The sequence below is a fragment of the Micromonospora sp. NPDC047467 genome (assembly GCF_040643095.1).
Classification (GTDB): domain Bacteria; phylum Actinomycetota; class Actinomycetes; order Mycobacteriales; family Micromonosporaceae; genus Micromonospora.
In genome coordinates, this window is sequence record NZ_JBEYTO010000010.1 from 56101 (window position 1) to 112734 (window position 56634).

The following is a 56634-nucleotide window of genomic DNA, read 5'->3' on the forward strand; positions in this document are numbered from 1 at the left end:
TGCTGGTGGCGCTCACGCCGTTCGAGGCGCTCTGCGGCTTCCGGCCCCCGGCGGAGTCCGCCGAGGCGCTCGCGGCGTTCGGCGTACCGGCGTTGGCGCCCGTGGTCGAGGCGCTGCGGGCCGGGCCGGCGGGGTTGCGGACGGCGGTGCGGACGCTGCTCGGTTGGCCGGTCGCGGAGCGTGACGGGCTGCTGCGATCCGCGCTGGCGGCCTCGATCGACGGCCCGGACGCCGACCTGGCCCGCCGGCTGGCGGTGGCCTATCCCGGCGACCCGGGTGTGCTAGTGGCGCTGCTGCTGCACCACGTGCGCCTGGTGCCGGGGGAGGGGATCTGGATGCCCGCGGGCAACCTGCACGCCTACCTGAGCGGCTGCGGTGTGGAGATCATGGCGGCCAGCGACAACGTGCTGCGCGGTGGCCTGACCCCGAAGCGGGTGGACGTCGACGAGTTGCTGCGGGTGCTGCGGTTCGAGGTGCTCCAGGATCCGGTGCGTGCCGCCCAGCCGGTTGCGCCGGGGGTGGACTGGTGGCCGGTGCCGGTGGACGACTTCGCGCTGCACCGGGTGCGGGTTGGCGCCGCCGTGCCGGAGGTCACGCTGCCGCTGCCGGGCCCCCGGGTGGTGCTGTGCGGTGCGGGCTCGGTCACGGTGGACGACGGGGCAGGCGCGTGGACGCTCGTGTCCGGTCAGGCGGCGATCGGCACGGCGGCCGGGGAGCCGCTGCGGGTCAGCGGGGACGGCGAGGCGTACGTGGCGACGTCAGGGCTGCGCTGACGCGACCTGGCCGCGAGGCACAAGTCCGACTTTTACGGAATAGCTTGACGCTGTGTTCTCCGAGTGTGACTCTATGAGTACGCAGCGTTATCGCGACGACGGTCCGACAACGTGCGGGGAACCAAACCGGGGGGATGCGCGGGGCGGGCGGAAGTGGGCGGCAGGACTGTCCATCACCGACCGCCCCGTGCGCTGTCCGCGTACCGTCCCCTGCGCCCGTCGCTGGCGCGCGTAAGGTGGAAGGTCGGCGTAGACATCGTTCGACAGGAGCTTTCATGACCAGCACCCTCCCGGCGTCCGCCAGCGGTACGCCGTCCGAGGCTCGGCCGAGCACGCTCGCCGAGGGCGACTTCAAGGTGGCGGATCTGTCGCTCGCCGAGTTCGGGCGGAAGGAGATCCAACTCGCCGAGCACGAGATGCCCGGCCTGATGGCGATCCGTCGGGAGTTCGCCGAGGCGCAGCCGCTCGCCGGCGCGCGGATCACCGGCTCGCTGCACATGACCATCCAGACCGCCGTCCTGATCGAGACACTGGTCGCCCTCGGCGCGCAGGTCCGCTGGGCGTCCTGCAACATCTTCTCCACCCAGGACCACGCCGCTGCGGCCATCGTCGTCGGCCCGGACGGCACCCCCGAGGCACCCGCCGGCGTCCCGGTGTACGCCTGGAAGGGCGAGACGCTGCCGGAGTACTGGTGGTGCACCGAGCAGGTGCTCGCCTGGCCCGACGGGCAGGGCCCGAACATGATCCTCGACGACGGCGGCGACGCCACCCTGCTGGTGCACAAGGGCGCCGAGTTCGAGACGGCCGGGGTCGTGCCGCCGGTCGAGTCCGCCGACTCCGAGGAGTACGGCGTCATTCTCGAACTGCTGCACCGCTCGCTCGCCGAGGACGGCCAGCGCTGGACCCGGATCGCCGCCAGCATCAAGGGCGTCACCGAGGAGACCACCACCGGCGTGCACCGGCTCTACGAGATGCACCGCGCCGGCACCCTGCTCTTCCCGGCCATCAACGTCAACGACTCGGTGACCAAGAGCAAGTTCGACAACAAGTACGGCTGCCGGCACTCGCTGATCGACGGCATCAACCGGGCCACCGACGTGCTGATCGGCGGCAAGATGGCCGTCGTGATGGGCTACGGCGACGTGGGCAAGGGTTGCGCCGAGTCGCTGCGTGGCCAGGGCGCCCGGGTCGTGGTGACCGAGGTCGACCCGATCTGCGCACTGCAGGCGGCGATGGACGGCTACCAGGTCGCGACCCTGGACGACGTGGTCGAGCAGGGCGACATCTTCATCACCGCCACCGGCTGCTTCGACGTCATCACCAACGAGCACATGGCCCGGATGAAGCACCAGGCCATCGTCGGCAACATCGGCCACTTCGACAACGAGATCGACATGGCCGGCCTGGCCAAGCGTTCCGATGTCGAGCGGATCAACATCAAGCCGCAGGTCGACCTGTGGCGCTTCGCCGACGGGCACGCCATCATCGTGCTCTCCGAGGGCCGCCTGCTGAACCTGGGCAACGCGACCGGTCACCCGAGCTTCGTGATGTCGAACTCGTTCGCCAACCAGACGATCGCCCAGATCGAGCTGTTCACCAAGACCGAGGAATACCCGGTCGGCGTCTACGTGCTGCCCAAGCACCTGGACGAGAAGGTGGCCCGTCTGCACCTGGGCGCGCTCGGCGCCAAGCTGAGCACGCTGACCAAGGAGCAGGCCGCGTACCTGGGTGTTTCCCAGGAGGGCCCGTTCAAGCCGGACCACTACCGCTACTGATCGACACCTTCGGACCGGGTCGGCTGTTCGCAGCCGGCCCGGTTCGTCGTCTCCGCCTCCGGCGTGCTCAGCCCGATCGCGGGCCGCGGCGGGTGGGGCGGAACCACGTCCACACGCACCAGGCCAGCCAGCCGACCGACACGACGGTGGCCAGGGCCCGCAGGCGCAGCGTGCTGAGCAGCAGTACGACGGCCAGCACCGTCAGCCACGGCAGGAATCCCCTCACGGCGGCGATCCTTCCACAGCGTCTCGAGGTGGCCTGCCGTCGGGCGGTCGAGGGAACTGTTCGCCTGCCCGCCCGGGGTGCGCGAGGGTGGGGGCCACGGGGTCGGGCGCTCGTCGGATGACCTCCGTCGTGATCGCGACAGCGCGACCGGCCGGAGGTGGCGGTGGCGCCGGGCGGCGCCGAAGGGGGATCATGGTGGCGGCCCGGTGCGGATCTCTGCGCGCCGAGCCCCCGCACCCCGTGGCGCCGCCGCCGCGGGTCGGGATGCACGTGTTACCGGCGGCGCTATCCGTGCCGGGTGACGCCGGTCCCACCGAACTGAATGGGGATGCAATATTAATCCCATGAGAGCCCGGGTCCTGGTGGTCGACGACGACCCCGCACTCGCCGAGATGCTCGGCATCGTGCTGCGTAGTGAGGGTTTCCTGCCCTCGTTCGTGGCCGACGGCGAGCGGGCGTTGGCGGCTTTTCGCGACAGTCGTCCAGATATCGTCCTGCTCGACCTGATGTTGCCCGGAATGAGTGGCATTGACGTTGCCCGGTCGATCCGGGCCGAATCCGGCGTGCCGATCGTCATGCTGACCGCCAAGAGCGACACCGTCGACGTGGTGCTCGGCCTGGAATCCGGGGCCGACGACTACGTGGTCAAGCCGTTCAAGCCCAAGGAGCTGGTCGCCCGGATGCGTGCCCGGCTGCGCCGGGGCGAGGACGTGGCACCGGAGATGCTGACCATCGGGCCGCCCGGCAACCAGATCACCATCGACGTGCCGGCCCACACGGTCAGCCGCAACGACGAGGAGGTGAAGCTGACTCCGCTGGAGTTCGACCTGCTGGTCGCGCTCGCCCGTAAGCCGCGTCAGGTCTTCACCCGCGAGGTGCTGCTGGAGCAGGTCTGGGGCTACCGGCACGCGGCCGACACCCGTCTGGTCAACGTGCACGTGCAGCGACTGCGCGCCAAGATCGAGCCGGACCCGGAGCGGCCGGAAATCATCCTCACCGTGCGGGGCGTGGGCTACAAGGCGGGGACCGGATAGCCTGGTCACACTGTGTCGATCCCCCCGCCTCCGCACCCCCAGAGCACGGCCATCCGCCCGCCCGGCGCTGGCCGGGAGCTCTGGCGTGCGGTGAGCGGACGGGCCGCCCGGGTGGTGGCCCGGGTGCACAAGACCTGGCGTCGCTCACTCCAGGTCCGGGTGGTGACCATCACGTTGGTCGCGTCCAGCCTGCTGGTCGGCGGTTTCGCGTACCTGATCGCTGACAAGATCACTACGATCCTGCTGGACAACGCCCGCACGGACGTCCGGCAGCGGGTGGAGGGCGGCGCGAGCTACGCGGCCAAGCAGGTCTCCCTCTACGGCCAGCCGCAGGAGGCGCAGCTTCAGGAGACCATCGACAACACGGTCAACTACCTGGCCGGCGGCGACCCCCAGCAGACCAGCGGGGTGGTGGTGGCGATCACCGCCGAGGGCTACCCGGCCATCATCCAGGCCCGCACGGCGCCAGCGGCGAACGTCCAGCCGCTGATCAGCAAGGAACTGCGGGCCGCGGTTGCCAGCGGCCAGGTGGCCAGCCAGATCCGCACCGGTCGGCTCACCGGCGATCCGACCAAATACCTGGTGTACGGCTCGCCGGTGCCGACCCGCTTCGGTCAGATCGAGCTCTACTACCTCGTGCCGTTGACGCGGCAGGACGCCACCGCAGCCGATGCCCGAGCCACAGTCGTCGCCACCGGCGTCGCCCTGGTGATCCTGCTCGGGCTGCTCGCCGCCCTTGTCACCCGGCTTGTCGTAAACCCGGTCCGGGTTGCCGCGCGCACCGCCCAGCGCCTCTCCGCCGGCCTGCTCGACCAGCGGATGGTGGTCAACGGGGAGGACGACCTCGCCCTGCTCGCCGCCTCGTTCAACCAGATGGCGACCAACCTGCAACGGCAGATCCTCCGCCTGGAGGAGATGTCCCGGTTGCAGCGTCGGTTCACCTCCGACGTGTCGCACGAGCTGCGTACCCCGTTGACCACGGTCCGGATGGCGGCCGACCTGATCTTCGCTGAGCGCGACGAGTTCGACCCGGCGGTGGCCCGCAGCGCCGAGCTGCTCCAGGCCGAGCTGGACCGCTTCGAGGAGCTGCTCACCGACCTGTTGGAGATCAGCCGGTTCGACGCGGGCTTCGCCATGCTGGACGCCGAACCGACCGATCTGGTGCCGGTGGTGCACCGGGTGGTCGACCGGCTGGCTGGCCTGGCCGAGCGGGTGGGTGTCCCGATCGAGTTGGACCTGCCGGGCACGCCGGTGATCGCCGAGGTCGACCCGCGCCGCGTCGAGCGGGTGTTGCGCAACCTGGTCGGCAATGCTGTCGAGCACGGCGAGGCCCGACCGGTGCTGATCACGCTCGGCATCGACGAGACCGCGGTGGCGATCACCGTCCGCGACCGCGGTGTGGGGCTCAAGGTGGGCGAGGAGAAGCTGGTGTTCAACCGGTTCTGGCGGGCGGACCCGTCCCGGGCCCGGCAGACCGGAGGCACCGGGCTGGGCCTGTCGATCAGCCTGGAGGACGCCCGTCTGCACGGCGGCTGGCTGGAGGCGTGGGGCGCACCGGGGCAGGGCGCCCAGTTCCGGCTCACCCTGCCGGCCCGTGCCGGTGACCGGCTGACCACCTCGCCGCTGCGCCTGGTGCCCGCCGACGCGGCGCTGCCGTTCGGCGGCCCTCGCGACGGCGGCCCGCTGGCCATCGGGCCCGGCACGGGCGGCGCGCTGGCGGTCGGCCCGGCACCGACCGGCGACGAGCAGCCCGCGGAGGTGCGCTCGTGAAGGCCCGGCCCCTGCTCGGCGCGTTCGGTGCGGTGCTGCTGCTCAGCGCCGGGTGTGGCATCCCGGCCCAGTCCGACGTGCGGGTGGACGGCAAGGCCGGCACCGCTACCGAGGCCGGGTCGGTCAACGGCCGACGCAGCGAGCCGCCGTCGCGTACGGCCAGCGGCAGCGACACCGAGGCGTTCGTGCGCAACTTCCTGTCCGCCGCCGCGGGTGAGCCGGACCGGGCCTACGAACGCGTCACGCAGTTCATCGCCCCGGAGCACAAGTCTCGCCTCCAGGTGAAGAAGGGCAGTGAGGTCGCGCTGACCGTGGTCCGGCTGGGGGACACGGTCTTCACCCTCAACAGCGACTCGACCACCACCGTCAAGATCGCCGTGCAGCAGATCGGCGTGCTCCGGACCAACGGCACCCTGGCTCCGCCGGTGGCGACCGAGACGGAGTACGAGTTCCGGCTGCGCAGCGCGGCGTTCGGCAGCACCGAGAACGACGAACGCGCCGGCCTGTACGTCCTGGACGCGCCGAACGTCCTGCTACTCAGTGACGTGGCGCTCCAGCAGTACTACCAGGACGAGTCGATCTACTTCTGGAGCTCCGACCGCACCCGGCTGGTGCCGGACCAGCGCTACCTGCCGCTGGCGGTGCCGGACGAGCGGCGGGTCAACGAGGTGGTGAAGTGGCTCGTCGGTGGGCCGTCCGAGTGGCTGCGCTCCGGCGTCGTCGGGCTGCCCGACGGCACCGAGTTGATCAACAACGCCACCGGTGCGAACAACCGGTGGGAGGTCAACCTGGATATGTCCGGTGACGACCAGAACAGGGTCGACCAACTGGTCACGCAGCTCGCGTGGTCGCTGGGCGACCTGCCGGGCGAGTTGGAGCTGAAGATCCGCAACAACTCGCAGCCCGTGCAGAATCTGAACGAGCGCCGGGTCGCCGTGCCGCTCTACCCGGTGACGGAGAGCCCGCAGCGGTTCGGCGTCTACGAGGGCGCGATCCGTCCGCTCGACTTCGTCGGCGAGCTCAGCGGACCCGTGCCGGTGGCGGACGAGGTCAATCGCAACATCGTCTCCGCCGACCTGGCCCGGGCCAACAGTCGGATCCTCGCCGCGATGGTGGTGACCAGCGGCAAGGATCGGCAACGACTCGCGGTGGGCGCCGGCGGCGCTCCGGTGGCCGTGGTCAACCGGAGCGGCAGCGAGTACGCCTCGATCAGCCGCCCGGTCTGGCTGCGGACGGTCGACGCCCGCCCCGCGCAGGGCCTGGTGGTGGCCGACGGTCGCCTCTACCGCTTCGACGAGGCCGCCCGGATGTACGAGGTGCCCCTCAACCTGCCCGCGGCCGGCGTCACGGCGGTGGCCGCCGCGTTGGACGGTCAGCGGATCGCGTTGATCGCGGGCGGCCAGCTCTACGTCGCGGCGGTCAACCTGGACGGCGCCGGGAGCGGGGTGTCCATCGGCCCGCCCCGGGCGCTGGTCACCTCACTGACCGGCCTGACCGCGGTCGACTGGATCAGGGAGGATCGGCTGGTGGTGGCCGGGTCGGCCGGCCAGCCGGCGATCTACGAGACCAGCGTGGACGGGGCCCTGGAGACACCGCTGCGCACCGACGTGGGTGCCAAGGTCAACCACCTGGCGGCGTACCCCTCCAACCGCAGTGTGCGAACGCCCAGCGGGGCATACATGTACGAGGCGAACCGGGTGGCCTACCGCAGCAGCCCGTTCGAGCGGATCGAGCCCAACCGCGTACGGGACATCACCCCGCCGCCGGCTGGCGTGCGCCCGAGCAACCCGTCCGCCCCGTTCTTCCTCTACTGACACCATGCGCGGGCTCTGGGCGGACCTCGCCGACCTGGTCCTGCCCGCCGACTGCGCGGGCTGTCGGCAGCGCCACCCGGGCCTGCGGCACGGAGTCTGCCCGGCCTGCGTGACGGCACTGGCCGCGTTGCGCCCCCGGTCGGTACGTCCCACTCCCGCCCCGCCCGCCCTGCCGCCCTGCGTCGCCCTCGGCCCGTACGCCGGTCCGCTGCGCGAGGCCCTGCTGGCGTACAAGGAGCACGGCCGGCACGGGGTTGCCCGCCCGCTCGGCGGGCTGCTCGCCGAGGTGGTCGCGGCGGCGGTCGGTGAGGTCCGTCCGCTGGCGCTGGTGCCGGTGCCGGACACCGCTGCGGCGGCCCGGTCCCGCTACGGCGACCACCTGGGCAGGTTGGCCCGGCACTGTGCGGCCCGGCTGAGCAGGGGTGGTTGGCCGGTACGGGTGCACTGGCCGCTGCGTGCGCTGCCCCGCCCCGACTCGGTGACCCTGGACAGCGCCGGCCGCGCGGCGGCGGCCGAGGCGGCGTTCCGGCCCCGGCCCGGCGCGGCGCGCGGTCGCGGCGTGCCGGGCGGCGCGCCAGTCGTGGTGCTGCTCGACGACATCGTCACCACCGGGGTCACCCTCGCCGCGGCGGCCCGGGTGCTGGCCGCCACCGGGTGGGCACCGAGTGTCGCCGCGGTGCTCGCGGCGACCGAGAAGAGACACCACTCGTAACCGACCGTGTTTCCGTTTCACCCGTTGGTGTATGAGCTGCGGAAAATCCGGGGTGGTCTTGGCGACATGGGGTGACGGCCAGACGAACACGAGTTAGCGTTTCGCTGTCGGGGGTAGGAGGTCTTTCCATCCCGCCCTCGGCGGTGAGAGGAGGCGTAGCCGTACTGACCGGTCGACGCCAGCGGGTCTCCCCACGGCGTACGACCGGGCCACCGGATCGAAGACGGCCGAACAAGGGAGGTCACGTGGACATCGTGGTCAAGGGCCGCAACGTCGAAGTGCCGGACCATTACCGGGTGCATGTAGCCGAGAAACTCGCAAAGGTCGAACGCTACGACCACAAACTGATTCGCATCGATGTCGAGCTGTTTCACGAGCGCAATCCGCGCCAGGCCGACCACTGCCAGCGGGTGGAGATCACCTGCGTGTCACGGGGCCCGGTGATCCGGGCCGAGGCCTGCACGAACGACTTCTACAGCGCGCTCGACGCGGCCATCGCGAAGCTCGACACCCGACTGCGCCGCGCGGCCGACCGCCGTCGCGTACACCGGGGTCGGCACGCGCCGATCTCCGTCGCCGCCGCCACCGCCGGCCTGCCGGTCGCGGACCTGGTGGCCGCCCCGCTGAGCGCGCCGGGTGACGGCGCCCGTGGCGGCACCGCCGTCGCGGAGCGGGTCGAGGAGGAGCGCGACCAGCAGCCGTGGCACATCGCCCGGGAAAAGGTGCACCCGGCGGAGCCGATGACGATCGACGACGCGCTGTTCGAGATGGAACTGGTCGGCCACGACTTCTACCTGTTCCAGGACAAGGAGTCCGGCCGCCCCAGCGTCGTCTACCGGCGCCACGCCTACGACTACGGCATCATCTCCCTCGCTACCTGATCGAGGGCCTGACCCGCGTCGATCATGGAGTTGTGGTGGGCGGCTCGCACCGTTTCGCGGCCTGTGTACCCCACCACAACTCCATGATCGTCAGCGGAGGTCGGTGGGTAGCAGCGCGAAGGTCAGGTCGTCGAGGCGGGTGCCGGCCAGGCCGGGAAGCCGGGCCCGTTGCAGGGCCTCGCGCTGGAACCCGACCCGCTCCAACACCCGGTGCGAGGCGATGTTCTCGGGCACTGTGCCGGCGGTGATCCGAGCCATCCCGGCCGGGCCGAACGCCCAGCTGGCGAGCAGCCGGACCGCGCGGGTTGCGTACCCGCGGCCCCGCCACTCGGGCAGCAGCGCGTAGCCGATCGACCCTTCGCCGCTGCGCACGTCCGAGTACGACAATCCGCAACTGCCCGCCGGCTCACCGGTGGCCACGTCGGTGATCAGCAAGCGGGCGATCTCGCCGGTCAGCCACCCGCTCTCCGCGACCCGGCAGCGCCGCTCGATCGCCTCCCACGTCGGCGGCACCGGCGGCGCCTGGTTCGCCACCACCTCGGGTCGGCTGTGCAGCCGGTACATCAACTCCGCCTCGTCCGGCCCGACCCGGCGCAGGGCCACCACCTGGTCGGTGAGCACCCCGTCGGGCAGGTCGGGCAGCAGGCGAGCGGTCGGGCCGGGCGGGTCCTCGGCGAGGCGTACCCAGGCCAGCAGGTCGTGCCGCCCACCGTTCCGGTGCTGGCCGGCGGACCGGCGCAGGCCTTCGTACCGGAAACCGGCGGCCAGGGCGACCCGCTGGCTGGCCGCGTTCTCCAACTCGGTCAGCAGTTCCAGCCGCAGCGTCCCGGTCGCGAAGGCGTGCTCACCCAACGCGCGGGTGGCGGCGGCGGCCACCCCACGCCCGCGTGCCGTCGGCCGTACCCAATAGCCGATCTCGGCCTGGCTCCGGCCCGGCACCGGGTTGTTCAGGCCGACCCCGCCGAGCAGCCGGTCGGTGCCCGGGTCCGCGATGGCGTACGCGGCGCCGCCCCCGGCCCAGACCGCGGGCGCGCCCGCGTCCAACCACCAACGGGCGTCGACCTCGGTGTACGGCGTCGGCAGGCTCGACACGAAACGCTGGCTCAGCGGGTCCGCGCAGCCGTCGACCACGTCCGCGACGTCGTCGGCCCGGAACGGCCGTAGCCGCACCCCGTGCGCCTCGACGACCGGCTGCCCTGTCACGTCAGATCCTCGGCGAGCAGCGCGGCCACCCAGACGTCCATCCGCTCGCCGCGGTGCTGTAGGCCGCCCCGGGCGGTTCCCTCGAACGTGAATCCGGCCTTTTCGGCGACCCGGCGGGAGGACTTGTTGCCCACGTTCGCCTTCCACTCGATCCGCGCCAGGCCCAGCGTGGTGAACCCCCAGGCGCTGAGCGCGATCAGCGCCGCCGGCAGGTAACCCCGGCCGCGGAATGCCGGGGCGGTCATGAAACCCACGTCGGCGAGCAGCGGATCGGCGGGGGAGAGGCGCAGGTCGAGCGAGGCGACGTACCGGTCGGCCTGGTCCGCGATCACGAAACAGGCGGCGTCCCCCCGAGCCCAGGCATCCTGGCCGAAGCCCTGGTACCACTGCGCGTCGGCGCGCTCGTACGGATCCGGAACCGTGGTCCAGCGGATCGTCTCCGGGTCCTGGCAGGTCTGCACCACGGCGTCCAGATCCTGCTCCTCCATCGGCCGGATTCGCAGCTCGCCGACCGGGGCCGTGGCGAACAGGGTCGGCTGGGGGCGGCCGAAGACGGCGGCCCGGCGAGCCACCAGAGTGCCCCGGCCGGCCGGACCGGCGGATCCGGGCTCGGGCACCTCGCCGGACAGCAGCGAGCCGATCCAGGCGTCCGGGCCGCCGTCCGGCAGGTCGGCCAGCCGAACCCGACCGTCGATCCGGAACCCGGCGCGGAGCGCGACCAGCCGGGAGGCGTGATTGCCCACCTCCGCCTGCCAGATCAGCCGGCGTAGGCCGAGCGTCCGGAACGACCAGCGGGCCACCGCCCGGGTGGCCCGGACCATCACTGCCCGCCCGCGCGCCTGGGGAATCGTCCAGTAGCCGATCGTGCCGGTGCCGTCACCGGTGATGGAGGTCAGACCGCACGAGCCGAGCAACTCCCCGGTGGCCGGGTCGCAGACCGCGAACGGCGCCCCGGTGCCCTCCGCCCAGGCCCGCCGGCTGAGTTCGGTGACGAAACCGTGTGCGTGTTCCGGTCGGTATGGGCGCGGTACGGTAGTCCAGCGCTGAATGTCGCGGTCCTGGCACGCACGGTGCACGGCGTCGGCGTCCGCCTCCTGCCAGGGCCGCAGCAGCACGCCGTCCTCGGTGATCTCCACTGGCTCCACCCGTGCATCGTGCCGGAACGTTCGCCGACGGCGTAACCGGATATCGTCGCCAGCACGCGAGTTATGTCGGGTTCGGCGGGATGGACCACCGCCACCAGTGACCATTGCGCCGAGGGAGCGCCTACGATGGTTCGAGACTGTCTAGGGGAGCGTTGATCCGTGTCGATTCTGGAAAAGGTCCTTAACGCGGGCGAGGGCCGCATGGTGCGGCGGCTCAAGGCCATCGCCAATGCCGTCAGCTCGATCGAGGACGACTACATCAACCTCACCGACGAGGAACTGGCCGGCATGACCGAACAGTTCCGGGAGCGGCTCGACGAGGGCGAGACCCTCGACGACCTGTTGCCGGAGGCGTTCGCGGTGGCCCGCGAGGCGGCCGCCAGGGTGCTCGGCCAGCGCCCGTACGACGTCCAGGTGATGGGCGGGGCGGCGCTGCACTTCGGCAACATCGCCGAGATGAAGACCGGTGAGGGTAAGACGCTGACCTCGGTCATGGCCGTCTACCTCAACGCGCTGTCCGGCAAGGGCGTCCACGTGATCACCGTCAACGACTACCTCGCCCAGCGTGACGCGGCGTGGATGGGTCGGGTGCACGAGTTCCTCGGGCTGACCGTCGGCGTGGTGCTGCCCAACCGGCCGGCCACCGAGCACAAGGCCGCCTACGAGTGCGACATCACCTACGGCACCAACAACGAGTTCGGCTTCGACTACCTGCGCGACAACATGGCCTGGTCGAAGGAAGAGTTGGTCCAGCGCGGCCACAACTTCGCGGTCGTCGACGAGGTCGACTCCATCCTGATCGACGAGGCACGCACCCCGCTGATCATCTCCGGCCCGGCCGAGCACTCGGCCCGCTGGTACGGCGAGTTCGCCGGTGTGGTGGCCCGCCTCCAGCCCGGCACCGACGGCGAGGGCGACTACGAGGTCGACCACTCCAAGCGCACCATCGCGGTGACCGAGCGCGGCGTCGCCAAGGTCGAGGACCGGCTCGGCATCGACAACCTGTACGAGTCGGTGAACACTCCGCTGGTCGGCTACCTCAACAACGCCATCAAGGCCAAGGAGCTCTACAAGCGCGACAAGGACTACATCGTCAGCGACGGTGAGGTCCTGATCGTCGACGAGTTCACCGGTCGCATCCTGCACGGCCGTCGCTACAACGAGGGCATGCACCAGGCGATCGAGGCCAAGGAGGGGGTGGAGATCAAGCAGGAGAACCAGACCCTGGCCACCATCACCCTCCAGAACTACTTCCGCCTCTACGAGAAGCTGTCCGGGATGACCGGTACGGCGCAGACCGAGGCGAGCGAGTTCAACAAGGTCTACAAGGTCGGCGTCGTGACGATCCCGACCCACCGCCCGATGGTTCGCGAGGACCGGCCGGACGTCATCTACAAGACCGAGAAGGCCAAGTTCAACGCGGTCATCGAGGACATCGCCGAGCGGCACCAGATGGGCCAGCCGGTGCTGGTCGGCACCGTCTCGGTGGAAAACTCCGAGATCCTGTCCCAGCTGCTGCGCCGACGGGGCATCCCGCACAACGTGCTGAACGCCAAGTTCCACGCGCGGGAGGCCGAGATCGTCGCCCAGGCCGGGCGTAAGGGCGCGGTCACCGTGGCCACCAACATGGCCGGCCGTGGCACCGACATCCTGCTCGGCGGCAACCCCGAGTTCCTCGCGGCGAACGAGCTGCGCCAGCGCGGCCTCGACCCGCTGGAGAACGAGGAGGAGTACGCCAAGGCGATGGAGGAGGTCCTTCCCACGTGGAAGCAGGCCTGCGACGCCGAGGCGGACGAGGTCTCCGCCGCCGGCGGCCTCTACGTGCTGGGCACCGAGCGGCACGAGTCCCGACGGATCGACAACCAGCTGCGCGGTCGCGCCGGCCGGCAGGGTGACCCGGGCGAGTCCCGCTTCTACCTGTCCCTGCAGGACGAGCTGATGCGGCGCTTCCGGGCCGGTGCGGTCGAGGCGGTGATGGAGCGCTTCAACATCCCGGAGGACGTGCCCATCGAGTCCAAGATGGTCACCCGGCAGATCAAGAGCGCCCAGGCCCAGATCGAGGGCCAGAACGCCGAGATCCGCAAGAACGTGCTCAAGTACGACGAGGTGCTCAACAAGCAGCGCAAGGTCGTCTATGCCGAGCGGCTGCGGGTGCTCAACGGCGAGGACCTGTCCGAGCAGGTCCGCAACATGATCGACGAAACGGTCGAGGCGTACGTGCGGGGTGCCACCTCCGACGGTTACGGCGAGGACTGGGACCTTGAGCAGCTCTGGTCCAACCTCAAGCAGCTCTACCCGGTCGGCGTGACGATCGAGGAGATGGAGGAGGAGGCCGGCGGCTCCCGGAGCGGCATGGACGCCGACTTCCTGATCGCCCGCCTCAAGGAGGACGCGCACGCCGCGTACGACCGCCGCGAGGAGCAGCTCGGCGCCGAGGGGGTGCGTCAGCTCGAGCGGATGGTCCTGCTCCAGGTGATCGACCGCAAGTGGCGTGAGCACCTCTACGAGATGGACTACCTCCAGGAGGGCATCAACCTCCGGGCGTACGCCCAGCGCGACCCGGTGGTGGAATACCAGCGCGAGGGCTTCGACATGTTCGCCACCATGATGGACGGCATCAAGGAGGAGACTGTCGGTTTCCTCTACAACATGGATGTCCAGGTCACCGAACCGGAAGCCGCCGAGGAGTCGGACGAGGTCACGCTGCTCGACAAGCCGGTCGAGATCCGGGCCAAGGGCCTCAACCGGGCGCCGCAGCGGCAGGGCCTGCAATATTCCGCCCCGACCATCGACGGCGAGTCCAGCCCCGGCGCGGTCGCCGTCGAGCAGGCGGAGCAGCAGGCGCCGGCGCTCGGCGTGGGTCGTCCGGCACCGGGTGCCCCGGCGGCACCGGGTCGCAATGCTCCGTCCTCGCCGCAGCGGCCGGGCTCCGGGCTGCGCGGTCCGGCGGTCCCGTCGGCAGCTTCCCGTCGGGCAGCTCCCAACCAGGCCGAGGCGAGCAACGGCCCGTCCCGCAACGCGCCGTGCCCCTGTGGCTCGGGTCGCAAGTACAAGCGCTGCCACGGTGCCCCCAACGGCGGCAACTGACCGACAGCACGTCCCGACAGGCCCCGGCCCATCAGGCCGGGGCCTGTCGGCGTCTCCGGCCTTCCGAACGGCGCCGCCGGGTTCGGCGCGCACCTCGTGTGGTCGGCCACCAACGCCGGACAGTGCACCGGCGCACGTACGACGCCGCTGGGTTCGGCGCACCTCGCGTGGTCGGCCCTCAACGCCGGACGGTGCACCGGCGCACGCACGGCGCCGCTGGGTTCGGCGCACCTCGCGTGGTCGGCCCCAACGCCGCCGGCCACGCACGACGCCGCGCCTCTGCGCCGGTGTTCCCGGGTTGGGTGCCCTGCTCGATGAAGATCGTCACGGTTTCCCGGAAGTCGGTGTATCCGCCCTTGCCCGATGGCCCGACTTCCAGGAAGTCGAGGTGATCAGGGGAGCGGTATCCGGTGTTGGGGCCGCGAACAGCCCTGGCCAGGAGGCGGCTCGTAGGGCGCCGTGTGGGGGCCGCTGTCAGAGGACGTGCAGGGCGGTGCAGAGCCAGCGCCCCCGGCGGTGCTCCAGGCGCAGCGCCATGGCCCAGCTCTGACCGCCCGCGCCGGTGAGGACGGCAGCCGCCTCGACCGCAGCCTCCCGAGGCTCGCAGAGTCGCAGCCGGAGCAGTCGGACCGCTGGCCGGGCGGCACGGCGGCGGCTCGGCCCCGCCCGCCCGGTCGCCCGCGCGAGTTCGGTGAGCAGTTCGACGGCACGGCCCGGGTCGAGCAGTGGGCGGATCTGCGCCGGTGACCGGTAGCCGTTGACCACCTCCAGGCACATGCCGACGAAGCGGTGCGCGGCCCGCGTCGCCTCGGGGGCGGTCGCCGGTGGCAACGGGGCGCCGGGGTGGGTGGTGGGTCGGGTGGGCACTCGGCGGAGGACCGCGCGCCGCTCCGCGGGCCGGACCGGGTCCGGTCGGTTCGCGGCGAACAGGTCGAGGGCGAGTTGGCCGTGCGTGGGCGCCGGCCAGTACGTCTCGTCCGGGTATGGCGGGTCGATGGGCGGGACCGCGCGCAGCCGCACGGGTGGTCGGGAGGGACCGGGTCGCCGCTCGCTCATCGCTGCCCCCTATGATCTTGCGTTTGCTTTCGTTTGCCTCCGACAGTTCCGATTCTGAGCGATAGAACGGCCCCGGTCAATGCTCAAGAGGGGAATCGCCTGCCACGCGGGCGTGATCGACTCCAGATCGCCGATATTGCGGCATCCGAGCAGGTCGGACGCCCCAATGTCGGCGATCTGGAGTGGATCACGCCAGCCCGGCACGCCAGCCAAGCGCGGCACGCCAGCGCGGCACGCCAGCCCGGCACGCCAGCCCAGCCCGGCAAGCCAGACCAGGTCAGCCCGGCACGCCAGCGCGGCGGCGGGCCGGCGGGCAGAGCAGCAGGTTGGCGGGCTGGGCTGCAGGTGGCGGGCGGGCCGGTGGAACGGCAGGTCGGGGCGGCGCCATCGCGCCGGCGAGCCGAGTCGGGCGGGACCTGACTGGGCGGGACCTGACTGGGTGGGAGTGACCTGCGGCTCGCGGCTACTCGGGCTCGCGGTCGACGAGGGGGTTGCCGCGAACCCAGTCGGCGGTCTCGGCGTACTTCTGGGCGATGTACTCCTCCAGCCGGGCGCGCTCGACCCGCCACTGCCCGCGCCCGCCGATCTTGATCGCCGGCAGCTCCCCGCTGCGGACCATGTGGTAGACCTGCGAGTCCGACACGTTCAGCTCGGTGGCCACGTCGGAGAGCAGCAGGAACCTCGGCTCCACAGACAACTCCCGGGGTTGATGTCGTTTGCCTCAGTTTGCCACCGACAAGCCCCACCGCCCAACACCGGCCGGCCGAATGCAGGCCAAACAGCGGCGGACACACCGGCGGACACACCGGTGGAAAACTTCCTCCGACCGCAGTCGAGGTGTATGACGGTCACGGCGTGCGGCATGATCTGCGCCCGTGCCGGCGGCCGCCGGTGGAGGACTGTGAGCGGGGAGACGACCGGTGACCGACGAGCTTGTCCGGGTGTACGTGCCGGCGACCGTACCGATGCTGGCCCGCCTGCGCGAGCAGGGGCTGACCGCCGAACGGGCGCACGCCGTGACCCCGGCGCTGCGTGAGTGGTACGCCGAGGGCGACGAGGAGGAGTTGGAGTACGTCGCGTTCACCCGGGCCGCCCAGGACGCGCTGCACCTGCTCCGGGCCGACCCGGCCGCGCCCCGCCGCCGAGTGGTCGTCTCGGTCGACCTACCGCCGGCCGCGCTCGGTCGGGGCGACGGTGAGCTGGGCTCCAGCACGGTGATGTTGGCCGACACTGTGCCGCAGGGCGCTGTCGCGGCGATCCATGTCGACGGCGCGGACGCCGTCGAGGAGGTCGCCGCAGCGGCCGACGTGGTTGCCGAGGCCGCAGCCGGGGACCCGGACGCGCAGTTCACCGTCGACGGCGCCGAGGACCACGAGCTGGAGTGGTACGACGTGTCGGAGCTGGACCTGCTGCTACGCGCCGCGGGCTGACCCGGGGACGGGCCAGCGTGGGCCATCGGCAGACCACCGCAGTGGCTGGCCAGCGCGGGCAGTAGCTGTCAGCGAGCCGGATCGACCCGGGCCGGACCGGCGTCGACGGCGTCCGGATCGGCCGGGTCCGACTCGCCCGCGTCGGCCGTCTCAACCGGGCCGACGGGTGCGGTCGGGTCCGGAGCGGCGTCCGGGCCGTTGGCCGAGATGGGCTCATCGTCGGGGGTCGGCCCGAGGGTGCGGCCGAACGCGATGAGCGCGGTCAGCGCCCCCACGAACAGCACCCAGATGCCGTTGTCCACCCGTGAGGTGCCCAGCGAGGTCTGTGCTACCGCGTCGGCCTCGCTGAGCGCGCTGGCCAGGTCCAGGAGTGACCGGCCGCCGATCCGGATGATCACCTCGGCGAGCAGCAGGAGGAGCCCCGGCCCGGCGCCGGCGAGCAGGTACGCCGGCCAGCGCAGTGCCGCCGCGCTCGGGTCACGCCGCAGGGCTCGCCGCCGAGCCCAGGTGAGGTAGCCGAAGGCGAGCAGCCCGGCCAGCAGCCCAGCCACGAGCGACTCGGTGCGCGAGACCCACTTGGCGGCGTCGACCAGGGACTGCTGGGTGTCGCCCGCGCCGAAGAGGTTGAACAGCGGGTCCCGGGCGCGGCTGAACGCCACCACGAAGATCAGCGTGCCCAGCGCGGCCGTCACCACGGCCCCGACCGCCGGGGCCGTCCGCGCACCGGCGGCCGCGCCGCCGATGATCGCGGCGGCCGCCGTGGTGCCGGCGATCACGTTGGTGGTCGAGGTGTCGAAGTACGTGAGGTTGATCGCCAGCGCGGCGGCCAGCCCGACCAGCATTCCGGCGCCGATCGCGCCGACGAACCGCAGGGTGATCGAGTCGCCGTACCGGCGGGACAGCAGGTTGCCGAAGGCCAGGGCGGTGGCGGCCCCGGCCACCAACGCGGCCGAGATCACGCCGGGCAGGGCGAAGGCGGACAGGCTGATCGCGGTGATCCCCTCGGCGGCCGAGGTGATGGCCTCCCGGGTCGACCAGAGCATCGCGGCCAGCCAGCCGAGCGTCAGCAGCGCGAGCACCGCCGCGCCGGGCGCGGGCGCCGACCGACCCTCGGGGGTGGCGTCGACCGCCGGCTGGTCCGACTCCGCGGCTGGGACGCGGCCGGGCTGCTTGGTCATCGTCTCCCCTTCGAGGCGGCAGGTCACCGCCATTCAGGGTACGCGGACCCGGCGGAGTGCCCGTCGACCCTGGGTACGACCAGCTTGGCGCTCGCAAGGCAGCCACCCGCCGTGCCGGCGTCCCGGGTGTACGGGTCACCCGATCGAGACCGGGCGGTAAGGGTTGAAGGGCGGACCGGTCCTTGGCGACAGGGCGGTGGTGGAGGTGAGGTGACCAGGGCCGCATGGAAGAATCAGGGGAGGTCCCGTCGCTGCCCGGCCACCCCGTGCGGCGTCCGGTGCCCGGCCGTCCGGTCGGTGCCCGTGGGTCCGATTTCGCCATCGCTGTCGACATCGCCAGGAGCGTTGATGGATGCCGTGTTCTCCGTACCCGAGCCGCGCAACGAGCCGGTTCGCAACTACGAGCCGGGCAGCGGAGACCGGGAGCGGCTCCAGCGGCGGCTGACCGAGCTGGCCGCCGAACGCATCGACCTGCCGATGACCATCGGCGGCGAGCAGCGGATGGCCGCCGGTGACCCGATCAACGTGGTGCAGCCGCACAAGCACGCCCACGTGCTCGGCGTGACCGCGCACGCCACCCACGACGACGCCCGCGCCGCGATCAAGGCGGCCAAGGACGCCGCCCCGATGTGGCGGGCGCTGCCGTTCGAGGAGCGCGCCGCGATCTTCCTGCGCGCCGCCGAGCTGCTCGCCGGCCCGTGGCGCGACACCCTCAACGCCGCCACCATGCTCGGCCAGTCGAAGACCGCGATCCAGGCGGAGATCGACGCGGCCTGCGAGTTCATCGACTTCCTCCGGTTCAACGTGCACTTCGCCCGCCGCCTGCTCGAGGAGCAGCCGGCGTCGTCGCCCGGCGTCTGGAACCGCTTCGACCACCGCCCGCTTGAGGGCTTCGTCTACGCGGTCACCCCGTTCAACTTCACGGCGATCGCCGGCAACCTGCCCTCGGCGCCGGCCCTGCTGGCCAACACGGTCATCTGGAAGCCGGGCCCGACCCAGCAGTTCGCCGCGCACTTCACGATGCGGCTGTTCGAGGCCGCCGGTCTGCCGCCCGGCGTGATCAACATGGTGACCGGCCGGGGCGAGGAGGTCTCCGACGTCGTACTCGCCGACCCGGACCTGGCCGGCATCCACTTCACCGGCTCGACAAAGGTCTTCCAGCAGCTCTGGCGGACCGTCGGCGACAATATCGCCCGGTACCGGGGCTACCCCCGGCTCGTCGGCGAGACCGGCGGCAAGGACTTCGTTGTCGCGCACACCAGCGCCGACGTGGACGCCCTGCACACCGCGCTGATCCGGGGCGCCTACGAGTACCAGGGTCAGAAGTGCTCGGCGGCCTCCCGGGCGTACGTGCCGCGCTCGCTCTGGGAGGGTGGGCTGCGGGACCGCCTGGCCGCCACCACCGACTCGCTGACGTACGGCGACGTGGCCGACTTCGGCAACTTCGGTGGCGCGGTGATCGACGACCGGGCGTTCGCCCGGCACACCGCCGCGCTGGAGCTGATCGCCGGTGACGACTCCTGCCGGGTGCTGGCCGGCGGCACCGCCGACGACTCGGTCGGCTACTTCGTCCGGCCGACGCTCTTCGAGTGCGCCGACGCCGCCCACGAAACCTTCACCACCGAGTACTTCGGGCCGATCCTGGGCGTGCACGTGTTCGACGACGCGCGCTTCGACGATGTGGTCGCGCAGGCCGAGTCGATCGCCCCGTACGCGCTGACCGGGTCGGTCTTCGCCACCGACCGCCGGGTGATCGACGCGGTCGGCGAGCGGATGCGGTACGCGGCGGGCAACTTCTACATCAACGACAAGCCCACCGGGGCGGTCGTCGGGCAGCAGCCGTTCGGCGGCGCCCGGGCCAGTGGCACCAACGACAAGGCGGGCTCCTGGCTCAACCTGGTCCGTTGGCTGTCACCGCGGACGATCAAGGAGACCTTCGTTCCGCCGACCGACCACACGTACCCCCACATGGGCTGACCTGCCACAACCCGCCGGCGGTGCGCGCAGCGCCGTCGGCGGGCGGCCCGGTCGCCGCAATCCATCGATAGTCCTGAACGGACAGTCTGCCGCCGACAGTGCACTTAGGAAGACCTGTCGAGTGGCAAACCGCCAAATCCTGGACGCCGGCAGCGCAAAGTGGCAGCGTAACGGGCATGGCGGAATCCGGAGTCAACCCCACGGCGGCGGCCCTGCTCGGGCTGCTCCACGAGGGTCCAATGACAGGCGGCCAGTTGATGGCCGCCGCAGAGCGCCGACTGGCGCCGTACTGGTCGATGACCCGCAGTCAGGTCTACCGGGAGTTGCCGGTGCTGGCCGAGCGGGGTTACGTGCGGCTCGGCAAGCCGGGCCCGCGGATGAGCCAGCCGTACGCGCTCACCGCCAGCGGAAAACGGACATTTTCTCGCTGGTTGGCGGAGAACCCGGGGCGGGACACCATCCGCAACCCGATCGCGCTCCGGATGGCCTTTGGCAACCTGCACTCCGCCAGCCAGCTCAAGAGCCTGTACGCCTCCGCCAACGAATACCACACCGAGGCCCTGGCGCAGGTACGGGAACAGGTCAAGAACGCCAAACGGGACGGCGAGACGTACGACGCCAGCGCGCTGGAGTTCGCGGTCGCCTACCACCGAGCGGCGCTGTCGTGGCTGAAGTCCGCCCCCGTCGGGTGATGATCGGCGGGTTCCCGCATACGGAACGAGCTGCTCCGGCCGCGGCACAGTACGCTTGTCTGTTGTGACCGCTGCCGATTACGCCGAACAGCTCAAGGAACTCGACGCGACCCTGCGCAACATCGAGGCCGTCCTCAACCTGGACCGCCTGCACGAGGACAAGGCTCGCCTGGAGCAGGAGGCATCCGCCCCTGACCTGTGGGACGACCAGGCCAAGGCGCAGCAGGTGACCTCGCAGCTGTCGTACGTCAACGGCGAGATCAGCAAGCTGGGCAGCCTGCGCTCCCAGCTCGACGACGCCCGGGTGCTGCTGGAGCTGGCCGAGGCCGAATCCGACCCGGGTGTGCTGACCGAGGTCGAGGTGGAGATCACCGGGCTGACCAAGGCCATCCAGGAGATGGAGGTCCGCACCCTGCTGTCCGGCGAGTACGACTCCCGGGAGGCGCTGATCGCCATCCGGGCCGGCGCCGGTGGCGTGGACGCGGCGGACTTCGCCGAGATGCTGCTGCGGATGTACCTGCGCTGGGCGGAGCGGCACGGCTACCCGACCGAGGTCTACGAGACCTCGTACGCCGAGGAGGCGGGTCTGAAGTCGGCCACCTTCGCGGTCAAGGTGCCCTACGCGTACGGCACCCTCAGTGTCGAGTCGGGCACCCACCGGCTGGTCCGGATCAGCCCGTTCGACAACCAGGGCCGCCGGCAGACCAGCTTCGCGGGCGTCGAGGTCCTGCCGGTGACCGAGCAGACCGACCACATCGACATTCCGGAGAACGAGGTACGGGTCGACGTCTACCGTTCCTCCGGCCCCGGTGGGCAGAGCGTCAACACCACCGACTCGGCGGTCCGGCTCACCCACATTCCGACCGGCATCGTGGTGACCTGCCAGAACGAGAAGTCCCAGCTACAGAACAAGGCCTCCGCGCTGCGGGTGCTCCAGGCCCGCCTGTTGGAGCGCAAGCGCCAGGAGGAGCAGGCCAAGCTGGAGGGTCTCAAGGAGAACGCCGCCGGTTCGTGGGGCGACCAGATGCGCTCCTACGTCCTGCACCCGTATCAGATGGTGAAGGATCTCCGAACCGAGCAGGAGACCGGCAATCCGAGCGCGGTCTTCGACGGCGACTTGGACGGTTTCATCGAGGCTGGCATCCGCTGGCGCAAGCAGCGGCAGCTCGCCGGCAACGGTGCGTGACGGCTCGCGGGCGGAGCGCGTCATCGATCTCCAGGTAGAGGCCTGAATCGACGACGCGCGCCGCTTCTGCGGGGCGTGGGGCTTGGCTAAGTTGTTACACCGCGTAGACTCACCACCCGTGATTCAGCTTGAGCAAGTGACGAAGACGTACCCGAAGGCGTCCCGGCCTTCGCTCGACAACGTGTCCGTCTCGATCGAGAAGGGCGAGTTCGTCTTCTTCATCGGTCCATCCGGCTCCGGCAAGTCCACGATCATCAAGATGCTGCTGCACGAGGTCGCCCCGAACAAGGGGCGGGTCATCGTCAACAGCAAGGACGTCACCTCGATGCGTTCCTGGAAGCGACCCCACTTCCGGCGCTCGATCGGCTGTGTCTTCCAGGACTTCCGGCTGCTGCCGAACCGCACCGCGTACGAGAACGTGGCGTTCGCCCTTGAGGTGATCGGCAAGACCAAGGCGGTTGCCCGCCGGGTCGTGCCGGAGGTGCTGGAGCTGGTCGGGCTCGGTGGCAAGGAGCACCGCTACCCGCACGAGCTCTCCGGTGGTGAGCAGCAGCGGGTCGCCGTCGCCCGGGCCTTCGTGAACCGCCCGCTGATCCTGCTGGCGGACGAGCCGACGGGAAACCTGGACCCGGACACCTCGATCGAGATCATGCGCCTGCTGGACCGGATCAACCGCACCGGCACGACCGTCGTGATGGTCACCCACGACTCCAACATCGTGAACCAGATGCGCCGCCGCGTCATCGAGATCGAGAGCGGCCGCATCGTGCGTGACCAGGCCCGCGGCGTCTACGGGTGAGCCGGCGCTCCACCCCTGCGCAGCCTGACGACGAACACTTCATGCCGGAGACCCGGAGGAAATCCCGATGCGCGTGAAATACGTCCTGTCCGAGGTACTGGTCGGACTGTGGCGCAACGTGACCATGACTGTCGCGATGATCATCACGATGGCGGTCTCGCTGACCATGCTCGGTGCCAGCGGTCTCATGTACCGCCAGGTTGACGACATGAAGGACCTCTACTACAAGAACATCGAGGTTTCGATCTTCTTGAACCAGGAGGTGAGCGAGCAGCAGCGCACCGACCTGAACGCCCAGCTGGACGGCGACCCCCTGGTCAAGGCTGTCACCTACGTCAACAAGGACGAGGCGTACAAGAAGTTCCAGGAGATGTACCAGGACGCACCGGACCTGGTGAACGCGGTCAAGCCGGACCAGCTGCCCGAGTCGTTCCGGCTGAAGCTGGTCAACCCGGAGCAGTACAAGGACATTTACGACAAGTACAAGGACACCGAGGGCGTCGACGAGATCGTCGACCAGAGTCGACTGTTGGACAAGATCTTCGACGTCCTCACCGCGATCCAGAACATCGCCCTGGCCGCCGCGATCGTGATGGCCGTCGCCGCGCTGCTCCTGGTGGCCAACACCATCCAGGTCGCCGCGTACAGCAAGCGGCGTGAGGTGGCGGTCATGAAGCTGGTCGGCGCGTCCAACTGGTTCATCCAGGCGCCGTTCGTGCTGGAGGCCGTCGTGGCCGGCCTGATCGGCTCACTGCTCGGCCTGGTGGCCCTGGTCGCGGCGAAGTATCTGCTCTTCGACGGATCGCTCAGAGCGTTGCAGGGCCTGATGTCGCCGATCAGCTGGGGTGACATCCTGTTCGTCTTCCCGCTGATGGCCGGCGTCGGTGGCCTGATCAGCGCCGCCACCGCCTGGATCACCCTCCGCTTCTACCTGCGGGTCTAGGCACCGTACGGGTCGTCCCGTCGTCTCCCGGGGACCCTCCCGCGGCCGGAAATAAACGGCGCGGGAGGGTCCTTGTCATTCAGGTAGCATGATCGGTTGTCCGGCCGGGGTGGCCCCGGCCACGGACGTCGGAGGAGAGGGGGTGGCACCGATGCCACGGGAAAAGGGGCGCAAGGTGGTCGCCTCCAACAAGAAGGCACGCCACGACTACTCGATCCTCGACACGTACGAGGCGGGCATGGCGCTCACCGGCACCGAGGTCAAGTCGCTGCGGGCCGGGCGGGCGTCGCTGGTCGACGCGTTCGCCCAGGAGCGCGACGGCGAGTTGTACCTGCACGCGATGCACATTCCGGAGTACACCCAGGGCACCTGGACCAACCACGAGCCCCGGCGTACCCGCAAGTTGCTGCTCAACCGCGGTGAGATCGACAAGCTGATCGGCAAGACCCGCGAGGGCGGGCTGACGATCGTCCCGTTGCAGGTCTACTTCTCCGACGGCTGGGCCAAGGTCGAGATCGCCCTGGCCAAGGGCAAGAAGTCGTACGACAAGCGTCAGGACCTCGCCAAGCGGGACGCGGACCGGGAGATCGCCCGGGTGTCCGGTCGGCGCGGCAAGGGCATGGGTGACTGATTCATCCCGTCTGTCCGGGTCGGCGCGTCGGCCCGGGGCTCGGGATGAAAGCTGTTGCGCCAGGCGTTAGTCTTGTCAGTGCCGCCACATCGGCGGCCTGTCGAGGGGGTGACTGGTTTCGACTTCGTACGCAGCGACAGGGGAAGCGAGCCGAGGAAGCCGACGTCGTCTCGAGAATCGGTCGTCGGAAACTTATAAGCGCCAAGAACACTCGCGCTGACTTCGCTCTCGCCGCCTGAGGCGAGTAGCTAAGTCTGTCGGCCTGGGAACGCCTTCGTCCCAGTAGCCGGCATCAGCTAGGAGGCTGGCCAATCGGACCCGGTCGCGGGGTCCGTGCGGCGAGATTAATCAGCGACTGGGCCCGTCACACCAACTTGCTCGCGTGAGCGGTGGGGCCGAGTAGAGGCACAGCGAGCTGCGCTCGGAGAAGCCCTGACAAACCGGCGAAGGACCCGGGTTCGATTCCCGGCACCTCCACCACCTCGAAGCGAAGCGCCCCGGCCACCGGCCGGGGCGCTTCGTCGTTCCGTGACGGCGGCCCTTTTTCGCCTACGCTGCCCGCTGTGACGAACCAGGAGCTGCGTCTGTCGGTCGGCGCGTCCCCCGGCCAACGCACCGTCTCGGTGGTGGCCGGTGTCTTCGCCGCCGCGGTGGGCGTCGCGTTCGTGGTGCTGCCGCTGATCGCCGACGGGCTGCTGCGCCGCCTCACCGGCACGGGCAACGGGCTCGCCTCCTACGAGGACGCCCGTGACCTGCCGCCGGGGATGCTGCCGTCCGGGCTACGGGAACCCGCCGACGGGGACCAGCCGGGTATCGGCCCGCTGGCGGGGCTGTGCGGGCTGCCACTCGTGCTGCTCGGCGTCTACCTGGTGCTGCGGGTGCTGCGAACGGCCGCCTGGCTGGACGGCAGCCGGGTGCGGGTGCGGGGACCGTTTCGCAGCCGTACCGTCGATCTCGCCGCCGCCCGCATCGACACCCCCACGGTGTCGTACCGCGCGGCGGGGGACGAGCCGCCGGCCCGCGGGCACCGGCTGTCGGTCGTCATCGCCACTGATCGGGACAGCGGGCACCGCGTCGCGGTCCCGCTGCGGGGCATGGGGCTGCCCACCCTGCCCCCTTCCGAGTTGCGGGCGCTCGCCGACGCGATCACGACGGGCCGGCCCGATGACCGGCCGGACGGCGTCGCGCACGCCGTCGCCGCCGACCTGCGCCACCTCGCGGAGCACCAGCCCGGCACGTGACGGGGTGCGCCGCTGACGCCGTGTCTAGGGGGCGTCACTGGGCCTCGATCGGGTGCGGCCGGGACGGGAGTGGCCGATGTGCCTGATGGGGCGGATGAGGCGGCCAGGGCCTCTGGACAGGCGCGTACGGGCGGGTTCACCATCGCGGTATGGGGTAGCAGCGCAGCGCGGGAGGTGCCATGGTCACCGGTCCGGTCCAGCAGCCGTCAGTCACCACCCGGTCCTCCGTGACCCAGCCATACCCGGCCGGGCTGCCCGGTCAGCCGCGCCCCGCCGGGCTCGCCGGTGACGTGCACGCACTTGCCCGGGCCGTCGCCAACGCCACGACCGAGCCGCGCTGGCGGGAGAACGTGCTGCTCCGGCTGCGTCCGGTCGGGCAGGGCTTCGCCGAGCACGTCCGGGTCACCGAGGGGCCTGGCGGCCTCTACCGGGAGTTGCTCACCCACTCGCCCCGGCTGGACCACCGGGTTCGGCTGCTGACCCGGGAGCACTCCGCGATCGTCGCCGCGATGGTGGCCGTGCAGCGGGTCGCCGAGCGGCCCGAGGCCAGCCTCGACGAGTTACGACACCGGGCGAGCCACCTGTTGCGGGTGTTGACCCGGCATCGGCGGCGGGGTGCCGACCTGCTGTGGCAGGCGTACCAGATGGATCTGGGGGGCGAGACCTGACGGGAACCGGGGTGCCGGCGGACACGTCGAACCTGGCATGCGTCGAGAGGCCCTACTGCTCGTACTCCCGCTGCTCTGCACGCTGGGCTGCGCCGCGACCGGCGTCGACCCGGCCGAGCGGCCCGCCGGCCCGGAGCACCGCGCGGAGGCGTTCGACCGGCGGGCCACCGAGGTCGCCGAGGCGTGGCGACCCGGCCCCGACTGGCGCACCGGGTACGTCCCGTTGCAGGGGCCGACCGTGCTCCCCGGCGACCCGCGCTTCACTCCCGACACCGAGTCGGCCTTCCGCGCCGGTTGGTACCGCGCCCAGATCCCCATCCCGTCGGCCGGTGTGGGTGACGGGGAGATCCGATTCCCGGACGGCCGGTTGACCCTGCCGCTGGTCAGCGCGTCCGAGGCGTACCGGCAGCTCGACCAGGGTGACCCGCTGCCCTGCCCGGGGCGGCCCAAGCGGCCCGGCCTACCCACCCCGGGCGGCCCCACCGTCGAACCAGGACCGGATGGTTGGTCCACCAGCGCGACACAGACCGCCTGCCTCGCGTTGACCGTCACCGGTGTCACGCTCGGCGCCGTGCCGGTGCGTACCAGTCGGGGTGAGGCTCAGGTCCCGGCCTGGCTGTTCGCGGTCGAGGAGTTGGCCACCCCGGTGGCCCGGCTCGCGGTCGCGCCGACGGCGGTCGCCCCGGCCCCCGAGCCCACCGCGCCGGCACAGCCGCTGGCGGACGGGCTGGTGGCCGCCCAGGACCTGGTGGCGGTCGACGGGGCACGGCTGACCGTCCGGCTCGGCGTCGGCGCGTGCGACACCGGGATCACCCCGCTGGTGCGGGAACGACCGGACGTGGTGGTGGTCGGCGGTGGAGTCACCCGGCCCACTGGCGAATGCATCGACCTGCTCAAGTCCGAGCCGGTCACCGTCACCCTGACCGCCCCGCTGGGGGCGCGGCCGGTGCTGGACGTCTTCACCGGCGCTCCACTGTCGATCGCGGCCCGGTGATCCGGCGCCGGCGCGCCAGGATCAGAGGATCTTGGGTACGTCGGTGCTGATCGGCACCGGCAGCACGGTGGGACCGTCGGCGCGCAGGCCGGTCGCGAGCGCCGCGCCGAGATCGTCGGGAGTCTGCACCACCTCGGTGGTGCAGCCGTAGCCGGCCGCTATCGCGGTGACGTCCAACCCCGGCAGGTCCAGCCCAGGCACCCCGGGCGTGTCCTTCAACTCGGCGAACGCCTTGAGGATCGCGTACTGCTGGTTGACCGGGACGATGACCACCACGGGCAGTGACAGTCGCGCGGCGGTCCACAGCGCCTGCACCGAGTAGTGGAACGAGCCGTCGCCGATCACCGCCACCACCGGGCGTCCGCGCCCGGTGTCCCGCTCGGCCAGCGCCACCCCGACCGCCGCCGGCAGGCCGTAGCCGAGGCCACCGCTGGCCATCGTGAAGTACGACGCCGGTTGGGTGATCCGCAGCCGGCGGCGCAGCGCGGACAGGTTGGACGGCGACTCCTGGACCAGCACGCCGTCCTCCGGCCAGTGCGTCGCCAGCGCGGCGAACAGGGCGTCGGCGCTCAGCGGCGCGGTGATCTCCGGGGGTGCCGGAGCGGCCCGGGGCGTCGGGGGCTGTCGGTCGGCTGGAGGAACCAGGTCGAGCAGTGCGGTCAGGGTCAGCCCGGGATCGCCGAGCAGGCTGTCCCCGACCGGAGCCCGCGCGGCCTCGTCCGGGTCGTCCGTGACGTGCAGCAGCCGGGCGCCCTCGGGCAGGTGGCCGCCCGGCACGTACGGGTAGTAGCGGAACACCGGGGCGCCGATGACCAGGACGGTGTCGTGCCCGCCCAGTGCCTCGGCCAACGGGCCGATCGCGAACGGCAACACCCCACGGAAGCTCGGGTGGTCCTCCGGAAAGACGGCCCGCTCCGGTGCGGGAGCGGACCAGACCGGCGCGGCCAGCCGTTCCGCCAGCGCGACCGCCGCCGACCAACTGCCGGAGCGGTCCACCCCGGGACCGAACACCAGCGCGGGGTTGCGGCTGTCGGCCAGCACCCGGGCGAACTCGGCCAACCGCTGGGGGTCCGGCCCGAACCGGGTGGCCACCGAGCGCGACGCGGGTGCCGCCTCGGCCGGCTGCGCCCAGTCGTCCATCGGCAGCGAGAGGAAGACCGGCCCGGCCGGCGGCTGCACGGCGGTCGCGTACGCCCGCAGCAGCGCCGCCGGGATGTCCTGCGCGCGGACCGGTTCGTAGCTCCACTTGACGTACGGCTCGGGCAGCTCGACGGCCCGACGGCTGGTCAGCCGGGGTTCGAGCAGCAGCATCTCCCGGGTCTGCTGGCCGGCGGTGACGATCAGTGGGGTCTTGTTGTGCCAGGCGGTGACGAGGTTGCCCATGCCGTTGCCGGTGCCGGGGGCGGTGTGCAGGTTGACGTGCGCGGGCGCACCCGTGGCCTGGGCGTACCCGTCGGCCATCGCGACGGCCGTGGCCTCGTGCAGGGCGTGGACGTAGTGGAAGTCGTCCGGGAAGTCCCGCAGGAACGGCTCCTCGGTGGAACCGGGATTGCCGAAGACGGTGGTCATGCCGAGGCTGCGGAGCACGTCGTACGTCGCGTCCCGGACCGTTGCCATCGCCACCTGCCTCCGTGTCGCGTGCGCGCAGGGACGATCGCGGTCGCCCTCTCGACCAGCCGAATCTATCGGGATGTGCCGGACCTTTCGGTCGTTTCTCCGGCGTCGGTGGTGCCGCTCGTCCGGTGAACCGGGGCCGGGTCGCGCACGGGCCGGCCCAGGGCGGTGCGAAAGGCAGGGAAAGTCGCCGGGGATCAACGCAATCGACAAGTAGCCAGCATCGCCGACGCACGTCCCGCGAAAGCGGCGCTCCGGAGCCCTCGACGGCCGCTCGTACGGAGTTTCCAGGTCATGCGGGGTGACGTCGAGGAGGGCGTGCGGGCCGGATCCGTCGATCATCGCGACTCGGCCGTCCGTGCCACCGAACCTTCGTCTTAACTGTCTGATCACCCGCCGGTCAGACCTTAGCCAGCGCCCGGGACGCAAGCTATGGTGCCAGGCATGGCGTTGACAGCGCGGCTGAAGCTGGCGCACCGTGCGGATCCCCCGGGTGGCGGGTCCCCGGTCCGGGCTCACGATTGACGGTAGGTGGGATGCAGGGAGAGGGCCAGGCGATCGGCGGACGGGCGATGGAGTCGATGACCGGGCGGCTGCTGGTCGCGACTCCGGCGCTCAAGGACCCGAACTTCGACCGTACGGTGGTGCTGCTGGTGGCCCACGAGCCGGGCGGCGCGCTCGGCGTGGTGCTGAACCGGGCCACCGAGGTGCCGGTCGCCGAGGTGCTGGGCGACTGGAGCGACCTGGCCCGCGACCCGGCGGTCCTCTTCGAGGGCGGGCCGGTGCAGCCCGACTCGGCCATCTGCCTGGCCCGCATGCGGCAGCCGCTGCGCCGGCTCAAGGGCTTCCATCAGGTCTCCGGGGCGGTCGGCACGATCGACCTCTCGATCGACCCGGAGAAGCTGCGGGAGAGCATCGGCGGCATCCGGGTGTTCGCCGGCTACTCCGGCTGGGGCAGCGGGCAGTTGGAGCAGGAGATCGCCGACGGCTCCTGGTTCCTCCTGGACGCCCTGCCCGGTGACGCCTTCGTCGACCGCCCGGACGACCTGTGGCCGATGGTGCTGCGCCGGCAGGGCGGCATGATGGCCGCCGTGGCCCACTTCCCGCCGGACGTGGCGCTCAACTGACCCCGGCCCGCCGGGGACCCCGCGAGATGACCATGCCCGCCGGTCTGTGTATAGTTTCCCAGTGCCCGGGCGACCGGGTGACAGCAAGGGGCCGTGGCGCAGCTGGTAGCGCACCACACTGGCAGTGTGGGGGTCAGGGGTTCGAGTCCCCTCGGCTCCACCCTTGGAGATCAGGGCGTTCGTCAGACATGACGGGCGCCCTGACTCGTTTCCAAACGGCGACCGTGGCCGACAGGCAAGCGCTGCCGCCGGCCCCGCCCCAGCCTTCCTGGCATCGAGAACCACGTGCCGCGCATCCCCCACGATGCGTCGATGTTGTCCCACCTGGCCCGGCTTTGCCCGATAGATGGGGACAGGGCGCGGAAGGTAGCAGCTGTACCGTGTCGCGGTCGTCTTCATTCATGCACGGGGGTTTCTATGACGATCCGCCGATACACCGGGTTTGCCGTGAGCGCCACGATCCTTGCGCTCGGTCTCGCCGCCGCACCAGCCGCCGCCGCTGCTCCGAATCAACCCGACCCGGCGAAGCTCGCCGCCGGCGGGGAGAAGGACCCGCAGACGGGTAAGAACCGCAAGTATCTGGTCGGTCAGGGCGCGGACGTGCCCGCTGTGCTGGGCGTGACGAACGCGGGCGACGCCCCGGTCGAAGGCCTCGTCGTCCAGGTGCGGATCCTCAACGATCTGGATTACACCAAGAAGTACGAGAACTGCTGGTACGCGGTCGACAGCAACCAGGAGACGGCCTGGTGCGCGTTCGACCAGAAGCTCGCGCCGGGCGAGAGTCTGGCCGTCACCGGGGTGGGGATCTCCACCAAGACGGACGCTCGGGCTGAGAAGATCTCCTCGATCATCCACCAGTGGTTCAGCAAGGAGTACGCCGACGCGCGCGGCGGCGTACAAGCGCTGGCCGACCAGTGGGCTGGCCAGGGCACGAAGGCGGTCCGCGGCACCGACGCCGCGCTGACGTTGGCGGCTCCCGCCGGGCAACTCGGAGGGCTGAACGGCCCGATCGGTTTTGTCGGCGTCGAGCTGGTGACGCCGAGCCCGACCGCCAGCCCCACGCCGACCGCGACGCCGACCGTCGCGCCGACCGCCTCGCCGTCCGTCACGCCGTCCGTCACGCCCTCGGCCAGTTCGAGCGGTGAGGGCGGTGGGCTGCCCGTGACCGGTGCCGGCACCACGACCGTCGCCGGCGTGGGGGGAGCGCTCCTGCTCCTCGGCGGTGCCGGCTACCTGATCGCCCGCCGCCGCCGTACGCGTTTCGTGGCGTAGCCGGAAACGACGGAGACGCGACAACGCCCCGACCGGAAAGTTACCCGGTCGGGGCGTTGTCGACTGTATGTCCGCTAAGGGCGTTGTCAGCCCTGGCGGCTCTTCCACTGCGGGTTCGCGCGGTTCACCACGACCACCCGGCCGTGCCGGCGGACCACCACTGAGCCCGGCTTCTGCTTGAGCGCGCGCAACGAGGTGCGTACCTTCATGTCTGCCTCCTCGGCCTGGGGTCTGGCCTCGATCCGTACCGTCTATCGGAACGCCCTGGCCGCACCCACGATTCCCGGCCACGCGGCGTCGAACCTTTGCCTCCCCGCGCTCGTACCACTGGCGGGAGGTCAACGTCATGACCGTACGCCGGCTGCTCGCCACGGTGCTTGTCGCTGCCGCGACCGTGCCACTGGCCGCCACGCCCGCAGCCGCGCACGGCGCACCGACCGACCCGATCAGTCGGGCGGCGGCCTGCGGCCCCGAGGGCCGGTACGCGGCCACCAGTGCCTGCCGGGCGGCGGTCGCGGCGGGAGCCGCCGTGCGGGAGTGGGACAACGTGCGGGTGGCCGCGATCAACGGCCGGGACCGGCAGCGGATCCCGGACGGTGAGTTGTGCAGCGGTGGGCTGTCCGCGTACCGGGGACTGGACCTGCCCCGGACCGACTGGCCGAGCACCGAGCTGACCGCCGGAGCGACGTTCACCTTCCGGTACCGGACCACGATCGAGCACCGGGGAACCTTCCGGCTCTACGTCACCCGGCCCGACTACGACCCTCGTAGACCGCTGACCTGGTCGGATCTGGAGTCGCGCCCGTTTCTGACGGTGACCGACCCGCCGGTGCGGGCCAGGGCGTACCAACTGGCGGGCCGGCTGCCGGCGGGCCGCAGCGGCCGGCACCTGATCTACACGATCTGGCAGAACTCCAACACCCCGGACACCTACTACTCCTGCTCCGACGTGGTGTTCCGGGCGGCGCGGAGCGGCACGGCGAAGAGCGCGCCGGCTGTCCCGCGTACCACGGCGAGTCGGCCGGCCGCCGCCGCGTCGACGGTGGCGGCGGCGGCCGACCCGGGCGTGCCCGTGGCGTCGGTACGCGACCTCGGCGCGCGGTGGCCGGTGCTGGCCGGCGCGGCCACCGTGCTGGTCCTCGCGTTGCTGATCGGCGTCGGCCGGCGTCGGCGCGGAGCCGTCGCGCCGGTCGGGCGGCAGTGCGAGGTACGCAACCACCGGGCCGGGCGGCGCCGGATCTGGTGACCCGACCCGCCCGACACCCGGCGGCGCTCAGCCCAGGTGCCGGTCGAACGGCACCTGGCCGGTCTCACCTGAGGTTCAGCTCCAACGTGTCGGCGCTTGCCCCGCCGCCGCAGGTGAGCGCCCCCGCCACGAAGTAGCCGCGATCGCCGACCCGGGCGGCGCCCAATCCGTGCCGGCCCTGCGGCAACGGCGACAGCGTGGTCCAGCGGTCCTTGCGGGGGTCGTACGCCGTCACGTCGTCGTAGGTGGTCTCGTCCGGCCTGCACTCGCCGCCGGCGTACACGATCCGGCCGTTGAGCACGACTGCGGCTCCGGCGGAGCGGGGCGTCGGCAAGGGGGCTGCCCTGCTCCACCGTCGGGTCCGGGTGTCGTAGACGTCATGGCGTGCGAGGCTGTCCTCCCCGTCGGCGACCCGGCCGCCGAACACGTGCACGCGATCGCCGAGGACGGCGACTCCCGCGTGGTCGCGCGGCTCGACCGGCAGTGGCTCGGCCGTGGACCAGCTGCGCCGCGCCGGATCGTACGTCAGGTGGGTCCGGACAGTGCCGTACCCCATGGAGATCGGCGGATCCGGCAGGGTCACGACCGTGTGGGAGTCCCGTCCGCCGAGCAGGTGCAGCTTTCCGTTCACCGCCGCGACGCCGACCGAGCCCAGCTTCTGGGGCATGTCCGGCAGCCGGCTCCAGGCGTTGCGCAGCGGGTCGTAGGCGTAGGCCACCTGCTGCGGATGCATGTGCACGATGTCGGTGAAGCCGCCGAAGGCGTACAACTTTCCGTTCAGCCCGGCCACGCCGACGTGCGTGAGGGGGCGCGGCAGGGGCGCGTGCTGCCGCCACCGGTCGGTACGCGGGTCGTAGCTGGTGACCAGGGTCGTCGCCCACGTTGGCTGCTCGTCGCCGTCCTGCACGGTGCCACCGACGACATAGACGCGGCCGTCGAGCGCGGCCACCCCTACCTCCGCCCGTGCCGTGTTCATTGGCGCCCTGTCGCTCCACACAGCTCGATCATGGCCGGCGGGTGATTTTGCCTGCGCGCTGTCGGCCGACGTCACCTGCCCGAGGCCGGCGACGGACAACGCCGCTGCCGCCAACGTCGCCGCGACGATGCGATAGTTCCTCTTCAACTCTGCTCCAAGATGGGTAGTGGTCGACGGCTCGGTGGTGCGGTGTGTCATGCCCGAGGCGCGATCGGGGCCTTCGAGCGACGCCCCCAGGCGACGAAGAGCGCGAGCACGATGAACAGGACGTTGACGGGCGTGTCCGCGGCCTCTCCCCGGGAGAGGTGGAAGACGATCGCGGAGGCTTGCAGCGCGACGCACCCGAGAGCCGCGAGCACTGTCACTTCGGGCCTGATTCGGGTGAGCGAGGGCAGGAGCACGCCGATCCCGCCGAGGATGTCGAGTGCGGCGGTCGCGTAGAACAGGCCCGGTGGGACCTCGCCTGCCCAGGCGAACGCCTCGGCGACCCGCTCGATGGGCGTGACGATTTTCCAGACGCCGCCGCCCGCGAAGATCAGCGCGAGGGCTCCCTGGGCGGTCCACAGGCCGATGGTGAGTGCGCTGACGGGCGGTGTCCGCAGCGTTTGTGCAGGGTCGGTCATCACGAGTTCCTCTCGGGGAAGCATGCCTCCGAACCTAGCCTAGTTGTTCAGTAATAGACAAGGTGTTCAGAAGTTGTCGGATGGTTTGGCTGTTCGGTAGGGTCGGTGGTCGTGGAGCAGGAAGCCGACAGCGTCGATCCGAGGGTTCAGCGGACCCGGCGGGATGTCGTCGACGCGGCCACGGCGCTGTTCCTGGAGCAGGGTTGGGCGGCGGTGACTCACGCCGAGGTCGCGCACCGGGCGGGCTACTCCAAGGCGACCATCTATGCGCACTGGCCAACGCGCCTGGACCTGGTTCGGGCGTCGGTCGATCAGATGTGTGCCGCAGTCGGGCACCCCCAGTTGACCGGCGACCTACGCCACGACCTGATAGCCGGCTTGCTCGACTTCGGGCAGGACCTCGCCGACGGGCACCTGGTCAGGGTTTTCGGCGGGCTCCTTGAGCGGGCCGGCAGTGACCCCATCGTCGATGAACTGCGCGAGCGGCTCTACGCGGCCGGGACCCGGTCACTGGACTCGGCCCTCCGCTCTCACCTGCGGGCCGAGGATGTCGAGCCTTCGCTGGCGCTCCTGGTGGGCGGGGTGCTCGTGCGCGCGGGTTTCCAGGTTCAACCGGCGGATCGGCCCTTCGTCGAAGACCTCGTCGATCGGGTCCTGGCCGCGGCGAGGCGGGACGACGCGCGATAATCGTCCGGCCGTTGCCGGGACGTCCTGCCCAACAACCGTGTTGGCCGGCACCCCGGGAAGGGTGCCGGCCAACGTCGTATCGCGGTATCGCGGGCGCTCAGCCCAGCAGTCGGTCGATCTCGGCCAGTTCGTCGGCGGTGAAGTCGAGGTTGCCGACGGCGGCGACGTTGGCCTCCAACTGCTCGACGCTGCTCGCCCCGATGATCAGGCTGGTCATCCGCGGGTCGCGCAGCGCCCAGGCCAGCGCGAGTTGGGCCAGTGACTGGCCGCGCCGCTCGGCGACCGCGCCGAGCCCTCGGATGGTGGCCATCTTCTCGTCGCTGAGGTCGCTCTCGTTGAGGAAGACGCTGGTGCGCACCCGCGAGTCGGCCGGGATGCCGCCCAGGTAGCGGTCCGTCAGCAGGCCCTGGGCCAGAGGGCTGTACGCGATGCAGCCGGCACCGACCTCCTCCAGCGTGTCGAGCAGGCCGTCGGACTCGGTCCAGCGGTTGAGCATCGAGTACGACGGCTGGTTGATCAGCAGCGGCGTGCCGAGGTCGCGCAGGATCGCGGCGGCGCGGGCGGTCTGCTCCGAGTTGTAGTTCGAGATGCCGACGTAGAGCGCCTTGCCGGAGCGGACGATGGCGTCCAACGCGCCCATCGTCTCCTCCAGCGGGGTGTCCGGGTCGAACCGGTGCGAGTAGAAGATGTCGACGTAGTCCAGGCCCATCCGGCTCAGCGACTGGTCCAGCGACGAGATCAGGTACTTGCGCGAGCCCCACTCGCCGTACGGGCCGGGCCACATGAGGTAGCCGGCCTTGCTGGAGATGACCAGCTCGTCCCGGTACGGCTTCAGGTCGGTGGCGAGCATCCGGCCGAAGTTCTCCTCGGCAGAGCCGGGCGGCGGGCCGTAGTTGTTGGCCAGGTCGAAGTGGGTGACACCCAGGTCGAACGCGCGCCGGACAATGTCGCGCTGCCGGTCGAACGGGCGGTCCGGGCCGAAGTTGTGCCACAGCCCGAGGGAGACGACGGGCAGCCGCAGGCCACTGCGTCCGCTGCGCCGGTAGGTCATGCTGTCGTAGCGGTCATCCGCGGCGAGGTAGGTCACGATCATGAGCGTAGACCCGGTCCCGGGTACGCGGGATCGCGCGTTAGAACCCGGACAACGGGGGTAGTTTCGACACCATGCGGTTCATCCCCCTCGACACCCCCAAACCGCTTTCCAAGATCGGACTGGGCACCTGGCAGTTCGGCTCCCGGGAGTGGGGTTACGGCCCCGACTACGAGCAGCGGGCCGCGCAGATCGTCCGACGCGCCGTCGAGCTGGGCGTGACCGTCTTCGACTCCGCCGAGGTCTACGGGTTCGGGCGCAGCGAGCGGATCCTCGGCGCGGCCCTCGGCGACGACCGGCCCAAGGTCACCGTCGCCACCAAGATCTTCCCGGTGCTGCCGGTGGCCGCCGTGGTGCAGCAGCGAGCCGTCGCCTCGGCGGCCCGGCTCGGCGTCACCACCCTCGACCTCTACCAGGTGCACCAGCCCAACCCGCTCGTCGCCGACCACTCCACCATGCGCGGCATGCGGGCGTTGCAGGACGTCGGGCTGGTCGCCGAGGTCGGCGTCAGCAACTACGGGCTGCGTCGCTGGCAGGTCGCCGAGGCCGCGCTCGGCCGGCGGGTGCTCAGCAACCAGGTCCGCTACAGCATGCTGGACCGCGCGCCCGAACAGGACCTGCTGCCGTACGCCCAGCAGACCGGCCGGGTGGTCATCGCGTACAGCCCGCTGGCCCAGGGCTTTCTCTCCGGCCGGTACGACGCCAAGAACCCGCCGACCGGCGCGATCCGGCGGGCCAACGCCTACTTCCTGCCCGAGAACCTGGAACGGGGCGCTGCCCTCATCGACACCCTGCGCCAGGTCGCCGACGCCCACGACGCCACCCCCAGCCAGATCGCCCTCGCGTACCTGCTGCGCCACCCCAACGTGCTTGCCATCCCCGGCGCGTCCGGCGTGGAGCAGATGGAACGCAACGCCGCAGCCGCCGACATCGACCTCGCCGACGACGAGTACGCGGCGCTGGCCGAGGCCGCCAAACGGTTCCGTCCGGTCACCGGGCTCGCCGCAGTGCCCCGGATGCTGCGCGCCCGGTTCGCCGACCCATCGGGAAAGTGAGCACAGTGGACGACATCACCGCGCTGATCCTGGACGACCACGCCTCCTTCCGGCGTGGCTTCGCCCGACTCGACGACGCCCGCGACGAGCAGGAACTCCTCGCCGTCTGGGACGCCCTCGCCCTGCACCTGGACATCCACGCCGAGGCCGAGGAGGCGATCCTCTATCCCCACCTGGTCAAGCACGGCGACGACGGCGAGGACGAGACCACCGACGCGATCGGCGACCACAACAAGATCCGGGATGCCATCGCCGAGGCCAAGCTGCACCCGGTCGGCTCGAAGCCCTGGTGGGAAGCCGTCGGCACGGCCCGCCGGGAGAACAGCGAGCACCTGGCCGAGGAGGAGGACGAGGCGCTGCCCGACTTCCGCCGCAACGCCAGCGTCGAGCTGCGTGCCGAACTCGGCCAACGGTGGCTGACCTTCTACGGCGAGCACAAGAACGGGCGCAACCTGCCCTTCCGGGACAAGGACCCGCAGGCGTATGTGGCCGACCACCGCTGAGCGTCGTGGTGCCGCGCCTGAGCTAGCGTGGGTCGGGTGACTGCGCCTACCCCGGTAATCCCGGTTCCACCGGCCGACCTGCCCAGCACGCTCGGCGCGCTGCGGGCGGCCGGTCACCAGTACCGCACCGTCAAGCAGGAACTCCGTGCCAACCTCCTCGCCCGGATGCGCTCCGGCGAGGCCCGCTTCCCCGGCATCGTCGGCTACGACGACAGCGTGCTGCCCGAGGTCGAGCGGGCGCTGCTCGCCGGGCACGACATGGTGCTGCTCGGCGAGCGGGGCCAGGGTAAGACCCGCCTGATCCGCTCGCTGGGCGCGCTCCTCGACGAGTGGACCCCGGTCATTCCGGGCTCGGTGCTCAACGAGCACCCGATGCACCCGCTCACCGCCGCGTCCCGCGCCCAGGTCGCCGAGGCCGGCGACGACCAGCCGGTCGGCTGGCTGCACCGCTCGATGCGGTACGGCGAGAAGCTCGCCACCCCGGACACCAGCGTCGGTGACCTGATCGGTGACGTCGACCCGATCCGGATCGCACAGGGCCGCACCCTCGGTGACCCGGAAACGATCCACTTCGGGTTGGTACCCCGTACCAACCGGGGCATCTTCGCCGTCAACGAGCTGCCCGACCTGGCCGAGCGGATCCAGGTGGCGCTGCTCAACGTGCTGGAGGAGCGGGACATCCAGGTTCGTGGCTACCAACTGCGGCTGCCGCTGGACCTGCTCCTGGTGGCCAGCGCCAACCCGGAGGACTACACCAACCGGGGCCGGATCATCACGCCGCTCAAGGACCGGTTCGGCGCGGAGATCCGTACCCACTACCCGATCGACCTGGAGTTGGAGCTGGCGCTGATCCGGCAGGAGGCCGACCTGGTCGCCGAGGTGCCGGAGCACGTGCTGGAGGTCCTGGCCCGGTTCGCCCGCGCGGTGCGGGAGTCGCCGTCGGTGGACCCGCGCTCGGGCGTCTCGGCCCGGTTCGCGATCGCCGCCGCCGAGACGGTCGCCGGTGCCGCGCTGCGCCGCGCCGGCCTGCTCGCCGCCGCCGACACCCCGGAGGGTCGCCCCGAGGCCGCCGTGGCCCGTGTCGGTGACGCCGTGTCGGTGACCAGCACCCTGCGCGGCAAGGTGGAGTTCGAGAGCGGTGAGGAGGGGCGGGAGATCGAGATCCTCGCCCACCTGCTGCGTACCGCGACCGCCGAGACGTTCCGGGCGCACCTCGCCGGGCTGGACCTGTCCGGCTTCACGGCACTCGTCGAGGAGGGCGCGGCGATCGAAACCGGCGAACTGGTCGGCGCCGGCGAGCTGCTGCGCCAGGTGGGCACCGTGCCCGGCCTGGCCAAGGTGCTGGACCGGCTCGGCCTGGGTGACGCACCCACCCCGGAGGAGGCCGCCGCCGCCGTCGAGTTCGTGCTGGAAGGGCTGCACCTGACCCGCCGGCTCGGCAAGGACGTCACCGACTCGGGGCGCACCGTCTACGGCGGCCGGGGCTGACCGTGGCCGGCAACCGGTTCCGGTACGGGCAGTGGCGCGGCGGACCCGATCCGCTCGCACCCCCGTACGACGTGCAAGAGGCGGTGGACGCGGTCGGCGCCGAGGTGCTGGCCGGCGGCAGCCTGCGCGAGGCGCTGCGCAACCTGCTGCGTCGTGGCCCACAGGGACGTGGCGGGCTGGACGACCTGGCCGCCCGGGCGCGGCGGCTGCGCCGGGAGGCGCTTCGTCGTGGCGACCTGGACGGCGCGGTGACCCGTGCGCAGGCACTGCTCGACCAGGCCCTCGCCGCCGAGCGGGACGAACTGCGGGGCCGCGACGACGATGACGCGCGGTTCGCCGAGTCGGTGCTGGACAACCTGCCCCGGTCCACCGCGCGGGCGGTCGAGGAGCTGTCCGGCTACCAGTGGGCCAGCGAGGACGCCCGTCGCTCGTACCAGCAGATCCTCGACCAGCTCCGTGACGACGTGCTCGGTCAGCGGTTCGCCGGGCTGCGCGACGCGGCACGCGCCTCCGCCGACCCGGCCGTTCAGCAGCGGCTCGCCGACATGATGCGGGACCTGAACGACCTGCTGGCCCGGCACGGGCGCGCGGAGGACACCACCGACGCGTTCGCCGAGTTCATGCGCCGGCACGGTGACTTCTTCCCGGAGCGGCCGGAGACCGTCGACGAGCTGATCGACGTGCTGGCCCGCCGTTCGGCGGCCGGCGAGCGGCTGATGAACTCGCTCTCCGACCGGCAGCGCGCCGAGCTGGCCGGTCTGATGCAGCAGTCGCTGGGGGACCGTCTCGCCGGGGAGTTGTCCGCGCTCGACGCGAACCTGCGGGCGTTGCGGCCCGATCTGCGGTGGGGACGCGGGGAGCGGGTCCGGGGCGAGCAGCCGTTGGGCTACGCCGACGCGGCCGGGGCGCTCGGAGAGATCGGCGAGCTGGACGACCTGCTGGACCAGCTCGACCAGGACCACCCCGGGGCCACTCTGGACGACGTGGACGTCGACGCGGTGGCTCGCACGCTGGGCCGGGACGCCGCGGATGACGTCCGCCGGCTGCGCGAGCTGGAGCGGGAGCTGCGCCGGCAGGGCTGGGTGAGCCGGGACGCGGACGGGCTCACGCTCAGCCCGAAGGCACTGCGCCGGCTCGGCGGGACCGCGCTGCGGCGGGTCTTCGCCGAGTTGACCGCCGGGCCGCGCGGGCAGCACGACCTGCGCTCGGCCGGTGCCGCCGGCGAGGTCAGCGGCGCGTCCCGACCCTGGGAGTACGGCGACGAGCAGCCCCTGGACGTCGTCCGCACCCTGACCCGGGCGGTCACCCGGACCGGGCCGACCGTTCCGGTGCAGCTCGCGGCGGACGACTTCGAGGTGGTGGAGACCGAGAAGAGGGCCTCCGCGGCGGTGGTGCTCTGCGTCGACCTGTCGTACTCGATGATCTCGCAGGGTCGTTGGGGGCCGATGAAGCAGACGGCGCTGGCGCTGGCGCACCTGATGGAGACGCGTTTCCCGCAGGACGCCCTGCAGATCGTGGGCTTCGGCCGGGAGGCGATGACGCTCACCCAGCAGGAGTTGGCCGCCGTGGAGCCGGACCTGGAACAGGGCACCAACCTCCAGCACGCGCTGCGACTGGCGGGTCGGCACCTGCGCCGGCACCCGGACGCCGAGCCGGTGGTGTTGGTCGTCACCGACGGCGAGCCGACCGCCCACCTGGACCCGGATGACGGGGAGGCGCTGTTCCACTGGCCGCCGCTGCCGGAGACGATCGAGGCGACCGTCCGCGAGGTGGACCGGCTCAGCCGTTACGGCGCCACGCTCAACCTGTTCATGCTCGGCGACGACCCGGGCCTGCGCCGCTTCGTCGACGCGGTGGCCCGCCGCAGCCGAGGCCGCATGTTCACCCCGGACACCGACGACCTGGGCGAGTACGTGGTGTCCGACTACCTCCGCTCCCGCCAGTCCCGCCGCTAACCGCCCTCCTTGTCGATCATGGAGTTGTGGTGGGTGACAAATGGCTCTCGTCCGGGTGAACCGGGCACCACAACTCCATGATCGACGGGGTGGGGGCGGGTTGACTGGGGGGATGGAGAGCGGGGGGTTGCGGCGGGCTTATGGCGCGGTCTTCGCCGAGCTTGACGCGGGGGAGTTCGGGGCGGCGCCGTCAGGGCAGCTCAGTGCTGAGCAGATCGTGGCGCATCTCGTCGCCAACGACGAGCTGATGATCCAGGCCACCGAGGCACTGCTGGCCGGGTCGCCGTTCGCCTACTACGAGCTGGAGGAGGACGTGCACCGTCCGCAGCTCGACGCGTTGGCCGCCGAGCAGGGCGGCCTGCGTGGTCTGACCGCGCTGCTGCACGGCACCAGTGAACGGCTCTGCGCGTTGGTGGATCAGCTCGGCCTGGAGGCGGAAACCCCGGTCGAGACCCACCTGCGGGAGGGCTTCGACCTCAACGTCGACGAGTCGCTGCCCTGGTCCCGCACCCTGGACCTGCACACCCGTGTCCACCTCCCCAAACACCAGGCCCAGCTACACGTGCTCCGCACCAACCCCTAACCCTCGCCGATCTTGCACTTCCTGCCTGGATAAAGAGGGCATATGGGGCAAGTCGCCGACCGAAAGTGCAAGATCGCGGGGAGAGGTGGGGCGGGGGTGGAAGGCGCGACGCCGATGCGTCAGCCGAGGGTCCACTGCTGGACGGGCCGACCGTCGCAGGGCCGCTGCCGGACCTCGTCCCCGGCCTCGGCGCCGTCGTCGTCGGCCTGCGCGCACTTGCCGCTGTGTGCGGCCACCAGCAGCACCGGGCCGGTGCCGGTGGCGGTCAGTCGCCACTGCTGGTTGGGCCTGCCGTGGCAGGGGAACTGCATCATCCGGGCGCCGTCGTCCCCGCTGCCGCCCTCCACGTCGAGGCACTGCCCGTAGGCGGCGTTGGTCAGCGTCACGACGTCCGCGGCGGCCGGGTTGACCACCCACTGCTGCTCCGGGCCGCCGGTGCAGGCCGCCAGCTCCGCCTCGGCCTTCTCGCCGTCGCCGTCGAGCGCGAGGCAGAGCCCGGAGGCGGCCCGCACCATCGTCGGCCCGGTGGGCGGGCCGGCCGGGGTGGTGGGCGACGGGGTCGGCGACGGCTCGACCGAGGCGGTCGGGCTCGGCTCGGCCGCCGGGGTGGTGGGCGCCGGCACGCTGGACGGCGCGCCGACCGTCGCCGGCACCACCGGCTCGTCGTCACCGCCGAACAGCCCGGTGGCGAAGACCACCCCCACGAGTACGCCGATCAGCCCGACCGCCAACGCCAGCCGCAGCAGCGGGTCGCTCAACAGGCCGGAGTTTGGCGCCCGGCGACCGCCGTAGACGGTGCCGGCGGGCGCGGGGCGTTCCTCGGGCGCGGACATAGGGGCCATCCTCACCCACGGCGGCGCGCCGGAGCCAACCCAGCGGTCAGTCGACGACCCGAACGTCCTTCCAGAACGCCACCCGGTCGCGCACCATCTCGGCGTCCGGCTTGGGCTCCGGGTAGTACCAGACCGCGTCCTGGCTGGTGCTGCCCTCGTGTTCGAGGGTGTAGTAGGAGGCGGTGCCCTTCCACGGGCAGACGGTGTGCGTCGCGGACTCGCGGATCAGGTCGTCGCGCAGGGCGGAGCGGGGGAAGTAGTGGTTGCCCTCGACCAGCACGGTGTCGTCGCTCTCGGCAATGACCAGGTCGTTCCACACGGCTTTCGGCATGTCCCCAACAGTAGGCCGCCGCACTGACGACGACAGGGTTCAGCGGGTGGGCTGTGGGTCGGTGACGTCGGCCACGGTGGCGCCGAGCGTGGTGATCGCGGCGTCGGCGTCGACCGCGATGGCGAGACCACGTTCGCCTGCGCCCAGGGTGATCTCCCGACCGCGCAGCCGCTCGTCGGCGATCACCGGCCAGGCCGTGCTCGCGCCGAACGGGGTGATGGTGCCGCGCTCGTAGCCGGTGGCGGCCAGGGCGCCCGCCGCGTCCGGCATGGAGAGACGGTGCACCCCCAGCAGGGCCCGCAGCTTGGGCCAGGAGACGACCCGGTCGCCGGGGGTGAGCACGAACAGGTGGTCGTCCGCGCCCCGACGCACCACGATCGTCTTGACCACGTCCGGTACGGCCACGCCCCGGGCGGCGGCGGCCTCCGCCAGGCTGCCGACCGCGCCGTGGCTGACCAACCGGTACGGGAGCCCGGCGGAGTCCAGGGCGGTGATCGCGGGCGACGGCATGACCGCCACGGTAGCGGCCGGACCTGGCACGGGACGAGAAATGGCCGCCGCTGACATCCCCACGAATTTCCGGGTGCGGGCGTAAGGTGATCACATGCGCGCTGAGCGTGTGGATCACCCCATTGACCATGATCAAGCGGTGGACACGTTGCGGCGGTCGTACGCCGCGGTGCCCACGGGCGAGCCTGTCCGGCTGGCCAAACGCACCTCCAACCTGTTCCGCCCCCGGTCCGCTCCCCGGACCCCGGGCCTCGACGTGAGTGGCCTCAACCGTGTGCTGTCGGTCGACGCGACCGCCCGGACCGCCGACGTGCAGGGCATGTGCACGTACGAGGACCTGGTCGACGCGACGTTGCCGCACGGGCTGATGCCGTTGGTGGTGCCGCAGCTGCGCACCATCACCCTGGGCGGGGCGGTGACCGGCCTCGGGATCGAGTCGACGTCGTTCCGCAACGGCCTGCCGCACGAGTCGGTACGGGAGCTGGACATCCTCACCGGCTCCGGCGAGATCGTCACGGCCCGGCCCGACGGCGAGCACGCCGACCTGTTCACCGCGTTCCCCAACTCGCTGGGCAGTCTCGGCTACGCCACCCGGCTGCGCATCGAGCTGCAACCGGTCGGCCGGTACGTGGCGTTGCGCAACGTCCGGTTCACCCGGCTGGAGGCGCTCACCGACGCGATCGCCGAGGTGACCGCCAGCCGGTCCTGGGCCGGCGAGCCGGTCGACACGCTGGACGGGGTGATGTTCAGCCCCGGCGAGGCGTACCTGGCGCTGGGCACCTTCACCGACACGGCCGACCCGCCCAGCGACTACACCGGCCAGGCGATCTACTACCGGTCGCTGCGCCGGCGGACCCGGGACGTGCTCACCGCGTACGACTATCTCTGGCGCTGGGACACCGACTGGTTCTGGTGCTCGGCGGCGTTCGGCGCGCAGCACCCGGTGGTGCGGCGGCTCTGGCCGGCGCGTTACCGGCGCAGCGACGTCTACCACCGGCTGGTCCGGCTGGAGCACCGGCACCAGGTGGCGGCCCGGGTCGACCGGTTGCGCGGCCAGCCGGCCCGGGAGCGGGTCGTGCAGGACGTGGAGATCCCGCTGGACCGCACGGCTGACTTCCTGCGTTGGTTCGCCGGCGCGGTGGGGATGACCCCGGTGTGGCTCTGTCCGTTGCGATTGCGCGAGCCGGCGGGTCCCGGTTCCGCGCGCTCCTGGCCGCTGTATCCGCTCCGGCCGGGGCAGGACTACGTCAACATTGGGTTCTGGGGGAGCGTGCCGATCGCGTCGGGCGCCGCTGACGGCGACGTCAACCGCACGATCGAACGCAGGGTGTCGGAGTCGGGCGGTCACAAGTCGCTCTACTCCGACGCGTACTACGACCGGGACGCGTTCGACCGCCTCTACGGCGGCGACACGTGGCGCGCGGTGAAGGACCGCTACGACCCGGACCACCGGCTGACGGGACTGTACGAAAAGGCGGTAGCACGAGCATGAGCCTGACCGACAGAGATCAGGGGGCGGCCAGCGCCCCTGCCACCCCGCCGGCGGGGGGCCGGCCCACGGGTCCGACCGTGGCGGACGTCATCCGCGCGGTCACCGCCGGGCCGCTGCCGGTGCGGATCACCGGGTACGACGGCAGCGCCGTCGGCCCGGCCGACGCCGGCATCACCCTGGCGATCCGTTCCGAGCGGGGGCTGTCGTACCTGCTCACCGCGCCTGGCGACCTGGGCATGGCCCGGGCGTACGTCAGCGGCGACCTGGCGTTGCAGGGGGTGCACCCGGGCGACCCGTACGAGGCGTTGCGGGTGCTCAAGGACGAGCTGCGGTTGCGCCCGCCGTCGCTGACCGACGGGCTGGCGATGGTCCGTGGGCTGGGCTGGGAGCGGCTGATGCCGCCGCCGGCCCCGCCGCAGGAGGCGCTGCCGCGGTGGAAGCGGGTGATGAACGGGCTGGTCCACTCGCGGGTCCGCGACAGCACTGCCATCTCGCACCACTACGACGTCTCAAACGCCTTCTACGAGAAGGTGCTCGGCCCGTCCATGACGTACACCTGCGCGGTTTTCCGGTCTCCGGACGACACGTTGGAGCAGGCCCAGGCGGCGAAGTACGACCTGGTCGCGGGCAAGCTGGCGTTGCAGAAGGGGATGCGGCTGCTGGATGTGGGCTGCGGCTGGGGCGGCATGGTCCGGCACGCCGCACGCGAGTACGGCGTCAAGGCGCTGGGGGTGACCCTGTCGAAGGCGCAGGCGCAGTGGGCGCAGGCCGCGATCGAGCGGGAGGGGCTGACCGGGCTGGCCGAGGTGCGGCACATGGACTACCGGGACGCGCCGGCGGAGCAGTTCGACGCGGTCTCCTCGATCGGGTTGACCGAGCACATCGGGGTGCGCAACTACCCGGCCTACTTCGGGGCGCTGCGGTCCCGGCTGCGTGCGGGTGGGCGGTTGCTCAACCACTGCATCACGCGGGCGGACAATCGGGCGCCACACCGCTCGGGCGCGTTCATCGACCGGTACGTCTTCCCGGACGGTGAGCTGGCCGGCCCGGGTCGGCTGATCAGCGAGGTGCACGACGCCGGGCTGGAGGTGCACCACGAGGAGAACCTGCGCCAGCACTACGCGCTGACGCTGGCCGCCTGGTGTCGCAACCTGGTGGAGCACTGGGATTTCTGCGTCTCGGAGGTGGGCGCGGGCACCGCCCGGGTGTGGGGGCTGTACATGGCCGGGTCGCGGATGGCGTTCGAGCGCAACGGCATCCAGTTGCACCAGGTGCTGGCCACCCACAACGGCCCGGACGGCGTGAATGGCTATCCGCTGCGGCCGGACTGGCTGGCCTGACCGGGGCTTGACCGTCGCCTGAAGCCGCGCCGAGAAAGTCGGTGCGGCTTCTCGCGAAGCGATTGACAAACAAATTTTGTACGTACAAACTGGTTTTGCCATGAGAGATGTCCTGTACCTGGAGCAGATCGAGCAGGCCGAAGTCCTGCTCAAGCCGCAGCGCGTCGAGGTGCTGCGGCAACTGGCCGAACCGCGCACCTGCACCGAGGTCGCGGCCCGACTCGACCAGACGCCACAGCGCGTCTACTACCACGTCAAACAGCTCGTCGCTGCCGGCCTGGTCGAGTTGGTCAACGAGCGCAAGGTCCGCGGCATCACCGAGGGCATCTACCAGGCCGCCGCCCGGTCCTACTGGCTCTCGCCTCGGCTGGTCGGCCGGATCGGGCTGCGCCGTGCCCGCGACGAGCTGAGCCTGGGCTTCCTGCTCGACCTGATGGAGGACGTCCAGGCCGACATCGCCGCCCTGGACCGGACGGCGCCCGAGCTGCCCTCGATCGGGGTCTCCGGCGAGATCCGGGTGCCGGCCGAGCAGCGCCAGCAGTTCCTGCACGACCTGCAAACCGCACTTCAGGACCTGTTCACCCGCTACGGCGGCAGCGAAGGAGACGCCTTCAAGATCGCCGTCGCCTGCTATCCGAAAGGGAACGACAATGAGTGAACCGTTGAAGGTGCAGGCCCGCCTCTCCGCGCCCGTCGGGCGCGTCCGCCAGGCCCTGACCGACCCGGCCGAGCTGCGAATCTGGCTGGCCGAGCACGCCGAGGTCGAGCTGCCCCGGCGGTACGAGTTCTGGGGCCGCTACACGCCCGAGGGTGACGCCCCGCATCAGCGCCTGCTGCACGCCGACGACGACACACTGCGCTTCGGCTGGCTGCTCGACGGGGTGGAGACCACCACCGAGTTCCAGTTGACCGCCGAGGGCGCCGACAGCACCGTGCTGACGTTGACGCAGAGCCACTTCGACTTCGCCGAGGCGATGAGCGGCTCCAGCATCCGTGGTGTCCTCCAGACGTACTGGGCGCTGGCCATCGCCAACCTGGCCTCCCACCTGGAGGGCCGGTCGCTCCTGCCGCGCACCGACTTCACCTCCGCCGACCTGCGCGGCGAGCTGGTCATCGCCGCCCCCGCCGACAAGGTGTGGGAGTCGTTGACCGACTCCGAGCAGGCCAGCGCCTGGTTCGGCTACCCGATCGGGATCGAGCCGTGGGTCGGCGGCCGGTATGCGATGGGCGGCTTCGAAACCGGGTACGCGGCCAAGATCGTCGACCTGGAGCCCGGCCGCAAGATGTCGGTCGACTGGGGACCGACCGGCGTCACGCACTGGGAGCTGGCCGAGTCCGGCGGTCGGACCACGCTGACCTTCGTGCAGAGCGGCTTCGACGAGGGCAACCCCCCGTACGCGGCCTGGAGCGGGTCGGTGGCCGGGCTGGCCGAGCTGCGCCGCTTCCACGAGGTGCCGGCCTGGCAGCCGATCTGGCTCGCGGAAGAGGTGCCCGGCCTGGAGCCCGCCAACTGATTCACCCGTCAACGACGCCTCCACCCTGGACAGTTTGTGCCGTCGGCCGGCTGTCCAGCGTGGAGCGTCGGGTGATAGGGATCGTTGACTGTCTGCCCGGCCGGTAAGATCCGCGGAGTTTCTGCAGGACGGCGGCCAAGGCGGTGTGGGTGGCACATCCAGAGCGTGCGGACCGGGCCCCCGGAGGCGGCGACGAGGCCGGGACGGTGTGTGGGCTGACCGACCCGAGACTGGAGCTGCCCGGTGGGCCTGCAGCTGCCAACTGAGCTCGCCGAAGCCCTCAACTGGGTAGGTTTCACCTGGCCGGAGGCCGACGAGGAGCTACTGTTCGAGGCCGCCCAGGCGTGGATGTCCTTCGCCGGCAAGCTGCGTACGACGGCTGCCCAGGCGAACGCCGGAGCGAGCGCCGTGAGCGCGACCAATCGGGGGCGTGATATCGACGCCTTCGAGGCGCGGTGGCGCGACGAGGAGGGTCCACCCCGCCGTATCGAGGACGGCGCCGAGGCCGCGGAACTCATCGCCGCCGCGCTGCTCGTGATGGCCGTGATCACGTTGGCCCAGAAGATCCTCACGATCGTTCAGCTGACGATCCTGGTAATCCAGGTTGCCATGGCCCTGGCGGCAGCCGCCCCCACCCTCGGTGGCTCGCTGGCACAGATCCCGATCGCGATCGGCGTGGCCCGGGTCGCGATCCGCCGGATCATCAAGGAGGTCGTGGAACGGGTCGTCAAGGAGATCATTCCGCGAATGCTCCGCCGCGCCAAGACGTTGCTGCGCCGGTTCGACCGCAAGGGCCCCAAACGTCGGCCGGAGCGACCCGGCGTGCCCGGGCCACTGCAGGAGGTCCGTTACCAGGGGCGACCGATGCGGGATGACTACCGGTACGAGACCATGGGCGACCACCCGGGGAATCCCTTCCGACCCAAGTCGGTGCGTCGACTCAGCGAGGCGGAACTGGAAGATCACCGGGTGTACGTCGACTCGGACGGCGTCCTGCGCCAAGCACTGGACGGCCAGCCTTTCGACACCCGTGCCGCGTCCACGCACTGGAGCCAGGACGGAGGCCGGGCCATCTTCGTCATGGACGAACGGGGCAACATCTACGCCTCGAACTACCAGGAGGTCGGTAACTTCCACCACTCGACCCTGGGCAACGGCAAGCCGGTTGCGGCAGCCGGCGAGATCGCGGTCGTCGACGGTAGAGTGCAGTACGTGACCTCCGCCAGCGGGCACTATCGACCCGATCCTCAACAGATGCGGCAGGTCACCGACGAGTTGAGCCGTAACGGCGTCAACGACATCCCGCTCTTCGGCTTCGACGGCCGTACCCGGTTGAATTGACCCGTCGGAAAGGGTGCGGAATGAGCGACCATGACTGGAAGGGCGTCACCAACCAGATCCTGTACGGGGTGATGTTCACCCCGCAGTTGGACGCCGCCGCCGCCAGCCAGATGGCCGCGGCGATGATGGAGCGGCGCTACTTCGGTGACGGCCCGGACGTGTACGCGGACGCGATCGCCCAGGCACAGCGATACACCGGCCTGCTGACCGACGACATCGAGACGCCGCACAGCGAGCAGGGGTTCCGCGATTTCCTGCGCAGGCTCGCGGGCGAGTTGAACGAACGGCGAGGGCAGTAGACCAGCCGCCGCGCCAGCCGTGAGGCAGGCGTCAGCGGCGGTCGTTCTGATCCGCCGGCTGGATCCGGTGACTTTTCGCGGTGCAGTGGGTATTGGCGTTCGATGTTCTTCATCTTCGGTCTGCGGACCAAGGTCGACCGGTCCGGGGTCGTGCAGCAGGTCTGCCGCCACTGCGGCAACCACGCCGCTCAGGTGATCAGCCGCCGATCGACCAAATTCTCCCTCTTCTTCGTTCCCCTCATCCCGATCCGCACCCGGTACGCGTCTCAGTGCACGTTCTGCGGAGCGCAGTACGAGATCTCCAAGTCCGACGCCGAGCGCCTCCCGGTCGGCTGACCCGTCGATGGAACGCTTCCTCTGCTGGTTGATCCGCCGGCCACCGCCCCCGGCCGGCGCTGCGGTGCACACCGCCTCGCGCCCGCCCTGCACCCCCGGCCGGCGGAAACGCCGCCGCGCCCGCCGCCCGCTGGCCGGCACCAGGCTGCCCCGCTCACCCTGGAACCGTTCCACCGGCCGCTGACCGGACCCGCCGGGCGCGCACCGGCTGTCCGGAGACCCTGACTGGACGGCCGTTCGTGGCTGGACCGGCGTCAACCTTCGGCCCTGGCGGCGTACTCGGGCGGTGGTTAGGCTTTCGGGGTTTGCCGTGGACCGGTCCTCCCGAGGGTGCACGCACGACGACGAGCCGGAGCGACCGTGTCCCGACAGGACGTGCAGCAGGCTGCGAGGGCGCGCAGCCCCGCCGGTGCGTTCGTCGCGGCCGCGGTCATCGTCCTGGAGGCGTGCTGGCTGCTCGCCGCGCTGCCCGGCGCCGCGCTGGTCAGTGACCTCGGCGGGATGCTGGTGGCCGGCTGGGCGACGGCCGCGTGCGTCGGGGTGGCCCGTCGACATCCGGCACCGCTGCGCCGGTTCTGGACGCTGCTGGCGGTCACCATGGCGCTCGCCGCGCTCGGCCGGGCGATCTGGACGGTGCAGCGGCTCGTCGGTGGCGACCTGCCGCACACCCCGCTGGTCGGGGCGGTCTTCGTCGCCGGCATCTTCACCGGCACGGCCGCGCTGCTCAGCTCGCCGTCCGCGCCTCGGAGCGCCGTCGGGCGGGCCCGTACGTTGCTGGACGGGGTGATCGTCGCGCTGGCCCTGGTGCCGATCGCCTGGGTGCTGGTGTTCCGCGGGGTCGCCGCCGCGGAGTTGGCCGACCCGGCGCGCACACTGGGGCTGCTCTACCCGATGTTCGACCTGATGCAGCTCACCATCCTGGTCGCGGTCTCCGGCCCGGTCCGGCCGATGTGGCGGCCGATGAGCGTGCTCGCGGCGAGCCTCACCCTGCGCGTGGTCGCCGACATTGTCTACGTGTCGCTGGTCGCCCGCGGCGACTACGCCGCCGGGCATCCGATCGACCTGTGCTGGCCGCTGAGCTACCTGCTGATCGGCCTGGCAACCAGGAACCCGCCGCCGCCGGACTGCGACGGCACCGACGACACCGCCGAGTCGCCGCTGCCGCCCTGGTGGCGGGTGGCGTTGCCGTACCTGCCGGTCGGTGGGGCGATCATCGCGGTGGTGCTGGCCCGGCGGCCCACCGGCCAGACCCCACAACTGATCTTCGTGACGATGATGGTGCTGCTCGCCGCCCTCGCCGTACGACAGGGGTTGGCGGCCAACGAGAACCTGCGGCTGGTGGTCCGGCTGCGCCGGCTCGCGTACGGCGACCAGCTCACCGGGCTGCCCAACCGGCTGCTGTTCAACCGGCGGCTGCGCCTGGCCCTGCGCGACGGGCGACCGGTGGCCGTGCTGCTGCTCGACCTGGACGGGTTCAAGCAGGTCAACGACCGGTTCGGGCACGCCACCGGTGACACCCTGCTGACCGGCCTGGCGGCCCGGATGCGCGTGGCGGTCGGCGATGACGGCACCATTGCCCGGCTCGGCGGGGACGAGTTCGCCGTGCTGGTCGACGGTGACCGGCCGGTGCCCCCGGAACGCCTCGCCGAACGGCTGCTGGACGCCCTGCGGCCGTCCGACGGTGAGGAGGACGTCGGCGTGCACCCGTCGGCGAGCATCGGCATCGCCGAGTACGGGCCGCAGCACACCTCCCACACCGATCTGCTGCGCGACGCCGACATCGCCATGTACGCGGCCAAGGCGGCCGGCAAGTCCGCGTACCGGACGTGCACCCCGGCGCTGCGCGAGTCGGCCGTCTCCCGGGCCGAGCTGATCGCCGACCTGCGCCGCGCGGTCGACGAGGACCAGTTGCACCTGGAGTTCCAGCCCATCGTCGACCTGTCCACCGGCGCGGTACGCAGTGCCGAGGCGCTGGTGCGCTGGCGGCATCCCCGGCTGGGAATGCTGCCGCCGGCGAAGTTCCTGCCGCTGGCCGAGGAGACGGGCCTGATCCTGCCGATCGACCGCTGGGTGATCCACGAGGCGTGCCGGGCGGCGGCGACCTGGCGGGGCCGCGCGCCGGAGGCGACAGTCGCGGTGAACATCTCCGCCGCGCACCTGCGCCGGCCGGATCTGATCGCCACGGTCACGGCGGCCACCAGCGCCGCCGGGCTGGCCCCGCGCGCGTTGACCCTGGAGCTGACCGAGTCGGCGTTGATCGAGGGCACCGACGCGGTGCTGGAGCGGCTGCACCAGCTTCGGGATCTGGGCATCAGGATCGCCATCGACGACTTCGGCACCGGCTACTCGTCGCTGAGCTACCTGCACCGCATCCCGGCCACCGAGCTGAAGATCGACCGGTCGTTCGTGGCCCGGCTCGGGTCGGACGACCGGGCGTACGCCACCGTGGAGATGGTCACCCGGCTGGCCGGCGCGTTCGACCTGGCGGTGGTCGCCGAGGGGGTCGAGACCGAACGCCAGCACGAGGCGGTCGCCGCGATCGGTTGCCCACGCGGGCAGGGCTATCTGTACGGGCGGCCGGACGCCGCCGCCACGGTGGGTCAGAATCGGGCTTGACCCTCACGTAGCGGCAGGCGGGAGCCTGGTTTCCGGAAGGGAGGGGAACCATGGCGTACACGGTGGGTCAGGTGGCGAGGGTCGCCGGCGTGACGGTCCGGACGTTGCATCACTACGACGAGATCGGTCTGCTCTCGCCGAGCGGGCGGACGGCGGCCGGCTACCGCCGCTACGACGACGGGGACCTGCAACGGTTGCAGCTCGTCCTGTACTACCGCGAGCTGGGTTTCCCGCTGGAGCAGATCGCGGCGATCATCGACGACCCGGCGGCCGACCCGGCCGCGCACCTGCGCCGCCAGCACGAGCTGCTGACGGTACGGATCAAGCGGTTGCAGGAGATGGTCGCGGCGATCGAGTTCGCGATGGAGGCGAGCAAGTTGAACATCCACCTCACCCCCGAGGAGCGCTTCGAGGTCTTCGGGGACTTCAAGCCGGAGGAGCACGAGGCCGAGGCCGAGCGGCGCTGGGGTGACACCGACGCGTACCGGGAGTCGAACCGGCGGGCCTCGGGCCACAGCAAGGACGACTGGCTGCGGATCAGGGCGGAGAACGAGGACTGGGGTCGGCGGATCGTCGCCGTGCTGGCCTCGGGCGCGCCGGCCGACAGCCCGGAGGCGATGGACCTGGCCGAGGAGCACCGGCAGATCATCGGCCGCTGGTTCTACGAGTGCTCGTACGAGATACACACCGGGCTGGCCGACATGTACCTGGCCGACGAGCGGTTCACCGCGCACTACGAGACCATCGTGCCGGGGCTGGCGGCGTACCTGAACGAGGCGATCCACGCCAACGCGATCAGCCGCGCGTGAGTCGGTGCGGTCCGGCTAGTCTGGCCGGGCCGCACCGCGGTGAACGTCGATCGGCGACCGGCCGGCGGCGTGCCCGATCGGGGGAGATGACCGTGCAGAAGCCCAAGCTGGTCGCCGCCGGCGTCGTCCTCGCCGTGGCGGTGGCCGGCGGGGTGTGGGCCCTGGTCGCCGCCGGTGACGAGCCGGACGCCAATCGCCCGTCGGCCGGCGCGTCGACCGCCCCGACCTCACCCGCGCCGGTCCCGACCGACCCGGTCGGCGCGTTGAAGGCCGCCGCCGTGAAGGCCGACGAGCAGTCGTACAGGCTGACGGTGGGCACCGGCGGGGCGGCAGGTGGGGACAGCACGGTGTTGCTCTGGGACCCGAAGGCGAAGCGCGGGCTGGAGACCACCTCGCTCAAGGTGCCGAACGGTGAGGTGAAGATCGAGCGGTTGACCACCGGGGCCGATGTCTACGTGCGGGTCAGCGCCCCGGACCGGCGCGTGCCGGTCTGGGACGGCAAGACCTGGTGGCACGTCGGCGCCCCGGGCGCCCCGGGGTCCAAGCAGGGCCTGGACAACACCCGGCTGGCCAGCACGCTTACCGCGCCGGCCAACGTCCGGCAGACCGGTGCGCGGGAGTACGCGGGCACGCTGGACCTGCGCGACAGCGCCGCCGTGCTGGGCAGCGGGGTCGGCGGGGTGCTCGGCGACCGGGCCTCGGCGGTGCCGTTCACCGCCACCGTGGACGAGCAGGGTCGGCTGGTCCGCTACCGGATCGAGCTGGCCACCGAGCAGTCGAAGACCGCGCAGCTCGACCTGACGTACTCGGATTTCGGTCTTCCGGTGTCGGCCGACCCGCCGGCGGCCGATCTGGTGGGCGAGGACCCGCCGGCGAACATCCCCGGCGCGTGACGTCGGTTCACTCCTCGACCGCGCCGTCGGTCGGGGTGACGAGGAAGTCGTAGACGGTGCGGGCCATCCGGCGGACGGTCTCGTCGCCGGTGGCCATCGGCCCGGCGGTGAGGAACGCGACGGCGGTCTCCGTGCCGGGGATCAGGTAGTAGCCGACGTCGTGTGAGGCGTCCGGCAGGTCGCCGGTCTTGTGTGCCACCGGCACGCCGGGTGGCAGCGCCGCCGGAATCTTGGTGTTGAGGGTCTGTTCCCGCATGAAGCCGATCATCAGGTCGCGGGAGTCCGGACTGAGGATGTCGCCGTCCCAGACCGCGCCGAGCAGCGACACCACGTCGTCGGGGCTGGTGTAGTTCTCCTCGCCACGCTGGGCGGCCGCGCTGTCGAGCATCCGGCGGGCCAGGATGGTGGACCGCTGGTTCATCGAGTCGATCAGCGCGTTGACCGGTGCGAACCCGCCCAGGTAGGTGATCAGCACGTTCGCGGCGATGTTGTCGCTGTACTTGATCAGGTACTGGGCGAGCCGGTGCAGGGTGACCACCTGCGGGAACGTCTCGAACTGGAGCTGGCCGGTGCCGCCGACCACGTCGTCCGGGGTCACCAGCACACCGTCGTCGAGCGAGACCTGTCCACAGTCGACCCTGCGGAGCAGCTCGACGAGGATCCACAGCTTGATGACGCTGGCGGCCTTGGGGCGCAGCGCGCCGTTGACGGCGATCTGCTGGTCGCCGTACCGGCCGGACAGGTCGCGGACGGTGACCCCGGCCGGGTTGAGGCTGGCGTCGGCCACGACGCGGGCGAGCTGCCCGCTGAGCGGGAACAACCGCGCTCCCGCGACCGGGTCGGTGGGCGGCTGCGGGCTGGTGACGACCACGCCGGGCAGCTCGATTGGCGGGCGGTGCCGGCGGATCACCTCAAGCGTGCCCTCGCTCCGCCCGACCAGCGGCACCCGGTAGCGGTATCCGGTGCCCCCGACGATGACCTCACCGCTGGCCACCCCGGCGGCCACCCGCATGTCCGGGTCGGCGACCCGGCCGGTGTCGCCGTCACAGGCGCGGTAGCGCACGGTGTGCCCGAGCGAGTCCACCGCGAACACTCCGCCCGGGAACGACAACCAGGACACCTCGCTGGTCGGCGCCCGCTCCGGCGTCGGCTCCGCGACGGGCGCGCGGCCCGGACCGTCCGCGGTGGCCGGCCCGGTCGTCGCGACGACCGCGAGCGCGACCGCCGCCGTCAGCCATTTCATGGGTACGCGGACAGGCATCGCCAGCAGGGAAGATGAGCGCCTCTTGTCGCTTTTTCTCACGTTTGCACGATATGAAGCGCCGGGGGCCAGTGGTGTCGCCGGGTCTGGTGTCACCCGTCCGGGCGGCGGTGTCGCCGATAGCCTGATGTCTCACAGACATCAAAATGTCTCACAGGCATCACGCTCATCAGCACTCCCGACCCCCCGGAAGAGGCACCCAATGTTGATCATCGCTGGCAGCTTGCAGGTCGAGCCGGATGCGCGCGACGGCTATCTCGCCGACTGTGCCCCGGTCATCGCGCAGGCCCGCGCCGCCGCCGGCTGTCTCGACTTCCTGCTCGCGGCCGACCCGCTGGAGCCGGGGCGGATCCACGTCTACGAACGCTGGGAGTCCGAGGAGCAGTTGGCGGCGTTCCGCGACTCCGGGCCGAGCGAGGAGCAGACAGTGGCCATCCTCGACGCCGACGTGCACCGCTATTTGATCTCCGGCGTCGAGGCGCCCTGACCAGGCCCGCGCCCGCCGGGGTCGGCCCTGTTGCGGCCGGCCGAAGGGCTACATCGGTGGCCCTGCGGGAGTGACGGGCTGGGCGGGCAGGCCGGGTGCCAGCCGGCGCATCGAGGTGAAGGCGGGCACCAACGCGTCGTACAGCTCGGCGAAGAGCGGCAGCAGGGACGCGTACGTGGCGGCGGCGGCCGGGTTGGGGCGGACGGTCTCCTCGATCCGCACCAGGTCGGCGGCGACGTCGATGCTGGGGATCAGCCCCAACGCCTGCATGCCGAGCAGCGCCGCGCCGAAGCTCGACCCCTCGTGCGCGGCCGGGAAGCTCACCGGCAGACCGAGCACGTCGGCGAGCATCTGCCGCCACAGGCCGCTGCGGGCGAAGCCCCCACCGGCGCGGATCTCACGGACCTCGTTGCCGGCGGCGCGCACCGAGCTGAGCACCAGTGCGAGCTGCTGGCAGACGCCCTCCAACGCGGCCCGGACGAGGTGTTCGCGGCGGTGCCCGTGGGTCAGCCCCACGTACGCGCCGCGCGGTAACGCACTCCAGTGTGGAGCGCGTTCGCTGTGCAGGTACGGCAGCATGATGAGCCCGCCCGAGCCGACCGGCGCCCGCGCGGCGATGGCGACGAGCTCCTCTTCGGCGTGCTCGCCCAGCTCGGGTGCGAGTGCCGTGCCGGCCCACTTGAGCACGATGCCGCCGTTGTTGATCGCGCCGCCGACCGTCCAGCGGTCCTCGGTGAGCGCGTAGCAGAACACCCCGCCCAGCGGGTCGACGCCGGGCCGTTCGACCATGACCCGCATCGCGCCGCTGGTGCCGATCGAGCAGGCCACCATGCCGGGGTGCACCGCGCCCAGGCCCAGGTTGGCCAGCGGCCCGTCACCGGCGCCGACCACCACGGGGGTGCGCTTCGGCAGGCCGGTCGCGGTGGCGGCCTGCGGGGTGAGCCCGGGCAGGACGGCCGTGGTGGCGACCAGTCGGGGCAGTTGTTCCTCGGTGATGCCGGCGATGGTCAGGGCCTCGGTGTCCCACTCCAGCCGGTGGATGTCCATCAGCCCGGTGCCGGAGGCGATCGAGTGGTCGATGACCAGTGCGTCGCAGAGTCGCAGCAGCACCCACTCCTTGATGCCGACCCAGTGCGCG

The 56634-nt window shown here is 71.3% G+C and carries 54 protein-coding genes, 1 tRNA gene and 1 other RNA gene (2 of these 56 cut by a window edge); 40 read left to right on the top strand and 16 right to left on the bottom strand.

The features are described from left to right. Both manA and ahcY read left to right on the top strand, forming a co-directional pair. Positions 1 to 773 carry the 3' portion of a mannose-6-phosphate isomerase, class I gene (gene manA / locus ABZ780_RS25345; protein WP_357487700.1) on the top strand. The gene continues 391 nt to the left of window position 1, outside the view, so 773 of the gene's 1164 nt are visible here — the last part of the coding sequence; the start codon falls outside the window, past its left edge; the stop codon is at positions 771 to 773. A 275-nt stretch (positions 774 to 1048) separates the two neighbouring features. Further along, positions 1049 to 2548 carry an adenosylhomocysteinase gene (ahcY, locus tag ABZ780_RS25350; protein WP_357487701.1) on the top strand — a complete coding sequence of 500 codons (1500 nt, stop codon included), beginning with the start codon at positions 1049 to 1051 and terminating at the stop codon, positions 2546 to 2548. 67 nt (positions 2549 to 2615) lie between these two features. Here the strand turns inward: ahcY and ABZ780_RS25355 are convergent, their stop codons facing one another. Then, positions 2616 to 2774 carry a hypothetical protein gene (locus tag ABZ780_RS25355; RefSeq protein WP_357487702.1) on the bottom strand — a complete coding sequence of 53 codons (159 nt, stop codon included), beginning with the start codon at positions 2772 to 2774 and terminating at the stop codon, positions 2616 to 2618. Between the two features lie 344 nt (positions 2775 to 3118). Here ABZ780_RS25355 and mtrA point away from each other — a divergent pair, with 344 nt between their 5' ends. The 5 genes from mtrA to raiA all read left to right on the top strand — a co-directional run bounded on the left by mtrA (position 3119) and on the right by raiA (position 8985). Continuing rightward, complete coding sequence (gene mtrA, locus ABZ780_RS25360; protein ID WP_007455837.1) at positions 3119 to 3808, top strand: MtrAB system response regulator MtrA; 690 nt, start codon at positions 3119 to 3121, stop codon at positions 3806 to 3808. A 51-nt stretch (positions 3809 to 3859) separates the two neighbouring features. Beyond that, complete coding sequence (gene mtrB, locus ABZ780_RS25365; protein ID WP_357009539.1) at positions 3860 to 5578, top strand: MtrAB system histidine kinase MtrB; 1719 nt, start codon at positions 3860 to 3862, stop codon at positions 5576 to 5578. Beyond that, the gene (locus ABZ780_RS25370; RefSeq protein WP_357487703.1) at positions 5575 to 7392 is read left to right on the top strand and encodes an LpqB family beta-propeller domain-containing protein; all 1818 of its coding nucleotides are present in this window, start codon (positions 5575 to 5577) and stop codon (positions 7390 to 7392) included. Before mtrB ends, ABZ780_RS25370 begins: the two co-directional genes overlap by 4 nt. 4 nt (positions 7393 to 7396) lie before the next feature. Next, positions 7397 to 8104 carry a ComF family protein gene (locus ABZ780_RS25375; RefSeq protein ID WP_357008749.1) on the top strand — a complete coding sequence of 236 codons (708 nt, stop codon included), beginning with the start codon at positions 7397 to 7399 and terminating at the stop codon, positions 8102 to 8104. A gap of 245 nt (positions 8105 to 8349) precedes the next feature. After that, entirely contained in the window at positions 8350 to 8985 is a 636-nt protein-coding gene (gene raiA, locus ABZ780_RS25380) for a ribosome-associated translation inhibitor RaiA (protein ID WP_357008745.1), read from the top strand. A 90-nt stretch (positions 8986 to 9075) separates the two neighbouring features. Here raiA and ABZ780_RS25385 read toward each other — a convergent pair whose 3' ends face one another. Together ABZ780_RS25385 and ABZ780_RS25390 are read right to left on the bottom strand one after the other, a co-directional pair. Beyond that, the gene (locus ABZ780_RS25385) at positions 9076 to 10155 is read right to left on the bottom strand and encodes a GNAT family N-acetyltransferase (protein WP_357487812.1); all 1080 of its coding nucleotides are present in this window, start codon (positions 10153 to 10155) and stop codon (positions 9076 to 9078) included. Positions 10156 to 10184: 29 nt separating this feature from the next. Beyond that, positions 10185 to 11333: a GNAT family N-acetyltransferase gene (locus ABZ780_RS25390; RefSeq protein ID WP_357487704.1), complete on the bottom strand. Its 1149-nt coding sequence runs from the start codon at positions 11331 to 11333 to the stop codon at positions 10185 to 10187. Between the two features lie 159 nt (positions 11334 to 11492). Here ABZ780_RS25390 and secA point away from each other — a divergent pair, with 159 nt between their 5' ends. Next, the gene (gene secA / locus ABZ780_RS25395; RefSeq protein ID WP_357487705.1) at positions 11493 to 14420 is read left to right on the top strand and encodes a preprotein translocase subunit SecA; all 2928 of its coding nucleotides are present in this window, start codon (positions 11493 to 11495) and stop codon (positions 14418 to 14420) included. A 474-nt stretch (positions 14421 to 14894) separates the two neighbouring features. Here secA and ABZ780_RS25400 read toward each other — a convergent pair whose 3' ends face one another. Then, positions 14895 to 15476 (bottom strand): Rv3235 family protein, encoded by a 582-nt coding sequence (locus ABZ780_RS25400; RefSeq protein WP_357008736.1) that lies wholly within the window; start codon positions 15474 to 15476, stop codon positions 14895 to 14897. A 463-nt stretch (positions 15477 to 15939) separates the two neighbouring features. Then, the gene (locus tag ABZ780_RS25405; protein WP_357008733.1) at positions 15940 to 16167 is read right to left on the bottom strand and encodes a helix-turn-helix domain-containing protein; all 228 of its coding nucleotides are present in this window, start codon (positions 16165 to 16167) and stop codon (positions 15940 to 15942) included. Between the two features lie 229 nt (positions 16168 to 16396). On the opposite strand from ABZ780_RS25405, the gene ABZ780_RS25410 reads away from it, so the two are divergent. After that, complete coding sequence (locus ABZ780_RS25410) at positions 16397 to 16906, top strand: hypothetical protein (protein WP_357487706.1); 510 nt, start codon at positions 16397 to 16399, stop codon at positions 16904 to 16906. Between the two features lie 68 nt (positions 16907 to 16974). On the opposite strand, the gene ABZ780_RS25415 is transcribed toward ABZ780_RS25410, so the two are convergent. After that, positions 16975 to 18084 (bottom strand): hypothetical protein, encoded by a 1110-nt coding sequence (locus ABZ780_RS25415; RefSeq protein WP_357487707.1) that lies wholly within the window; start codon positions 18082 to 18084, stop codon positions 16975 to 16977. A gap of 348 nt (positions 18085 to 18432) precedes the next feature. Here ABZ780_RS25415 and pruA point away from each other — a divergent pair, with 348 nt between their 5' ends. From pruA to ABZ780_RS25465, 10 genes are all read left to right on the top strand, one after another. Further along, a complete protein-coding gene (gene pruA / locus ABZ780_RS25420; RefSeq protein ID WP_357487708.1) occupies positions 18433 to 20061 on the top strand; it encodes an L-glutamate gamma-semialdehyde dehydrogenase in 1629 nt (542 codons plus the stop codon). A 176-nt stretch (positions 20062 to 20237) separates the two neighbouring features. Then, positions 20238 to 20753 carry a PadR family transcriptional regulator gene (locus ABZ780_RS25425; RefSeq protein WP_357008722.1) on the top strand — a complete coding sequence of 172 codons (516 nt, stop codon included), beginning with the start codon at positions 20238 to 20240 and terminating at the stop codon, positions 20751 to 20753. Positions 20754 to 20817: 64 nt separating this feature from the next. After that, on the top strand, positions 20818 to 21939 hold the full coding sequence (prfB, locus tag ABZ780_RS25430) for a peptide chain release factor 2 (protein WP_357008719.1): 1122 nt from the start codon (positions 20818 to 20820) through the stop codon (positions 21937 to 21939). 118 nt (positions 21940 to 22057) lie between these two features. After that, a complete protein-coding gene (gene ftsE, locus ABZ780_RS25435; RefSeq protein ID WP_357008716.1) occupies positions 22058 to 22738 on the top strand; it encodes a cell division ATP-binding protein FtsE in 681 nt (226 codons plus the stop codon). Between the two features lie 67 nt (positions 22739 to 22805). After that, positions 22806 to 23681 carry a permease-like cell division protein FtsX gene (ftsX, locus tag ABZ780_RS25440; RefSeq protein WP_357008713.1) on the top strand — a complete coding sequence of 292 codons (876 nt, stop codon included), beginning with the start codon at positions 22806 to 22808 and terminating at the stop codon, positions 23679 to 23681. A 151-nt stretch (positions 23682 to 23832) separates the two neighbouring features. Beyond that, positions 23833 to 24312, top strand: a complete 480-nt coding sequence (gene smpB / locus ABZ780_RS25445; protein ID WP_357008710.1) for an SsrA-binding protein SmpB — start codon at positions 23833 to 23835, stop codon at positions 24310 to 24312. Positions 24313 to 24416: 104 nt separating this feature from the next. Next, positions 24417 to 24792, top strand: a transfer-messenger RNA (tmRNA) gene (gene ssrA / locus ABZ780_RS25450). 83 nt (positions 24793 to 24875) lie between these two features. After that, positions 24876 to 25553 carry a hypothetical protein gene (locus ABZ780_RS25455; protein ID WP_357008707.1) on the top strand — a complete coding sequence of 226 codons (678 nt, stop codon included), beginning with the start codon at positions 24876 to 24878 and terminating at the stop codon, positions 25551 to 25553. A 227-nt stretch (positions 25554 to 25780) separates the two neighbouring features. Beyond that, complete coding sequence (locus ABZ780_RS25460; protein ID WP_357008705.1) at positions 25781 to 26221, top strand: hypothetical protein; 441 nt, start codon at positions 25781 to 25783, stop codon at positions 26219 to 26221. Positions 26222 to 26258: 37 nt separating this feature from the next. After that, positions 26259 to 27215 (top strand): hypothetical protein, encoded by a 957-nt coding sequence (locus tag ABZ780_RS25465; RefSeq protein ID WP_357008702.1) that lies wholly within the window; start codon positions 26259 to 26261, stop codon positions 27213 to 27215. Between the two features lie 21 nt (positions 27216 to 27236). Here ABZ780_RS25465 and mdlC read toward each other — a convergent pair whose 3' ends face one another. Next, on the bottom strand, positions 27237 to 28832 hold the full coding sequence (mdlC, locus tag ABZ780_RS25470; RefSeq protein WP_357008699.1) for a benzoylformate decarboxylase: 1596 nt from the start codon (positions 28830 to 28832) through the stop codon (positions 27237 to 27239). A 533-nt stretch (positions 28833 to 29365) separates the two neighbouring features. Here mdlC and ABZ780_RS25475 point away from each other — a divergent pair. The 3 genes from ABZ780_RS25475 (at position 29366) to ABZ780_RS25485 (ending at position 31228) form a co-directional block, all read left to right on the top strand. Further along, complete coding sequence (locus tag ABZ780_RS25475; RefSeq protein ID WP_357008696.1) at positions 29366 to 29956, top strand: YqgE/AlgH family protein; 591 nt, start codon at positions 29366 to 29368, stop codon at positions 29954 to 29956. An 87-nt stretch (positions 29957 to 30043) separates the two neighbouring features. Continuing rightward, positions 30044 to 30116, top strand: a tRNA-Ala gene (locus ABZ780_RS25480). Positions 30117 to 30403: 287 nt separating this feature from the next. Next, positions 30404 to 31228 (top strand): LPXTG cell wall anchor domain-containing protein, encoded by an 825-nt coding sequence (locus ABZ780_RS25485; RefSeq protein WP_357008693.1) that lies wholly within the window; start codon positions 30404 to 30406, stop codon positions 31226 to 31228. Between the two features lie 86 nt (positions 31229 to 31314). Here the strand turns inward: ABZ780_RS25485 and ABZ780_RS25490 are convergent, their stop codons facing one another. Further along, positions 31315 to 31437: a 50S ribosomal protein L36 gene (locus ABZ780_RS25490; RefSeq protein WP_357008690.1), complete on the bottom strand. Its 123-nt coding sequence runs from the start codon at positions 31435 to 31437 to the stop codon at positions 31315 to 31317. A 137-nt stretch (positions 31438 to 31574) separates the two neighbouring features. On the opposite strand from ABZ780_RS25490, the gene ABZ780_RS25495 reads away from it, so the two are divergent. Then, on the top strand, positions 31575 to 32474 hold the full coding sequence (locus ABZ780_RS25495) for a lytic polysaccharide monooxygenase (protein WP_357008687.1): 900 nt from the start codon (positions 31575 to 31577) through the stop codon (positions 32472 to 32474). A gap of 64 nt (positions 32475 to 32538) precedes the next feature. On the opposite strand, the gene ABZ780_RS25500 is transcribed toward ABZ780_RS25495, so the two are convergent. Both ABZ780_RS25500 and ABZ780_RS25505 read right to left on the bottom strand, forming a co-directional pair. Continuing rightward, the gene (locus ABZ780_RS25500; RefSeq protein ID WP_357487709.1) at positions 32539 to 33450 is read right to left on the bottom strand and encodes a kelch repeat-containing protein; all 912 of its coding nucleotides are present in this window, start codon (positions 33448 to 33450) and stop codon (positions 32539 to 32541) included. Between the two features lie 194 nt (positions 33451 to 33644). Then, complete coding sequence (locus ABZ780_RS25505; protein WP_357008682.1) at positions 33645 to 34073, bottom strand: DoxX family protein; 429 nt, start codon at positions 34071 to 34073, stop codon at positions 33645 to 33647. A gap of 111 nt (positions 34074 to 34184) precedes the next feature. On the opposite strand from ABZ780_RS25505, the gene ABZ780_RS25510 reads away from it, so the two are divergent. After that, positions 34185 to 34760, top strand: coding sequence for a TetR/AcrR family transcriptional regulator (locus tag ABZ780_RS25510; protein ID WP_357008679.1), 576 nt, complete (start codon positions 34185 to 34187; stop codon positions 34758 to 34760). Between the two features lie 97 nt (positions 34761 to 34857). On the opposite strand, the gene mgrA is transcribed toward ABZ780_RS25510, so the two are convergent. Then, positions 34858 to 35853 carry an L-glyceraldehyde 3-phosphate reductase gene (gene mgrA, locus ABZ780_RS25515; protein ID WP_357008676.1) on the bottom strand — a complete coding sequence of 332 codons (996 nt, stop codon included), beginning with the start codon at positions 35851 to 35853 and terminating at the stop codon, positions 34858 to 34860. A 71-nt stretch (positions 35854 to 35924) separates the two neighbouring features. Between mgrA and ABZ780_RS25520 the strand changes: the two genes are divergently transcribed. From ABZ780_RS25520 to ABZ780_RS25540, 5 genes are all read left to right on the top strand, one after another. Further along, positions 35925 to 36905: an aldo/keto reductase gene (locus ABZ780_RS25520; RefSeq protein WP_357008673.1), complete on the top strand. Its 981-nt coding sequence runs from the start codon at positions 35925 to 35927 to the stop codon at positions 36903 to 36905. A 5-nt stretch (positions 36906 to 36910) separates the two neighbouring features. Then, positions 36911 to 37408: a hemerythrin domain-containing protein gene (locus ABZ780_RS25525; protein WP_357008671.1), complete on the top strand. Its 498-nt coding sequence runs from the start codon at positions 36911 to 36913 to the stop codon at positions 37406 to 37408. Between the two features lie 27 nt (positions 37409 to 37435). Next, positions 37436 to 38896, top strand: a complete 1461-nt coding sequence (locus tag ABZ780_RS25530; protein WP_357008668.1) for a sigma 54-interacting transcriptional regulator — start codon at positions 37436 to 37438, stop codon at positions 38894 to 38896. A gap of 2 nt (positions 38897 to 38898) precedes the next feature. Further along, on the top strand, positions 38899 to 40851 hold the full coding sequence (locus ABZ780_RS25535) for a VWA domain-containing protein (RefSeq protein ID WP_357008665.1): 1953 nt from the start codon (positions 38899 to 38901) through the stop codon (positions 40849 to 40851). A 112-nt stretch (positions 40852 to 40963) separates the two neighbouring features. After that, positions 40964 to 41434 carry a hypothetical protein gene (locus ABZ780_RS25540; protein ID WP_357008663.1) on the top strand — a complete coding sequence of 157 codons (471 nt, stop codon included), beginning with the start codon at positions 40964 to 40966 and terminating at the stop codon, positions 41432 to 41434. A 119-nt stretch (positions 41435 to 41553) separates the two neighbouring features. Here ABZ780_RS25540 and ABZ780_RS25545 read toward each other — a convergent pair whose 3' ends face one another. The 3 genes from ABZ780_RS25545 to ABZ780_RS25555 are packed head-to-tail and all read right to left on the bottom strand — an operon-like array spanning position 41554 to position 43108. Next, positions 41554 to 42267 carry an RICIN domain-containing protein gene (locus ABZ780_RS25545; protein WP_357008660.1) on the bottom strand — a complete coding sequence of 238 codons (714 nt, stop codon included), beginning with the start codon at positions 42265 to 42267 and terminating at the stop codon, positions 41554 to 41556. Positions 42268 to 42313: 46 nt separating this feature from the next. Continuing rightward, positions 42314 to 42598 carry a DUF427 domain-containing protein gene (locus ABZ780_RS25550; RefSeq protein WP_357008656.1) on the bottom strand — a complete coding sequence of 95 codons (285 nt, stop codon included), beginning with the start codon at positions 42596 to 42598 and terminating at the stop codon, positions 42314 to 42316. A gap of 39 nt (positions 42599 to 42637) precedes the next feature. Further along, a complete protein-coding gene (locus ABZ780_RS25555; RefSeq protein ID WP_357008653.1) occupies positions 42638 to 43108 on the bottom strand; it encodes a YbaK/EbsC family protein in 471 nt (156 codons plus the stop codon). A gap of 94 nt (positions 43109 to 43202) precedes the next feature. Between ABZ780_RS25555 and ABZ780_RS25560 the strand changes: the two genes are divergently transcribed. The 10 genes from ABZ780_RS25560 to ABZ780_RS25605 all read left to right on the top strand — a co-directional run bounded on the left by ABZ780_RS25560 (position 43203) and on the right by ABZ780_RS25605 (position 53748). Continuing rightward, entirely contained in the window at positions 43203 to 44600 is a 1398-nt protein-coding gene (locus tag ABZ780_RS25560) for an FAD-binding oxidoreductase (RefSeq protein ID WP_357487710.1), read from the top strand. Beyond that, entirely contained in the window at positions 44597 to 45940 is a 1344-nt protein-coding gene (locus ABZ780_RS25565; RefSeq protein ID WP_357008647.1) for a class I SAM-dependent methyltransferase, read from the top strand. The genes ABZ780_RS25560 and ABZ780_RS25565 overlap by 4 nt, the downstream gene beginning before the upstream one ends. Positions 45941 to 46040: 100 nt before the next feature. After that, positions 46041 to 46598: a helix-turn-helix domain-containing protein gene (locus ABZ780_RS25570; protein ID WP_357008644.1), complete on the top strand. Its 558-nt coding sequence runs from the start codon at positions 46041 to 46043 to the stop codon at positions 46596 to 46598. Further along, positions 46591 to 47454, top strand: coding sequence for an SRPBCC domain-containing protein (locus ABZ780_RS25575; RefSeq protein ID WP_357487711.1), 864 nt, complete (start codon positions 46591 to 46593; stop codon positions 47452 to 47454). Before ABZ780_RS25570 ends, ABZ780_RS25575 begins: the two co-directional genes overlap by 8 nt. A gap of 243 nt (positions 47455 to 47697) precedes the next feature. After that, positions 47698 to 48795 (top strand): hypothetical protein, encoded by a 1098-nt coding sequence (locus tag ABZ780_RS25580; protein ID WP_357487712.1) that lies wholly within the window; start codon positions 47698 to 47700, stop codon positions 48793 to 48795. 20 nt (positions 48796 to 48815) lie between these two features. After that, positions 48816 to 49094: a hypothetical protein gene (locus tag ABZ780_RS25585; RefSeq protein WP_357487713.1), complete on the top strand. Its 279-nt coding sequence runs from the start codon at positions 48816 to 48818 to the stop codon at positions 49092 to 49094. Between the two features lie 102 nt (positions 49095 to 49196). Next, complete coding sequence (locus ABZ780_RS25590) at positions 49197 to 49430, top strand: zinc-ribbon domain-containing protein (protein WP_357008634.1); 234 nt, start codon at positions 49197 to 49199, stop codon at positions 49428 to 49430. 360 nt (positions 49431 to 49790) lie between these two features. Continuing rightward, positions 49791 to 52046 carry an EAL domain-containing protein gene (locus ABZ780_RS25595; RefSeq protein WP_357008632.1) on the top strand — a complete coding sequence of 752 codons (2256 nt, stop codon included), beginning with the start codon at positions 49791 to 49793 and terminating at the stop codon, positions 52044 to 52046. A gap of 50 nt (positions 52047 to 52096) precedes the next feature. After that, positions 52097 to 52855, top strand: coding sequence for a MerR family transcriptional regulator (locus tag ABZ780_RS25600; protein WP_357487714.1), 759 nt, complete (start codon positions 52097 to 52099; stop codon positions 52853 to 52855). Between the two features lie 92 nt (positions 52856 to 52947). Beyond that, positions 52948 to 53748 carry a hypothetical protein gene (locus ABZ780_RS25605; protein ID WP_357487715.1) on the top strand — a complete coding sequence of 267 codons (801 nt, stop codon included), beginning with the start codon at positions 52948 to 52950 and terminating at the stop codon, positions 53746 to 53748. A gap of 7 nt (positions 53749 to 53755) precedes the next feature. Here the strand turns inward: ABZ780_RS25605 and ABZ780_RS25610 are convergent, their stop codons facing one another. Continuing rightward, a complete protein-coding gene (locus ABZ780_RS25610) occupies positions 53756 to 54991 on the bottom strand; it encodes a serine hydrolase (protein ID WP_357008623.1) in 1236 nt (411 codons plus the stop codon). Positions 54992 to 55211: 220 nt separating this feature from the next. Between ABZ780_RS25610 and ABZ780_RS25615 the strand changes: the two genes are divergently transcribed. Beyond that, entirely contained in the window at positions 55212 to 55496 is a 285-nt protein-coding gene (locus tag ABZ780_RS25615; protein ID WP_357008620.1) for an antibiotic biosynthesis monooxygenase, read from the top strand. Between the two features lie 48 nt (positions 55497 to 55544). On the opposite strand, the gene ABZ780_RS25620 is transcribed toward ABZ780_RS25615, so the two are convergent. Then, a protein-coding gene (locus ABZ780_RS25620) for a gluconokinase (RefSeq protein WP_357487716.1) crosses the window boundary here: on the bottom strand, positions 55545 to 56634 show its 3' portion. The gene runs 464 nt beyond the window's last position; the window shows 1090 of its 1554 coding nt (coding positions 465-1554); the start codon falls outside the window, past its right edge; its stop codon occupies positions 55545 to 55547.

Excerpts from the sequence above, each read along its gene's own strand:
- ahcY (WP_357487701.1), top strand. The coding sequence starts at position 1,049 with ATGACCAGCACCCTCCCGGCGTCCGCCAGCGGTACGCCGTCCGAGGCT.
- mtrA (WP_007455837.1), top strand. The coding sequence starts at position 3,119 with ATGAGAGCCCGGGTCCTGGTGGTCGACGACGACCCCGCACTCGCCGAG.
- ABZ780_RS25375 (WP_357008749.1), top strand. The coding sequence starts at position 7,397 with ATGCGCGGGCTCTGGGCGGACCTCGCCGACCTGGTCCTGCCCGCCGAC.
- ABZ780_RS25400 (WP_357008736.1), bottom strand. The coding sequence starts at position 15,476 with ATGAGCGAGCGGCGACCCGGTCCCTCCCGACCACCCGTGCGGCTGCGC.
- ABZ780_RS25415 (WP_357487707.1), bottom strand. The coding sequence starts at position 18,084 with ATGACCAAGCAGCCCGGCCGCGTCCCAGCCGCGGAGTCGGACCAGCCG.
- pruA (WP_357487708.1), top strand. The coding sequence starts at position 18,433 with ATGGATGCCGTGTTCTCCGTACCCGAGCCGCGCAACGAGCCGGTTCGC.
- ABZ780_RS25425 (WP_357008722.1), top strand. The coding sequence starts at position 20,238 with ATGGCGGAATCCGGAGTCAACCCCACGGCGGCGGCCCTGCTCGGGCTG.
- ftsX (WP_357008713.1), top strand. The coding sequence starts at position 22,806 with ATGCGCGTGAAATACGTCCTGTCCGAGGTACTGGTCGGACTGTGGCGC.
- smpB (WP_357008710.1), top strand. The coding sequence starts at position 23,833 with ATGCCACGGGAAAAGGGGCGCAAGGTGGTCGCCTCCAACAAGAAGGCA.
- ABZ780_RS25465 (WP_357008702.1), top strand. The coding sequence starts at position 26,259 with ATGCGTCGAGAGGCCCTACTGCTCGTACTCCCGCTGCTCTGCACGCTG.
- mdlC (WP_357008699.1), bottom strand. The coding sequence starts at position 28,832 with ATGGCAACGGTCCGGGACGCGACGTACGACGTGCTCCGCAGCCTCGGC.
- ABZ780_RS25475 (WP_357008696.1), top strand. The coding sequence starts at position 29,366 with ATGCAGGGAGAGGGCCAGGCGATCGGCGGACGGGCGATGGAGTCGATG.
- ABZ780_RS25490 (WP_357008690.1), bottom strand. The coding sequence starts at position 31,437 with ATGAAGGTACGCACCTCGTTGCGCGCGCTCAAGCAGAAGCCGGGCTCA.
- ABZ780_RS25495 (WP_357008687.1), top strand. The coding sequence starts at position 31,575 with ATGACCGTACGCCGGCTGCTCGCCACGGTGCTTGTCGCTGCCGCGACC.
- ABZ780_RS25500 (WP_357487709.1), bottom strand. The coding sequence starts at position 33,450 with ATGAACACGGCACGGGCGGAGGTAGGGGTGGCCGCGCTCGACGGCCGC.
- ABZ780_RS25505 (WP_357008682.1), bottom strand. The coding sequence starts at position 34,073 with ATGACCGACCCTGCACAAACGCTGCGGACACCGCCCGTCAGCGCACTC.
- mgrA (WP_357008676.1), bottom strand. The coding sequence starts at position 35,853 with ATGATCGTGACCTACCTCGCCGCGGATGACCGCTACGACAGCATGACC.
- ABZ780_RS25520 (WP_357008673.1), top strand. The coding sequence starts at position 35,925 with ATGCGGTTCATCCCCCTCGACACCCCCAAACCGCTTTCCAAGATCGGA.
- ABZ780_RS25540 (WP_357008663.1), top strand. The coding sequence starts at position 40,964 with ATGGAGAGCGGGGGGTTGCGGCGGGCTTATGGCGCGGTCTTCGCCGAG.
- ABZ780_RS25545 (WP_357008660.1), bottom strand. The coding sequence starts at position 42,267 with ATGTCCGCGCCCGAGGAACGCCCCGCGCCCGCCGGCACCGTCTACGGC.
- ABZ780_RS25550 (WP_357008656.1), bottom strand. The coding sequence starts at position 42,598 with ATGCCGAAAGCCGTGTGGAACGACCTGGTCATTGCCGAGAGCGACGAC.
- ABZ780_RS25555 (WP_357008653.1), bottom strand. The coding sequence starts at position 43,108 with ATGCCGTCGCCCGCGATCACCGCCCTGGACTCCGCCGGGCTCCCGTAC.
- ABZ780_RS25560 (WP_357487710.1), top strand. The coding sequence starts at position 43,203 with ATGCGCGCTGAGCGTGTGGATCACCCCATTGACCATGATCAAGCGGTG.
- ABZ780_RS25565 (WP_357008647.1), top strand. The coding sequence starts at position 44,597 with ATGAGCCTGACCGACAGAGATCAGGGGGCGGCCAGCGCCCCTGCCACC.
- ABZ780_RS25570 (WP_357008644.1), top strand. The coding sequence starts at position 46,041 with ATGAGAGATGTCCTGTACCTGGAGCAGATCGAGCAGGCCGAAGTCCTG.
- ABZ780_RS25575 (WP_357487711.1), top strand. The coding sequence starts at position 46,591 with ATGAGTGAACCGTTGAAGGTGCAGGCCCGCCTCTCCGCGCCCGTCGGG.
- ABZ780_RS25585 (WP_357487713.1), top strand. The coding sequence starts at position 48,816 with ATGAGCGACCATGACTGGAAGGGCGTCACCAACCAGATCCTGTACGGG.
- ABZ780_RS25590 (WP_357008634.1), top strand. The coding sequence starts at position 49,197 with ATGTTCTTCATCTTCGGTCTGCGGACCAAGGTCGACCGGTCCGGGGTC.
- ABZ780_RS25600 (WP_357487714.1), top strand. The coding sequence starts at position 52,097 with ATGGCGTACACGGTGGGTCAGGTGGCGAGGGTCGCCGGCGTGACGGTC.
- ABZ780_RS25610 (WP_357008623.1), bottom strand. The coding sequence starts at position 54,991 with ATGAAATGGCTGACGGCGGCGGTCGCGCTCGCGGTCGTCGCGACGACC.
- ABZ780_RS25615 (WP_357008620.1), top strand. The coding sequence starts at position 55,212 with ATGTTGATCATCGCTGGCAGCTTGCAGGTCGAGCCGGATGCGCGCGAC.